Source organism: Bacillus sp. TE9106W (genome assembly GCF_054062215.1).
In genome coordinates this window covers 1-57,671 of sequence record NZ_JBSSFA010000011.1, presented here as the reverse complement: position 1 = coordinate 57,671, position 57,671 = coordinate 1, and the positions used below count along the sequence as shown (strand labels likewise).

Here is a 57,671-nt window from a genome sequence, read left to right as displayed (position 1 = left end):
ATCAACACTCACTAGAAAACACTACTATTACGATACGCGTACTCGCAGAAACAAATTCTTTTACAATAAGTGTACAAGATGAAGGAGAAGGTATTCCTGAAGAAGATATTCCGCATATTTTTGATCGTTTTTATCGTGTTGATAAATCCAGAACGAGAGCTACTGGAGGAAAAGGTATCGGGCTAGCTGTTGCTAAAGAAATTGTAGAATTGCATAACGGTTCCATTCTAGTAACAAGCAAATTAGACGTAGGAACAAACTTTATAATCGAGCTACCTTTTGAATAATATGTGTGTGAAAACACCAGTAGTAGTAAAAACTACTGGTGTTATTTTGTTCATAAAATCAGCTTATATAAGCTAAGCTTTTGAAATTATTCTTATTTCAATATAAAATAAAGTGAAACTTTAATCCATGGAATCGTTCACCCCATGGATTATTAGTTGAACCAATCGGGCATTTACGGGCAGTTATCTCCGATCTAACTTCCGCGCATTCGCTGGATTTTAAAGTTGGAGTCTACTGCCCGTTAATGCGGGGTAAAGATACATTTGTCAAAGATTTGGAGGGTGATATAATTGGATATCCATGTATTAACAAAAGACGAAGCGGAAATTTACTTAGAACTTCGTGTAGAAGGATTAAAGCAAAACCCTGAAGCTTTCAGCTCTTCTTATGAAGATATTATTAATAAAGAGTGTGCGATTGAATATAAAGCACAAAAATTAGCACAAGATGAAAACTATACGCTAGGTGCATTTAAAGATGGAAAATTAATCGGGGTTGCAACGCTGGAAACGAAACCATATGTAAAACAAGAACATAAAGCTAAAATCGGTTCTGTATATGTATCTCCAAAAGCACGCGGACTTGGAGCAGGAAAAGCACTTATTAAAGAATGTCTTGAACTTGCTAAATCTTTAGAGGTGGAACAAGTTATGCTTGATGTTGTTGTTGGCAACGATGGAGCAAAAAAACTTTATGAATCATTAGGATTTAAAACATTCGGTGTACAAGAACGTTCATTAAAATATAATGGTCAATATTGGGACGAAGAGCATATGGTCTTATTCTTAGATGAAAATAAATAATAAAAAACATCCTCATGTTTAGAGGATGTTTTTTTTACTTTCTTGTAAACCATGCCTTATGTAATAATTGAATCGCTTTCGCAATTTCTTCCTCTGATAATATCGCAAATCCAAGTAAAACTACATTTTCAGGTGCAGTACCGTCTTTGTAGTACGTCGAAACAGGATATATTTTAATACTATATTTTGCAGCTGCTTTAATTAGTTCTTCTTCTCGCATTCCATTATGCACTTTTAATAAAATGTGTAATCCCGAATCTTCTCCTATTACCTCAACAAGATTAGAGAAATATTTCTCTATTTCAAAGACGAGTCGATCCCTCTTTTTTCGGTAGACGACACGCATTTTATGAATATGTTTTTCCCAATAACCTTCATGTAAAAACTTTCTAACCACTTCTTGATCCATTCTTGAAACACTTTGTGTATAAAACAAATATTCTTTTTGATACTTTTTAATTAAATTCTTCGGTAATACTATATAGCTCATCCGTAATGAGGGCAGTAAAGCTTTTGATAGCGTCCCCATATAAATTACTTTCCCATCTGTATCTAAACCTTGTAGTGCCGGAATTGGCTTTCCTGAATAACGAAATTCACTATCGTAATCATCTTCAATAATATACCTATCGTCTTCTTTCTGCGCCCATTGTAAAAGCTGCGTCCTTCTCGTAATAGGCATAATCATTCCATACGGGAATTGATGAGAGGGCGTTACAAATACAACATTTGCATCGCTATTTTCTAAATCTGCCATACAAATGCCATCCTTATCTAAAGATAACATTTGAACTCTTTCTTCTCCCTGTTCAAAAACGACCATCTTCCTATGGTACCCTGGATTTTCAACTGCATAATTACTTCCCTTCAACAATTGAAAAAGTAACTTCACTAATATTTGTGTTCCCGCTCCTAATACAATTTGACTAGCTGAACAACGCACACCTCTAGATTCATACAAATAGTTCGCAATTTCCTCTCGTAAGCTCAACTCCCCTTGAGGGTGTCCAAGAAAAAGCAACTCATTATTACGCGGCTGCCATACATCATTTATAAACTTGCGGTACGTAGTGAAAGGAAAAGTATTCGTATCAACCCCTGTTTGGGTGAAATCAAATATATAGTGCTCCTCCCGAAACGGTATTTCTTCTACTTCCGCTTCGCTTCCTTCTACATCCATCATTTGTTCAACTTTACATACAAAATAACCTTTTCTCGATATCGATTCAATATAACCTTCTGCAAGTAATTGCTCGTAAGCCGCTTCTACTGTATTCTTACTCACTTGTAAATAGCTCGCCAACTTTCTTTTTGCAGGTAATTTTGTAAAAGCCGGAATCGTTCCATCTTTAATTTCTTTTTTTATATACTCATACAATTGCACGTACAATGCTATTTTACTTTTCGTATTTAAATTAGGCGTTAATTCTAACATAATATCTGACCCCTTAATAAAACTAAAATCTGATACTTTTTACAGTACCAGAAGTTATATATAATTCCTTTTATCATGTCACACATAAAAAATCAAATACTCGAGAGGAGATGCATGATTATGAACAATAGTAGACGGATTGGACTCATTATGATTATTACAGGAGCTACCTTATGGGGATTATCTGGCCCGATGATTCAGTGGCTATTTCAACATACTACCGTATCATCAGTTGATTTTTTAACAATTCGCCTATTGCTTGCGGGAATATTTATTTTATCTTTCTTACTGATAAAGAAACAAAACATATTTCAAATTTGGAAACACCCTAGGCATTCTATACAACTTATTATTTTCTCTATTCTCGGCATGCTCGGTGCGCAATATGCCTTTATCGAAACAGTTCATATTAGTAATGCGGTCACAGCAACGCTATTTCAATTTCTAGGTCCTGTTCTTATTACCCTGTATGTCGCATTTGAACAACGAAAATTCCCTGCTTCCATGCAACTACTCGCAATTATAACTGCGCTAACGGGTACGTACTTTATTATTACGAACGGTTCAATTGAAAATATTGTTTTATCGAAAGAAGCTATTATTTTTGGCCTATTAACAGCAATTGGATTTGCATTTTATACCCTTCATCCAGCTTCTCTCATTAAAGAATGCGGAACAATTGTAGTAATTGGATGGGGAATGTTAATCGGAGGCATTGCCCTGCTTATTTGTAATCGCTCGTTTGAATGGACTCAGCTTTCGCAAACTTTTACACTAAAAACTTTTTCAATGCTTATTCTAATCATCATAAGTGGCACTCTTTCTTTCCTTCTTTATATCGGTAGTTTGAAATATTTAGCCGCAACTGAAACAAGCATTTTATCTAGCATCGAACCGCTTGTAGCAGCCATCGTTTCAATCGCTTGGCTGAATGAATCCTTTGGAGCATATCAACTATTAGGCGGCGTATGTATCGTTCTTTCTGTTATTTTCTTAACGATGCCGCAAAAAGAAAATGAACCTACCTTTTCAACTGAACAAATATAAAAAATGTCAAAAGAGGTCGTACAAAACTTACGACCTCTTTTTATACTTTAAAGGAATTGTCCCACTTTCTAGCAAATACAATTACACTAACAGTAAAAACTAGGAGTGTGACACCATGAAAAAAATCGGAACTATGTTACTTTTCTCCATTCTCATCGCTGGATGCACACAAGCGCAACCTGATTTAAAAAAACCTAAAAAAGAAGCTATCGCAACGTCATCCACTCAAGTTAATGCACCTTCCTTCTTTCACCTTAGCGTTTTAAAAGATGTAAATTGGGAAGAAACACCCTCCTTCATACAAGAAAAAATACCTTTAAAAGGAATTGAAGAAAAAATCGCAATGGCTGATAGCCCTATTATCGCAAACGAAAAAAATGAAATAATGTGGTACTTTTTAGATCCTGAAATGCCAACTGGAAAACTATCTATTATTGCACTAAAGCAAGGATCAGTAACTCCAACACCCTTACTCTTTCAACAAGAATCTTCCGAACCAACTTGGACTACTTCAAATACAATTGATTCTACTACAGACGAACTCCCGCTTACTATGTCGCTACCTTCCTCTGGATTATGGGTTTTAAATATATATGTGAATGAAAAATATTATGATCAGTTTGTAATTACTGCTGAGTAAAGTGACAAAACCAAAACACACTCTCCTTATTTTAATTCCTTATCTCAAAAAAGCAGTGCCTTTTTAGGCACTGCTTTTAGCTATTAATAACTTGGTATTTTCATAATTTGCGCCACACCTGAATCAATGGCTGCTTTCGCTACAGCTTCCGCAACACTTGGAACAACTCTTTTATCTAATGGATTCGGGATTACATAATTCGCATTACGTTCTTCGTCCGTAATGATGTTAGCGATCCCATATGCTGCCGCTAATTTCATCTCTTCTGTAATATCAGTTGCGCGCACATCTAACGCACCGCGGAATATTCCGGGAAACGCCAATACATTATTTACTTGATTCGCATAATCCGAGCGCCCGGTTCCTACTACAGCTGCCCCAGCCTCTAATGCATCCTCAGGGAAGATTTCTGGAATTGGATTCGCCATTGCAAACACAATTGCTTTCTCATTCATCGTCTGTACAAGTTCTTTCGTTAATACGTTAGGAGCAGATACGCCAATAAAAATATCCGCTTGGTGAATCGCATCTTTTAACGTTCCACGCACATGTTCACGATTTGTCTTTTTTGAAACTTCAATTTGTGCTTCGTTCATCCATGTTTCACCTTCACAAACAATACCTTCTAGGCTAACTAGCGTAATGTGCTTTGCACCAGCCTTTAATAATAATTTTCCAATTGCAATTCCTGCCGAACCCGCACCGTTAATAACGATTTTCACATTCTCCATTTGTTTGCTAACAACTTTTAATGCATTAATAACAGCTGCTAAAACGACAATAGCTGTTCCATGTTGATCATCATGAAATACAGGAATATTCGTTTCTTCTTTTAATCGTTTTTCAATTTCAAAACAACGCGGTGCTGCAATATCTTCTAAATTAATCCCTGCAAATGTAGGCTCTAAATTTTTCACAAGGGTAACGATTTCATCCACATCCGTCGTCCCTAAACATAACGGGAAAGCATCTACATTCGCAAATTTTTTAAATAATATACTTTTTCCTTCCATAACAGGCATAGCCGCTTTCGGTCCAATATTCCCTAACCCGAGTACCGCTGTTCCGTCTGAGACAACTGCCACCATATTCCCACGTGCTGTATAGTCATACACTGTTTCTTCATCTGCTGCAATTGCTTTGCAAGATTCCGCTACACCTGGTGTATATGTCAGACTTAAATCATCCGCTGAATTTACTTCTACTTTACTTGTAATCTCAATTTTTCCTACTAATTCTTTATGCAGTAACAATGATCTTTCATTAATTTGATTTTCTAACATACTTATAATCTCCCCTTAATTTGACAAGCTAGCTATATGAATATAGCTAGCTTGTTTGATCATGAAAACATTTTTAATAAGATTGTCGCTGTTACAACCATTGCTGCCCCGCCTAAACGAGTCGAAATTTGTGCAAACGGCATTAATTCCATTCGATTTGAAGCTGATAAAATAGCAACATCTCCAGTTCCGCCTAAACCGCTATGACATCCAGTTACAATTGCTGATTCAACTGGATACATTTTCATCACTTTCCCTACAAGAAAACCTGATGCTACCATTGTAAGAACAACCGATGCACATACGACAACATATCCTACTGAAAGAACTGCTGCTACGTCTTTTAGCGGAATATATAGCAATCCTAGTCCAACCATTAACGGCCAAGTTAAATTCTTCGAAATAAATTTATATAAATGGAATGCTCCTTGCTCCATTTTTGCGGGCATTAATTTAAAGTATTTCACAAGTGCTGCTGAGAAAATCATAATGATTGCCCCAGGGATACCGATGAACTTAGAAGCAAATCCTCCGAAGATGAAGAACGTACACGCGATTAATAAACCTGCTCCCATTAATGAGAAGTCAATTGGCTTCTCTGTATTTTGTTCTTTTAATAATTCTGCTTGATTGTCTGTTTTCACTAATACACCGTTACCACTAAGCTCCGGTTTCTTCTCACCTAAACGCTTCATATACCCTGCACTCACAATTGCGAACATATTCCCAATAATAGCTGCTGGAATAAGCTGTGATACAAACGTTGCTGATGATTCGTTTAAAATATCACTATAAGCTAGCGATAATGGTAAAATCCCTTCCCCGATACCACCACTCACAATTGGTACGATGATAAAGAAGAATGTCTGCTTCATTTCAAATCCAAATAATGAACCGACCAATAATCCTACTGCTACAGAAGCTAACGTTCCTACCACTAAAGGAATAAACATGCGAACGAAACCTTGTACTAACACTTTACGATTCATTCCTAAAATACTTCCGACTACTAAACAAGAAATATATAAATATAAAAAGTTCGATTTTTTCATTAACATAGTCGCAGCTTCCATTGAAGCTGGATTCATCCAGTTAAAAAATACAAGTAATGATGGAATAAATAACGAAAGTATTGCTGGACCACCGATATTTTTTAAAATTGGAATTCTCATCCCAATGTCACCTAAGAAAATACCCATGATCATAATAACCGCAAATCCACCAATCATATCTGCTGGTAATTTATTATATACAGATGCCCCATAAATAATAGCAGCCAATACTACATATAACGGTAAAGGTATAACACCGATTTTTACATTCATAATTTTAGAAGCGAAAGTTTCTCTTTGCACTTCATTTCCTTCAGAAAATGATACCGCTTCCACATTCTTTTGAATTCCCATATGGCACCCCCTTGTTTTCTTAATAACAATATTAAAACGCTTTCAATAGTAAAAATAGTTTTTGTAAGTTTTGTAATTGATTTTGTAATTAAAAAAAGTATAAGCGACTTATAATAAGTCGCTTATACATAAAACTCTATTTTCTTTTGATCAACACATCTTAGTTTACTTACAGGTCTCCCCACATGTTGGTACATCATTTCGTTTTCTAACACTCCAATGTCAGTTAAAAACATTACATATTTCCGAATAGAAACTCTTGAAATCCCAACTAATTGTGACATTTCATCTGTTGTAAACGCTCGTCCATTCAGCGACTCGATCTTCTGCCAAATTAATTGCAACGTTTGCTTCGTTAATCCTTTCGGAAGCTCTTTAGTAGCAGTAGGCTCTCTTTTTTCTTTTTGCAAAATTAACGAATCTAATTCCGATTGACTAATTTTTTGTTGTTCTTTCATGAAAGTAAGTTTTTCTCGATATATAGTTAATGCTTCTTTGAATCGTTCAAATGTAAATGGTTTAATTAAATAATCTACTACGCCATATTGTAATGCTTTTTTAATACTCCCCATATCATGTACAGCTGAAATCATCATAATATCGATTTCTTTTTCTTGATTCCGAATATACATTAAAAGCTCAAATCCAGTCTCTTCAGGCATAAAAATATCAAGTAAGACTAAATCTATTCGTGATTCCTCTAATACTTCTATCGCCGATTTTACGGAATTAACTGCTTGAACAAGTTCAAACCCTCCTACTTGCTCTAAATAATGCGTATTTAACATTGCTACCATCGGGTCATCTTCTACAATTAAAACTTTAATCATATTTGTCTCTCATCCCTACCTTTAGGTATTTCAATTGTTATCTTTGTTCCCTTTCCTACTAATGAATGCATATGAATTTCCCCATTTATTCGCTGTATACTTTCTTTTACAAGATACAAACCATAACCGCGGTTATCTCCCTTTGTGGAATAACCTTTCGTAAATAATGCCTCTATTTCTTTTTCTTGTATACCTTTTCCCGTATCTTGCACTGTAATAATTAATGTATTCCCATATTGTATCTCAACTTCAACTTGCTTCTTTTCACAATTCGTCACTGCCTCTAATGCATTATCAATTAAATTTCCGACAATCGTAATTAGTTCATGAGTAATACTTTCATCATCTATTTCTGGCATGTAAGAATCTTCACTTATAATTAATTTTATATTTTTCTCTCTAGCATAGCTCAGTTTTCCGAGTAAAAAACCAGCAAACACTGGACTTTTTATTCTTTTCATAACCCCACCAATTTCATATTGGTGCTCTGATACCATACCGCTTATATACTTCTGTAATTCTTCATACTGTTTCATGTGTGTAAGCCCTAATACGACATGCATTTTATTCATAAATTCATGCGATTGTGCTCGTAATGCTTCCGCATATAGCCTAATACCAGTTAATTCTTCTGCTAATTTTCTAATCTCTGTTTTATCACGGAATGTTGCAATCGCGCCAACTATTTCTCCTTTTACATATAACGGAACACGATTCGTCACAATCGTAATTCCATAAATATTTTGTTCTTCGTTTAATTGTACCTCTCCCGTTTGTAATACTTCTTTTATATGTGAATTAGGCATATACAACTCAACATCTTTACCGATAAAATCTTCTTCAAGTCCACTTTTCTTAAACAATCGTTTTGCCTCATTATTTATTAAAGTTACATTAGCCTCTTTATCTACAGCAATAATACCTTCCTTTACAGATTGTAGCATCGTATTTCTTTCTTCAAGAATTTTCGCTATCCTGTGAGGTTCAAGACCAAATAAACTTTTCTTTATATGTCTGGCTAGCAATATTGCTCCTATCATTCCGACTAGTACCCCAACTCCAACTCCAATATAAATGATATGTCTACTTTCCTTAACTCTCTCTTTTACATTATCTGCTGAAATACCAACAGCCACCGCTCCAAGTTGTTCACCTGTTTCAGAAAATACAGGTACAAACACTCGCATTGAAATACCTAAAGTTCCTTCTGCCAGCGATACATGTTCCTTTCCTTTCAATGCAGGTCCTTCATCTCCCCCAATAAAATGATGACCTATTTTTTGAGGATTTGGATGTGACTTTCTTATTCCATTCATGTCCATAACTACAATAAATTGAACACCTGTGTTTTTTAATATTCTATTTGTATACGTTTGAATTGCAGAAGTATCTGCTTTCCCAATTAAACCATCGATTACAATTGAATCATTCGCCACAATGTGTGCAATCGTTTTTGCTTTCTCTGCTTGGCTATCCTCCGTTGTCCGTTCTACATTGTGACTAATTAATATATCTGTCACAAGTAAAGAAAAAATTACAACTGTACAAACTAACAATGTAATCGTTTTCCATAAATTCCATAGTCTTTTTCTTTTTTTCATCCCGTTAATGACTCCCCTAATTGCTGAATAGAAAAATAAGTAAGGTGATATTATTCTCACCTTACTTATCTGCTGTTATTATACTTTAAATTTACTAGTCATCGCTTGTAGTTCTTCGGCCATCTCAGCTAAGTTTTGCGAAGCTGAACTAATTTCTTCCATTGAATTCACTTGTTCTTCTGTTGAAGCAGCAACACTTTGCATACTAGCTGTATTTTCTTCTGCAGCTGCTGCAATTTCATCAATAGCATTTGTCACTTCATTTGCATCTCCAGCAATTCTCTTCGTTGTTTCTACCATTTCATTCACTTGAGAAACAATATGTGTAGTAGAACTTAAAATTTCCGTAAAACTTACTTTCGTTTTTGTTACAACATCAAGACCTTGTTGAACTTCTCCATTCACATTATCCATCGCCTTAACAGTATGTTCAATATCAGCCTTAATTTCTGCAATTAAATTCGCAATCTCTCCAGATGATTCTCCTGATTGCTCCGCTAATTTTCTAACCTCATCTGCTACAATAGCAAACCCTCGGCCCTGTTCACCTGCTCTTGCTGCTTCAATAGCCGCATTTAAAGCTAAAAGGTTCGTTTGAGTAGCGATATTTTGAATTGCTTCAGAAATAGCTCCTACCTGCTTTGATTTCTCATCAAGAAGTTTAATAATAGCATCCGACTCGGATACCGACCTAGAAATAGACTGCATTTGTGTTGCAGTTTGTTCAACCAAGTCTTCCCCCTCTTTAGCTCGCTCTCTCGCATGTAATGAGGAGATAGAAATCGATTCCGCGCTTCCGTTTACATCTTGAATTGCTGTATTTACTTGTTGTAATGTAGCCGCACCTTCTTCAACACCTTGACTTTGTGATTCAGCCCCACCTGATACTTGTTCCATTGCAATTGTAATTTGATCTGTCGCATCATTTGCTTGCTGTACGCTCGCTGTTAACTCTTCAGCCGATGCAGCGACATGCTCTGCTGAAAAACTAATTTGAGTAATCACATCTTGTAAAGAGGCAGACATTTCATTAAAGGAATTCCCTAATTTCCCTATATCATCCTTGGAATGAATTGTAATTTTCTCTGTTAAATCTCCCTTACTAATTTTATATGCCGAGTCAGCTATTTTTCTTAATGGTCTTGTAATAGACTTTGTGATGAAATAAATTAATACACTGCCAAATACAATAGCGATAGCAATGACAATAAAAGTCTTATAAAACACTGGATTCGCAGCTTGGATAATTTCTTCATCAAACATGACTCCAACTACTTTCCAGCCCGTTTTCTCATTTGTTGCAAAGATTAAATTCTTTTTATCATCTTTTTCTGTATAAGCAACATTTCCTTGTTTTTCTTCATAAATTGGTTTAATCCAAGGATCAGTAACTTTTGCACCTGGTTTTCTAGATGGATGACTAACAATTTGCTTATTTTGATCTAAAATAACTGCATAACCTTTTTCCCCAATATTAATCATTTTGGAGATTTTTAAAATGTTATCTAAATTTAAGTTAATTCCTATAACACCTTTACCATCTTTTACTTCTTTAGCAATTGTCACTACCATATTTTTTGTAGATGCTGATTGATATGGCGCAGTAACAATTACTTTCCCTTTATTTTCATGTGCTTCTTTATACCAATCTCTATCTGTTGGATTATACCCATCAGACATTTGGATAAATGGTTCTCTTATAAACTTTCCCGTCTGCGTTCCAATGTAAATACCTTCTACTTCTGGATGAAGTTTTATATATTGCGCTAATTTCGTTCTTACTATTTCTTCTTGTCCGTTTGGATATGTATCCTCTGTTAAGATGTCCGCAAAGTATGCTGCATCAACAAATTTCTCTTCTATATTTTGAGAAATAACAGTATTTAAAATCGAAATATTTTCCTTTGCTTTACCTGTGATTTGTTGTTCAAAATTTGTTTTGGCAGTTTGATATGAAACACCACCGATAATAAGTCCTGGTATAGTTAAAATAAGAAAAAATGAAATGATTAATTTTTTCTTGATACTCATACATTTAACCCAGTTAAATATTTTTTGCATAATAAGCCTCCTTTATGTAATGTGAATACTTGTGTAATTTTATACAAGTTACATATATAAAACAATATATAATGATAACATGTAATATTTTTGTCAATTATGCATTTTTACATATTCACTCCTTCTAAAGATTTAATCATAAAAAATAAGAGAACTTAAGCTTATATAATAAGCTCAAGTTCTCTTATTTCTGTACAAAAAAACGCCTACAAAAAATCCGCTTACAATTCCTTACATCTCTTTCCTTACTAGTTCATTTGGAGCTTTTCACATAACTAATCGCCTGACTCCCCATTTGCACCCATGCCTGTTCAAATTTTTCTCTCGGCACTTTTACATCTAAGCTATCCTTAAGTGGATCCCGAATATATACAGATTCCTGATCATATCCAATAAGTACAACACAATGTTCATTATATGTAATAGAAACATCTCCACTATTTGTTTCCCATGTAGTAAATTCATCTTCATCTAATGGCTCAAATTTTGCATTTGTAATCATAACTACTGGTTGTCCTGCTTTTACACTCTTATAAAGCTCTTCTATACTCTTCCCTGTTAAATCCACAGCTTTATTAGGTAAATATTTTTTCGCTAACTGAAAAAGTGGTCCATGATATACACCATATCCAGATTCAGAAAAGGTATAAATATTTCCTACGAATCCTTCATTCGGATTCCCACGTACACCATCGTTCATAAAATCAACTTTCTTTATTTCATTTGCTAATTTCATCTTATCCACTGTAATGCCTGCATATTGTAACATCATCGCTAAACTAGTCACTTCACAGCCTCTATCTAGCTCTGGTAATTGCTGAATGAAAGGTACATTTGATAAGATAACCTTTTCATCACGATTAAACTCCACTTGTTTTCCACTTTGTATATTGAAGAATGTTAATTTCTCCACATACTTTGTAATTCCATTTGTATAGATCCCCCATACTGCTATACCGAGTAAAGCCATACCTATATACCACTTAAACTTCCGTATCACTTTCACTCCCTTTTTAGTTCGTTAAATAAGAATAAAACGCGTCCGCATCCGTTCGAATCACTGGTACAAAATTTAGTTCTTTTCCTTTTTCAGGCTGATCCTTTTTTATTTTTTCTGCTAATTCTTGAACGTTCATATTCGTTTTATCCATATTAAGCTCATCTGCCATTTGTAACACTTTTTGTTCATTAATTTCGCTTAATACTTGATATATATCTTTCCCATACAAATCGATATGATATTCTTTTGCTTCTTCCTGTACTTTTTGTTCATACACTTCTTGCGCTAACACTTCTATCTCTTTTCCTTTTGGTGAAATACCTAACTTCCCCGCTTCCTCTCTTACTTTCGTTCCATAAATTTCTTCTGCAATGTCCTCTATTTCTTTTCCATTTGTCGAAATGCCTAATTTATCCGCCTCATCATTAATTTTAATCGTATTAATTTGATTAATTAAATTTACAATTGATGTATTCTCTATAGATATGCCTAACTTTAAAGCTTCTTGCTTCACTTTTGTTTCATAGATTTCTTCTGAAAGAGTTCCAACATCTTTTCCTTCAATCGAAATTCCTAGCTGCTTCGCTTCTCTTCCTACTTCCGACTCATGGATTTCTTTTTCTAGCGTAATTTGTTCTTTCCCTGCCGTTTCAATCCCTAAATTCTCCGCTTTTTCTTCTGTATGCACAGCATGTATCTTTCCATTGTTTAATTGTTCTTTGCTGCGCTGCTTGTAATCTGTCTTTCCTTTTGATGTTTCAGAAGGAGAGGCACCCCCTAATATACTTAAACTCATTACTCCAATAGTGAATACCATCATCATTTTCTTTTTCAAAATTAATTCCTCCCTCTTACACTTTCTTTTCCATCATTCCCTATACATAATCGAAATAACATTATGATTGATATAATCTGCTCAAATACCTTTTTATAATCGCTTCTTTAGGGGACAAACTTTCTGTATATAATACATGTTATAAATAGTTTCTTAACTTTCCCTTAAAAAAAGACGACCTTGTAAAAACAAGGTCGTCTTCTCACTTATATTCTTTGATTTTTAGGAAGAATCACTTCAAAGCAAGTGCTCTCTCCCCATTGGCTCTCTACTGATATTTTCCCATAATGCTTTTCTACAATCCAGTTCGCGATTGAAAGGCCTAATCCCGCTCCCTCTGACGCACTTCTCGCTTTATCTCCTTGATAAAAACGATCAAATAGTTTCGGAATGTCCTCATCTTTCACTCCTATCCCATCATCTTTCACTCGTATACGAATCGAACTGTTCGTTTGCGTACAATCGATTTGTATATGTCCTCCCTCATTTGTATACTTCATCGCATTATCTAACAATATGACCATCATTTGATGAATTCTCTCCCTATCACCCATAAATGATATGTCATGCTCTACTTTCAATATCATCTCTTTTTCTTGATAGGAAGCAATTTCCTTATATGGCTCTACTATTTCTTCTAACAATTTATCCATTTCAAACGTCTTCTTATCCATCTCAATTTGATTAGAATCTGAACGTGCTAACAATAATAAATTAGCTACAAGCTTAGATAATCGTCTACACTCCTTTGAAATCGTAGAAATATCCATCGCTTTTTCTTCTATTGTCGCAGATGGTGACTGAAATAATATATCTGTTTTGGATTGAATAACCGCAAGCGGTGTCCTTAATTCATGTGATGCGTCCGACACAAATTGTTGCTGTTTTTCCCATGAATTTTGAATAGGTACGAGTGCCCTGCCAGCTAAGAAAAATCCGATTCCTATTGCACATAGACTTCCTATGCTACAACCTATCACAAGAATTAAAAATAAAGTATGTAACATTTCTTTTTCAGCCGTTATATCCCTTGCAATTTGAACTATTTTTGCATCTTTCTGAAATGCAAATATTCTAAAATATCGTCCTTGTACTTCTATATCTTGCAAAGTTCCTAATTTCTTTGGAGAAAACTTTTCCAAATTGTCTTCAAAAATAAAACGACGTTTGCCGTTTTCAATATCTATCTCCACCGTGTTTCCAAGCCAAGTTAACTCCATTATCCTTGGATCCCCAATTGGAGGATATCCTCTAATTTTTTTAGGTAATTTTTTATCATCTGCATTCTTTCTATGTTGAACGGCTTTTTCTATCGATTCATTTACTCCACTATAAATACGCTTATATGTGTAAGAATAAATGATACTACCTAATACGCCTATCAAAATGATAAATACTAATGAATTCAATATAGTCAATCGAATGCGCGTCTTCTGAAACATGCTTCCCTTTTTCATTGTTCTTTTAATATATATCCAATACCTCGAACGGTTTGAATATCTTTCTGATAACCGAATGGCTCTAATTTTTTACGTAAATGATGTACATACACTTCTACAATTGCCACTGTCGTATCTGAATCAAATCCCCAAACACGATCAAAAATTTGTTCACGCATTAAAATCTTTCCGCTATTTTGAACGAGGTACTCTAGAAGCTCATATTGTTTTAATGTTAACTTCATACTTTGTCCATCTACTTGAACATCTTTATCTTTTCCAAACAGTTCAATCCCTTTATAGCGAATCGTCTGCTTTGTTGTTAAACTACCGCTTCGTCGTAATAGAGCACGAATTCTCGCTTTTAACTCTGGAGCCTGAAATGGCTTAACAATATAGTCATCTCCACCAAAATCCAATCCCTTCACCCGATCTTCTAAAGAATCTCTCGCTGTTAAAAATAGGACTGGTGTTTCAATCTTTTCATCACGTATTTTTTGAATCACTTCAAACCCGTCCATTTCTGGCATCATCACATCAAGCAAAATTGCGTCATATATATTTTGTAATGCTAGAAATAATCCCTCTTCTCCATTCAATGCTGTATCTACTTCAAATTCGTCGTGTAATATTTGGACAATAGATTCTAATAAAGAATCATTATCTTCTACTACGAGTAAGCGCATATTCTCACCTTCCACCATATTGTTCAATTCTATTTATAATTACATTTTAACGTTTTTCTCGACATAAAATTTGGAAGACTTATTGTACAAGCTCTTCCTTAAATTTAGCTTAATAAAAAATTGAAAGAAATAAGATTTCCCTTATCTCTTTCAATTTTTTACTACATATACCTTTTTACTTGGCAATTCCAAACAATTTAGCTGGCCGCCATATACAGCACCGCCATCAATTCCTATAATACGATTGCTCCCAAAATATACGCCACAATTCTCACTACCGTGAAGCGTTTTTGTTTTCGTAAATGGTAAACAAGTTGCAATGGAGTTAAACAAATAATGAAAAGGGAAAGATTCATTCTAGACCCTTTACTCATATAAAAGAGATAAGACTTCTTCATTTTTTTGATCCCTTATCTCCCTATAGAGAAAGCCGTATCCCTTTTAAGGATACGGCTTTCTCTTATTTTTCACTCGTACGAGCTGAAATACTAATTGCTCTATCTGTTGCTTTTGCAGCTTCATCTAGCGCTTCTTTACTATTCTTTCCGTCATACATTGCCTCTAATGCTTTTACAACTGCATCTCGTGATTCTGGGAATACACTAATTAAAGCACCTTGTGTTGCTGGAGATTGTTTCGTCGCTTGCAATTGATCTACTGTTACTTTCAACTGTGGATATTTTTCATACTGCTCTTTCACTAACGGTTCATTATATGCGTCCGGATTAATAGAGAAATAACCTGTTGCAGTATGCCACTTTGCTTGTACGTCTGGCTTCGTTAAATATTTCATAAAGTCCCAAGCACCTTGTTGTGTTTCTTCTGAAACCATATTCGTCATCCATAATGATGCACCTCCGATAACAACACCATTTTGTTTCGAATCTTCTGGGTATGGAATATACGAAACGCCTACATTAAACTTAGATGCGTCAATTAAATCACGAACACCAGCTGAAGAATCTAAATACATAGCAACTTGGCCAGACTGGAACGCAGCACGAATATCATCCCAACTTGCTCCATATTTTCCTAATGCACCAGCTTTATTTAACTCATCTAGCATCCCAAATACTTTCTGTCCTTCTTTACCGTTAAATACTGCTTTCTTTGCAGCATCTTTACGACCATTTTCATTATCTACATATAAAGCGCCTTGTGTCGCTAACAATTCTTCAAAGAACCAACCATAGTTCAACATTGAGAATCCATATTGCTTTACATTTCCGCCATCCTTAATCGTTAACTTTTTCGCTGCTTCTTGTAATTCCGCATACGTTTTCGGAGCTTTCTCTGGATCTAAGCCCGCCTTTGCGAAAGCATCTTTATTATAAATTAATACTGGTGTAGATGAATTAAATGGCATAGAATACATTTTTCCATCAACTGAATAATAATTTGTAATTGCTTTTTCCAATTTTGAAGTATCATACTTATCTTTTTTTATCCAACTATCAATTGGCGTAATCTTTTTGCTATCAATCATATATTTTGTTGTAATTTCACTCGACTGAACAAGAGCTGGTGCTTCTTTCGTAGCAGACATCGTTTTAAATTTCGTTAAAGACTCTTCATATGTCCCTTGGAACTCTGCCTTTATCTCATATTTATTTTGTGACTTATTATAGTCTGCAACAAGCCCATCTAGTACGCCTTGTGTTTTTCCACCCATCGCATGCCAAAAACGAATTACAGTTTTATCACCATTTTTTTCAACTGGTGCTACTTTTGCCTGTGCTTCAGGTTTTCCCTCTGTTTTACTGTTTGAACAAGCAGCACTAGATAATGCCATTGTTGCTACCATTAATAGAGCAGCACCTTTTTTAACTAGACTCATTTTAATCTCACCTTCTCTTAGTTATTTAATTGCACCTTTTGTTAATCCTTGTTGTAATTGCTTTTGCCCTAAAAATAATAGAATCAATGTTGGTATAACGATGACCGTAACGCCAGCCATTACGCTTCCCCAATCAGTTGCAACTTCTTGAGATTGAAGCTGCTTCACACCAATTTGAACTGTTCTTACCGTTTCATCAGTGGTCACTAAAAGTGGCCATAAGTACATATTCCATGTTGTTAAAAAACTATATACTCCAAGCGTAATAAAACTCGTTTTACAATAGGGAATTACAACGCTGAATAAAAAACTTACATTTCCAATCCCTTCAATAAAAGCAGCTTCTTTCAGTTCATTTGGAAGTGTCATAAAATGTTGACGTAACAAGAAAATACCGAAAGCTGTTGCAAAAAACGGCACTGTCATCCCAGCGAAACTATTGATCCAGCCAAAGTTTTGAATCGTTAAAAAGTTAGGTACCATCGTTGCTTCCCACGGAATAAGCATCGTTGAAATAAACAGGAAAAAAATAAGATTTCTTCCCTTAAACTGAAGAAAGACAAAAGCATACGCCGCTAAGCTTGACACGATAAGTTGTCCAATCATAACAACTGTCGATACAACTAAGCTGTTATATAAATATGTAAAAAGTGGTACTTTCTGAAAAATATTAATGAAATTATCAAAAGTAAATTGAGTTGGAAATATCCTTCTCATTTGAATATCGTCTGGTGTCATAAAGCTTATTAAAAACGCATACAGCACAGGAAAAAATACCATTACTGCACTAATTATGAGCAGCATGTATAGCAGGAAATTTTGTTTCCACTGTTTAACGATCATTTATAATGCACCTTTCTCTCAGCAAATTTAAATTGAAGTAATGTAGCAATGAAAATGAAAACAAATAGTACCATCGCTTGTGCACTTGCTGTCCCAAATTGATGATTCACAAATGCCTCTTTATAAATCGAATATACAATTAAATTTGTTGCATCATTCGGTCCACCGTGCGTTAAAATATCAATTTGTCCAAAGCTTTGGAACGCACTAATTAACGTTACTGTCACGATAAAGAATAAAGTTGGTGACAGCATCGGTAATGTAACACGACGAAGCTTATATAGATAACTTGCACCATCTATAGATGCACTCTCATATAAAGACGTATCAATATTTTGTAAACCACCTAATATAACTAAAAATGCAAATCCTGTATTCACCCAAACCGTTGTAACTGATACAGAGAATAGTGCCCAGTCCGGACTCGTTAACCATGCAATTGCAGGAAGATTCATAGAAGCTAATATATTATTGAATAACCCGACACTTGGATGAAATAAAAATAACCAAATCACTGCACTAGCAGCTACTGATATTCCCATTGTCGAAGAAAACAGAACTCGAAATAACCCAATACCTCTTACCTTTCCGTTTGCAATCAATGCAAGAAACAAAGCAAATATAATACTCGTAGGCACTGTATATAAAACAAATAGTAAAGTTGATTTTATACTTTTGTAGAAGGCAGGATCAGAGAATAAATATTGATAATTTTCTAAGCCAACGAAAAGATTAGCTTCTCCATGTATATCGGTTAAATAAAAACTATAGTAAATCGTCCTAAACAATGGATAGAACAGAAAAATTGAAAATAGCAAAATAGATGGCGCTAAAAACAATAATCCTATTCTTAAATCTTTTGTTCTCCCCCATAAATTTTTCTTTTTTGACACTTTTGTTTGAACCGGTAACTTACTCACTTCGATCATTATTTCGCCACCACTTTCAACTCTTCTTCAGCTACCACTTTTAAGCGTTCATTCGTGTTTTGATTAAAGAAGCATAACTTTTCTTCCGAGAATAATAATTTTACTTTGTCACCTTTATTCAGGAGTAACTGTCCAATGACTTTCGCACTCCAAGTTGTTCCGTTTATCACGAAGTTTAATATAGATTCATTCCCTAACACTTCTACAGATTGCAATGTAACTTCTTGTCCTTTCTCGGACAATGCAATATGTTCTGGACGCATGCCTACTCGAACAGTTCCTGCTGTTAATTGCTTTAATTGTCCAATAGATAATGGGATTTGCAATTGCCCTATATGTAATACACCTTTTTCTTTGTCTACTTCTCCATCATTTATATTCATCGAAGGAGACCCTATAAAACTTGCAACAAATTCATTCGCTGGTTTGTTATAGATATCAAGCGGTGTTCCAACTTGCTGTATGCTTCCTTTATTTAAGACCATAATACGATCTCCCATAGTCATCGCTTCTATTTGATCGTGAGTAACGTAAATCATTGTAATTCCTAAACGCTGTTGAATTTCTCTAATTTCAATCCTCATTTGCGCACGTAATTTCGCATCTAAATTCGAAAGTGGTTCATCCATTAAACAAATCGGCGCTTGACTCACAATCGCCCTAGCAAGCGCAACACGCTGTCTTTGTCCACCTGATAATTGGCCTGGTTTCATTTTCACATACTCTTTCAGTCCTACCATTTCCACAGCTTCCATTAATCTCTTTTGTCGCTCTTCTTTTTGTACTTTCCTTACCTTAAGTCCGAATAAAATATTTTCTTCTACAGATAAGTGTGGATATAGTGCATAATTTTGAAATACCATTGATAGATTACGATCTTTCGGCTCTAAATCATTTGCAACGCGTTCATTAATAATTAAATCCCCCGAAGAAATTTCTTCTAAACCAGCAATCATTCTTAATAATGTACTTTTTCCACATCCTGAAGGGCCAACTAAAACAAAAAATTCTCCCTTCTTAATATGAACCGATACACCTTTAACCGCTGTCTCCTCTGCATTTTGATATACCTTTGAAACATTTTTCAATTCAATCACAAGATTGCACTCCTTTTTTCTTCTTGTATCCATACTTCATAGTGACTCGTCGAAATCGCGCTCGCTCCCGAACGAATAGCAATTTCTGCATCTTCTCGCGTTTGAATCAATCCGCCTGCAATGATAGGAAATTCTATCTCCTCTGCTAACTGCTTAATAATTGAAGGCATAATACCAGGCATAATCTCTACTGCATTCGGTTTAGTCGTTTTACAATTTTCAATTGATTTTGTAAGAGATAAAGTATCGACAATAAAAATACGTTGGATCGTTTTTAATCCAATTTTATTGGCATTTCGAATTGTCGATCCTTTTGTTGAAATAATGCCTTGTGCTCCGATAACGTCTTGAATATACGAAAGTGCTTCCTCTGTATTCGTATTTAAACCTTGTATAAAATCACAATGAAGAAAGACATCATGTCCATGTTTCTGTAATTCATATACACGCTCTGGTAATTCCAGCATTGAACCGGTCATAAGAAAAACTGTTTTCGGTAACTTTTTGTATGTGTTGTATCCTTTCCAATCCTTTATCATCGCAATATAAGGTTCCTTAAACATTCATTCCACCTAGCTTTTCTATTTTTATCCAAACTAAAAACACCTACTTACATAGAACACCTTTCTCCTTATTTGAACTCTAGGGAATAGAGCACACCTAAGAAAGTGGCACGTTATATGTAAGCGGGTGTTCTCAAATGTTCTCTACCCTAGTTATTTTGTTACCTTTACTATATTACGCATTTATTAAGTCAGTTTTGATAGATTGTTAATTAGCTGTTAATCGAATGTTAATATTCACCTATTCCTTTTTACACTAATCATTACATAGGAATAGTACAAACAAACTCCCAACTACCTTTCATATTCTATAATTAAGGTTGTTTAATTTTCTTATCACTTTTTGAATTAAAGTTATTTTCAGAAGTATGTTTCTTCTCGTATTAATATTGTCCATAATGCAACAATACCTGCACTATTACCTTAAAACTCCTTATCTATCCCTCTCTTCAAATGATTTTTCCAAAACAAAAATCCCATTCAAATACACATTACTGAATCCATCATACTCAATGATTTCTTCATTCTGTCTATCTACATGGGATTATTTTTCGTTTTTTATTCTACTGGTTGTTGTGGTTGTACTACTTCATTCGCTCCAGCTGCCCTCAACATATTTGCAATATCTTTAAAACCTCTTTTTTCAGCAAATTGAAGTGGCGTAATATTTTCCTTATTGGCCGTATTTACATCTGCCCCGTGGTCAATAAGCATTTGAATTACTTTCTTGTGATTTTCACTACCATTTCCTAATACAATTGCTTCTACTAAAGCTGTTCCACCACGAGCATTTTTATAATTGACATCAATATCTGTATGCTCTAACAATTCCTTTACGACCTCTACATGGCCACGCTCAGCTGCAGAAATAAGTGCTGTTCCGCCTGACTTAGTCGTTTCTTTCGTATTAACTCCTGCATTAATTAATACTTTTATAATATCCGTATATCCTTCTCTACTTGCATAAAGAAATGGATTGCTTTGTTTCTCATCTTTAATTTCAATATTAGCACCTGCACCAATTAATGCTTTAACTGTCTCAACATGATTTTGGTACGTTGCTGCAAGGACCGGTGTTTCTCCGTTGTCACCTTCTACGTTTATATTCGCTCCATCTTGAATCAACTTCATAGCTGTTTCTGTATCTCCAAGAGTGGCAGAAAGTAGCAACTGTTTGTCCATTAAATTTATACTTTTTTCTTCTTTAGATTCTTCCTTTTCTTTATGCTTCTCTTGTTTCTTTTCGTTTTTCACATGAACCGGTTTCGATTCTGGCTCTTCTTGCTTATCGCAAGCCACTACCGTCATTAAAAGTCCTAATAACATACATAATAAAATTTTTTGTTTTCTCACAACTACAGCTCCTATGAAAGATAATGTTTTCTTAACCATTCCTCCATCACATACAATAACTCTTCTTGAGTACATTTATCCATAAGCCCTTTATATTCCTTCTTTAATTGGATTATCTTAAACTTATATGATGTTTCTCAACCTATTGGAATGATACGCCTGATGGCCTCATCATTAACATTATGAAGCAATTAGTTTAGCACGTTTTCACCGCATTTGTATACATTTCTAAAAAGTACATACATGGTTGCTTTAGGTCACTACATTCCATTGTAACCGTTCTTCTAAAAATTTTACACCTTTTCTATATTTGCACCTGAGTAACACTAGAAAAAGACAACCATACAGTTGTCTTTTTCTAGTATTACTGATGCCCGCCGTGTTTTCCCTTTTTCGGGTTCCCCATCATTTCTTTATTCATTTCCCATTTATGCTCTGCTAGCTCTTTATACGAAAGAACTTTCCCCTTATAGTTAGATACAAAGTTCTCTGCATCTTTTTTGTTTTTAAATGAAATGACATTATAAGCCATTGGTGTTGTAATTGTTTTATCATATACGTAAGTAGCGTCTTCTAACGAAACCCAATCTTTCGAATCATAATCTCGAACAAATTTTTCTTTCGTCTTTTCGCCTGGATTAATCTCCATTCATTTATACATACAACCGATATCATCAAACTTTAATGCTTTTCCATTTTCTAAAATAATTTCCGTTGCAAATTGATTATCCATTACTCCAATTTGGCAAATATCACACTTATCATGTTTCTCATCAATTGCCACTGCCTCTGCTTGTTTCTTACCACATCCTACAATTGTAAAGACAAAGAATAAGCATATAGCAAACATCACATACTTTGTTCTCATTGTATTATTTCCTCCCTAACCCTATCTTCTACAAGGAGCATATCAAAAACTTGTGTGCGATTTGTGAAAAAACAATGTGTCTTTTGTAATATATAGAACAAAAAAGATGTGTAGTCATATCTACACATCTCTCATTATTCACAACCTGTAATTAATAAATCATCTTCCAACCTAACTAATAATGTATCTGTATGAATTTGCTGCCCAACAACTACATTTACTAATCTTATATTTCCACTGATGCCGACTGCAACCTTTTCAAGCTCACCGTTATTTTTTCGGATCATCATTAATTTTTCCCACTCATATACGTAAGAAGATTCATTAACAAAAAGCTCTTCTACTTTTCCTTCATAAGAACTATAAATCTCTTCCATTCTCGTTTTCATATAAAATCTACTCCCTATGTCACACTTCAATATTTTCATCTTATTCTACCATTCTTATGGAGAGCAGCTTACTTTTTAAAAAATTCAAATTAACTCCTGTGAACAAAATGAACAAAATAAATATTATGCTTCTAATGATGTTATTTTTCAAATTATTTACCATTCAAATAGATGCTTTTATGATAAACAAAAAACCTTTTTTCTGAATTTTTATTTTATTTTGAAAGCGTAATCATTTTTGAGGGGGAGATTACATGTTAGCACTACTTGGATTTGCAATGGTATTTGTCTTTATGTTTTTAATTATGACGAAACGTATGTCTGCACTAGTCGCATTAATATTAATTCCAATTACTTTCGCATTAATTGGTGGTTTTTATGCAAATATGGGGCCTATGATGTTAGAGGGAATTCAAAAACTAGCACCTACTGGTATTATGCTTATGTTTGCTATTTTATATTTTGGAATTATGATTGATAGCGGTTTATTCGATCCTGTCATTAGTAGGATTTTGAAATTTGTAAAAGGAGATCCTTTAAAAATTGTTGTTGGCACAGCAATTCTTACTATTATCGTTTCATTAGATGGGGATGGAACGACAACGTATATGATTACTGTTTCCGCAATGTACCCACTATATAAACGCCTTGGAATGAATCCACTTATATTAGCCGGTGTTGTTATGTTAGGTGCAGGGGTGACAAATCTTACACCGTGGGGTGGACCGACAGCTCGGGTTATGAGTGCACTTGGACTAGACGCATCAGAGCTCTTTACACCACTTATACCAGGAATGATTGCTGGTGCACTTTGGGTAGTTTTCGTTGCTTATTATCTTGGGAAAAAAGAGAGAAAACGTTTAGGAATTATGGATGTACAATATTTAAAACAAATGCAAACAACAGATGAGCAAGCTGCAACAGTAGAAGCTGCTGTTCATAAACGCCCTAAACTTCTATGGATTAACTTTTTATTAACTGCTACCTTACTTGTGTGTCTCATACTAGAAGTTATGCCGTTACCTGTTTTATTTACAATCGCTTTCGCTATTGCTGTTATGCTTAACTATCCAAACTTAGAACAACAGAAAGAGCGTATTGCTTCTCATGCTGGAAACGTATTAGCGGTTGTTTCTCTCGTATTTGCCGCTGGAGTTTTCACTGGAATTTTATCAGGAACAAAAATGGTAGATGCAATGGCTCAAAGTGTAGTTACGCTTATACCAGATGCACTTGGACCACAACTACCAATTATTACAGCGCTTCTTAGTATGCCATTTACATTTTTCATGTCTAATGATGCATTTTACTTCGGGGTATTACCTATTTTAACGAAAGCTGCTGCTACTTACGGAATTAGTGCAGCTGAAATGGGACGTGCTTCCTTACTTGGGCAACCTGTTCACTTATTAAGCCCTCTTGTCGCATCCACTTATTTATTAGTCGGAATGGCCAAAGTTGATTTTGGTGAACACCAACGCTTTACTTTATTGTGGGCAGTTGGAACGACAATGGTGATGTTGATTACTGGAATTGTAATTGGAATTATTCCAATATAAAATAAAAAACAGTAGCAGACATATATCCGCTACTGTTTTTTATTTTGAAGAAACAAGAAAATACCTTCTTTCTGGTCTCCCCACACTTCCATATATTAGCTCTGCGTGAACTTTTTTCCTAGATATTAAATACTCTAAATAGCGCCTTGCTGTTGACCTGCTTACTCCGACCATTGAGCTTAGCACTTCCGCAGTAATACCTTCTTCCTTTACTGTTAACATATGCTTTTTTATTTTTGCTAAAGTTAAGGGGTCTATCCGATACGATAAACTTAACTAAATCTATACAATTCAATCAAATTTACACAAGTTAGTGCTTCATCGTGTTCTCGCAACCCCGAGGGGACGAGGGGTATAACACTCCACACGAGGCAGTATCGTTACCTCCTATTATCAAGCATTTATTTTACCCATCTTGATAAATTTATCGCAGCATTTACATCCCGATCGTGATGGCTATTGCATGAAGCACAACACCACTCACGTATTTTTAAACTCCACTGTCCTTCTGGTTGAACTGAATGGTCGTATTTAACGCCGCAACATGAACAGATATTGCTTGAGGCGAACCATTTATCAGCTTTTACATACGCAATGCCGTACTTCTCGCACTTGTATGATAAACATTGAAAGAAGAAGTGTAATTTTTGAAATGAAAATGCTTTCGATAGTTTTTTGTTTTTTAACAGGTTTGAGATAGATAAGTCTTCCACAACAATTCTCATTGGTTTGGTTTTCACCAATTTAGCTGTTGCTTGATGGATATGGTTATTTCGGATATTCATAATTTTCCTAGATAACCGCAGGTGCTCCGCTTTCGCTTTTTCATATCCAGCAGATTGAATTTTTACACCTTTTTTAAATCTCCTAGACATATCTCTTTGTGCTGACTTTTTCCTTTTCAAAAGTTTTTTAACCTTGGCATCTTTGTTTATATTTCGTTCTTTCATAATTGGCATAAAATCCTTGAATCAAATCTTTTTTGGATTTATAAGAAGTGTGATACCCATTTTTGTACTTTTTGAACGAATGTTTTCTCGCCATATCAAAATCTTTTGAAGCCTGTTTGGGAACTTGTGCATTAATGTCTTTTAACCACTCATATTTCTTTCGCTTCTTGATCTTTGTAAATCGTTTCTGTAAAGCTAACTGTGAAACAGATTTTCCAAATAGCTTATAGTATCTATCACTCATTCTTTTACAATAGTTATAAGCAAATCTCGCAGCACCGGCATGGTTTCTAAGCAATTTTTCTTGTTCAGGCGTTGGAATCAGTCTGACTTTCTTCGCCAATATCATCAGAATGTAACTCCTTTAATGAAAGATTTGTTCTTCTGAATCGTAGCGTGTTCCACCAGCATTCTCCTGAGACTACTCGGATGCAAACCTGTTAATTCTGATACTTGACTAACTCGTAAAAATTTCATTATTATTCTTACCTCATTGAATCTAACATAGCACATACGTTCTACATTTTCAAGGAAGTTTGATAGATTTAATTAAGTTTATCTCGTTCAACTAAGGGCGCAATTCCTTAGCCAGTTCTCTTATGAACTTCTCATGTTTTCACATGAGCGCAGACTATATGTTTATCTCTTTAGAGATAGAGGATTTTTCCACCACCATAGGCTTGTGGTGTACTCTCGTCAGTTATACGAGATAGTCGTTGAACGTTCATCTTATCACTTTTGACTTAGATGATTCGAGGCGGAAGACCCATTGTTCTAGTGTTTAGGATTTAACCTTGCACGATCTGATTGATTTTTTCTGCTTTCGCAACATTCACGCTCGCCATTTCTAGCCACGTTGTAGTTCAATCAGCTTTAGGGATTGCCCGCAGTTAACCCTCACTACTAGCCAATCACTTGACTAGCAGGGCTTACTGATATATTTAATTAACTTTGGTTATAATTGGTTAAATAAATCGTAACAGTTAGTTACCCTTTCGGGGCATATTCTATTTCATTTCCCTTTACGCCTCTTTGAGACCATAGATGTTCTATTTGTTCTATAGATAATTGGTTATTTTTCTTTAACTGCACAATCTTTTTTTGGTAACTTTCCAAACTTGCCTTAAATCGATCAAACATAAGTGGCTTTACGATATAATCTGTTACTCCGCCCCGCAGGGCGTGCCTCACTACATCTGTTTCCGATGCAGCTGTAATCATAATAATATCTGTATCATGTAAATGATGCCTAATATATGTGACAAGTTCCGTTCCTTGCATATCAGGTAAGTACACGTCTAATAAAACGAGCTGTGGCTTCACAAGATCTAGCCATTCTTTCGCTTGTTCGCCAGTTGTTGCTGTTCCAATTACTTTAAACCCCTCAATCTTTTCAGTAAAACGACGATGAATATCCGCAATTCGAATATCATCTTCTACAATCAATACTTCAATCTCCTCACCCATTACAAATCGCCTCTCTCTTTTGGTAATGCAATAATAAACAATGCACCACCTAAATCCCCTTTTTCGATTGCAATACTCCCATTTAAATCTTCTACTAACTCTTTCACTTTTGCTAATCCATATCCTCGCTTCCCGCCATCTTTCGTCGAGAAACCTTTATAGAATATGCTAGTAATTATTTCATCATGAACCCCTTCCCCTGAATCTTCCACTTCAATTACTATTTCTTCTCCGATATCAGTTACAAACATTCTTACCTTCTTATCATGTTCTTCATTTCTTTCAATTGCTTCAAATGCATTCGTAATTAAATTTCCTAAAATAGAAACGACATAATTACTCTCAATATGCGGGCTTAATTTGTCTAAGCTACTCTCTCTATCTAGCATAAAATCAATCTTCAACTCTCTTGCTCTATTATAGAATCCAATTAAAATCCCACCTAACCATGGATTTTGAATTCGTTTCATAATAAATTGAACAAAATCTTGATATACCGCTGTTTCCTTATGAATAAGCTCCAAAGCATCTTCATATAATTCTAGCTGGATAAGACCTGAAAGCGTATACAACAAATTGTTATATTCATGTGTTTGCGCTCGTAATGCCTCTGTATATTGCTTCGTCTGAGATAACTCTGCTGTTAACTGATCCATTTCAGATTTCAAACGCAAGCTCGATACAACGCCAGTTACTTTATTTTTCACTTTAATGGGTAGACGGTTCGCAATAACAGCCTGCCCTTTTATATTTAATTGACGATCAAACTGTTGTTCACCAGTTTGAAGTACATCTAATATCGTTGAATTAGGAATTATATCTAAAATAAATTCTCCAATAATATTTCGTTGTTCATCGAGCGAAAGAATATCATAGGCTGCTTGATTGACTAAACTAATCATGCCATGTTGATCAATGACAATAATCCCTTCACGTACAGATTGAATCACTGTACTATGCTCTTCATATAAAGATGAAATTTCTTCTGGCTCCATCCCAAACATCATTCTTTTTATACTGCCAGCTAAATATATAGAGCCTATTACGCCAATTAATAGACCTATTATTGTAATCCAAAACACACGCTTTCCATACACTTCTACCGCTCCATGAATATCATCCATTGAAAATCCAACAGACACCACGCCAATGATTTCATTTTCCTGATTACGGATTGGAACTTTTCCGCGTAATGAAGGGCCTAATGATCCAGTTGCTTTCGAAACGTAAGATTTCCCTTCTAATAAAACTCCTTTGTTATCTCCGCCAACCATTGCTTCTCCTATTTTATCTTTCCTAGGATGTGCATAACGAATCCCTTCTTTATTTCCAACTACAATAAAATCAGCATCTGTATCAATTCGAATTTTTTCCGCAATTGGTTGAATAATAGAAGCTGGATTTTCTGTTTGAAAAGCTTCCTTGATTTCTGGTATAGCAGCAACTGTTTTCGCAACATGCAAAGCTCTTTTGCCAATTTGCTCTTCTACCGTTTCAGATAATATGTAATAAAATAAATAACTCGTTAACAGGAGTACAACTAAAATAAGTGCACTAATAGTTAATGTAATTCTCGGTTGTAGTTTTAATTTTTTAAATTTCAAAACCATTCCCCTAACGTGATTAAAGATAGAATTTAAAGAATATACAGTCTCTTCAATTATACTCAATCATAACACGGTTACTCTATATTTCTGTCTTTTTCTCTTCATAAAAAAAGAAACGAAGTAAAATTATTACCGCGTTTCTTAACATGTATTATTACACTTTAAACTTACCAATCATCTCTTGTAATTCCTCTGCCATTTGTGATAAGTGAACTGCTGCTGCATTTATTTCGTCTACTGAAGCTAATTGTTCTTCAGAGGAACCAGCAATATTTTGAACGCTTGCTGCATTTTCTTCAATCGTAGCTGCAATTTCATTAATGGATGCACTTACTTGTCTTGCATCTACCGTCATTTGCTTCGCTACATCTACCATATTATCAATTTGTACAACTGTATCATCCGTAGATTTCAATATTTCAGCAAAGCTTTGCTTCGTTTCATTTGCAACTACAAGCCCTGATTGTACTTCTGTTCCAACTTGCTTCATAGAACTTACCGTTTCTTTTATATCAAATTGGATTTCTTTCACTAGTTTTCCAATTTCCGTAGAAGACTGTCCTGATTGTTCAGCTAGCTTTCGCACTTCATCTGCTACAATTGCAAATCCTCTTCCTTGTTCTCCAGCTCTTGCAGCCTCAATTGCCGCATTTAGCGCTAATAAATTTGTCTGCTCTGCAATATGTTGAATCACCTCAAGGATTGCCCCAATTTGTTTTGATTTATCATCTAACAAAACAATAACCTTATCTGATTGTGAAACAGACTCATGGATTAATTGCATTTGATTTACAGTTTGTTCAACTAACTTCCCACCATCTTCAGCCTTTTTCTTCGTATACATAGATGCTGTGGATACTAATGAAGAACTGTCTGCAACACGCTGAATTCCTTCTGTAACTTCTTCTAATAATGTTGCGCCTTCTTCAACTTCTTTCGTTTGTATTTCAGCCCCACTCGACACTTGCTCTATTGCTTGTGTAATTTGTTCCGTCGCTTCACTTGTCTGCTTCATACTAGCTGTTAATTCTTCTGAAGATGCCGCTACATGACTTGCTGAAGTATTTATATTGGAAATGACATGATGTAATGATGCCGCCATCTCGTTAAAACTTTCTCCTAGCTGTCCAATTTCATCTTTAGAATGAACTGTAATTGTTTCTGTTAAATCACCTTCACTAATCTTTTTTGATGATATAACAAGTTGTTTTAACGGACTAATAATAGAAGCTATTATGAAGTAAATTAAAACCCCGCCAATTATTAATGAAATACCAATAACAGTTAGCGTTTTATAGAAAATAGGATTAGCTGCTTCAATAATTTCTTTTGAAGGCATAATTCCTGCTATTTTCCATCCAATCTGCTTATTTGTTATAAAGGTAATATTGCGATCATCACCATCGAGTTTGAATTTAAAGTCACCTGTTTCCTGTTTGTACAATTCCTTCTCAAGTTTTTCTTCTATTTTGTCACCTGGTTTCATCGTCGGATGTGCTATTACATGTTTAGATTGGTCGAAGATTGCTACATATCCTTTTTTACCGATATTGACCATTTTTGAAGTATTTACAATATCATTAATAATTAAATCAATACCGAGAACACCACTTTTATCCTCATTCTGTTTTGCTATTGTAATAACAATATTCCCTGTTGTACTTGACTTATATGGGGCTGTGATAACCACTTCTCCGCTTTTTTTCGCTGCTTCTTTATACCAATCTCTTTCGGTTGGATTATACCCATCTGGCATTTGAATAGACGGTGATTGAATAAATTGTCCCGTACTAGATCCCGTATAAATTGCTTCTATTTCTGGATGTAATTTATTATATTCTTCTAATTTATTTTGTACATTTTGAAGCTGATCAGTGCCGTAACTTACTCCATTAAATAACTTTGTAAAATATACTGCATCTACCTTTTTACTGTCTATCTCTTTGTTAATAACATTATTTAAAATCTTTACGTTATCTTCCGCTGATTGTAAAATTGTTTCATTAAAATTTGTCTTCGCTTGTTGATAAGACGTCCAACCAATTACAATACTTGGAAGAATTAAAACAATAACAAATGATACAAGTAACTTTGCTTTTAAACTACTTCTTCTTAATTTTCCTTGAAGCATATTTCTACCCCTCCATACCGTTTTAAATGTAATTATTTTACATATAATTCTTTTATATAAATTATACGATTAAGGAGTATCAACTCTTTATCTCTTTTTCTATTAAAGAATTAATACATACCTTTTTCATTCTATATAAATTAAATAATTAAAACAATATATTAAAATGTACATTATTCAAATAATTCACAGAAGAACCTCTAGTATCTCACTTACTAGAGGTTCCACCCACTATACTATTCTTTATCTTTTTCTACTTCTTTTTTCTCTTTTTTCTCATCTTCTACTACAGATACAACAGGTTTATCGTTTGATAATTGTTGTACTGCTCCTTTTCCAGCAAATCCTTCTAATAACTCTTTTAAATCAATACCAGAAGAAGCTTTTAATGTTTCTTGCATCGTTGCCATTAAATCAGTCGCATAACCTGCAACTTTTCCGGCGCCGCTATTTTTACCACCGCCGCCTGTATCGACAACTGTAATTTTATCAATGTTACTAAGTGGACTTGCAACTTCCTTCGCATAACTTGGAAGCATTTTAAGTACCATATCCATAATTGCCGCTTGGCCATATAACTCAAATGCCTCTGCAATTTTTTGTTTCGCTTCTGCTTCTGCTAAACCTTTTAATCTAATAACATCTGCTTCCGCTGTACCTTGTGCTTTTTGTACTTCTGCTTTCGCTTGACCTTGTGCTTTTTCGATTTCCGCCTTCGCTAAACCTTCTACACGTACTTCTTCTGCACGAGCTCTCGCTTCAGCTTCAATCTTATATTGATCCGCATCTGCCTTTTTAATTTGTTTTACTTTTTCTGCTTCCGCTGATTGCTCAACAGCATAGCGATCTGCATCTGCTTTTTTCTTTACTTCTGCATCGTATTGCTTTTCACGACGCGCAATCTCTTTTTCTTCTAATTCAATTTGTTTCTCACGCTCAATGATTTTAACGCGCATTTGCTCTTCTGTAACACCTTGTTGCGCTTTCGCTTGTTGTAATTCGTAAGAAAGATCCGCATCTGCACGAGCTTGTTCTTGCTCTCTCTTATAAGATTGTACTTTTAATTCTTTATGTTTTTCAGCTTCAGCGATTTGGGCATCACGTTGGTATTCAGCTTCTTTCGCTTCTTTCTCAGCACGAGCTTTTTCAATACGTGCTTCTTTTTCACGCTCTGCATTTGCAATTGTTGCATCACGCTTAACCGTCGCAATTTGCGGCTGACCAAGTGCATCTAAGTAACCATTCTTATCCATAATTTCTTTAATTGTAAAGGAAACGATACGAAGACCCATTTTCTTTAAATCTGTAGAAGCTACTTCATGCACCTTTTGAGCAAATTGCTCTCTATTACTATACGCATCTTCTACTGTCATAGAAGATAAAATCGCACGTAAATGACCTTCTAAAACTTCTTTCGCTTCTACTTTTAACTCTTCTGTTTCTTTTCCTAAATATTGCTCAGCTGCTGTAGATACTTCTTCAATTGTAGAACCTACTTTAATAATAGAAACACCATTTACTGTAACTGGAACACCTTGCTTCGTATACGTATCACGTGTACCTACTTCTAACTTGTAGTTTAATAGGCTTAAAGGTTCTGCTCTTTGCATAATCGGAACTACGAATGTACCGCCACCGCGAATAATCTTAATCTTCTTTCCATCATCAGTGGTAACTACATTTTTCCCACCACCAAGCCAGTTCCCTGTCACAATTAACGCTTCATCTGGCCCAACTGTTCGATACTTCGTAATGAATACTAAAATGAGTAGAATTAAAATTGCGAGTAAAACTCCACCAATAATTAATGGAATCGTCATGTAAATTCCCCCTTACAATTTTGGTTTTTTTAAAGAATAAGCGATGTTTTGTACAAGCAAAACACCATCTTGGACTCCCTCGATAATAACTTCAGTTCCTTGTGAAATATCTTTTTTCCCAATTGTTTTAGCTGGAATTGCATTACTTCCAAATTGGGAGGAAATTAATACTTCACCAAATCCTTCTGTAGGAATTGTCGTAATGACTTCTCCCTTGCAACCAATGAATTCATCCATACGTTGCACAGTATTTTGTTCTGCTTCTGCAATCGGCTTTAAAATTAATATTTTCATTATGAATACACCAATAAAGGATATAGCAAATGCAGCCACGAAAATAAGAATACTATTAAAGGAAAATAAATATTCTCCTATATAACTAAGTCCACATAACATGGCGAAAAAACTAAGTAATAAAGTAACAACGGATACAGATCCGCCTCCAAAACTAAATATGGATTCAAATATATCCCCAAAAAAGATATAAATAACAGTGAGTATAGTAGCAATAATAAATCCGTATAAATAAATTGTCTCAAGTGGATAACCAAACAAAACCATTTCTTATCCCCCTCTCTTAAACAATCCCTTTTTTGTTATGTGTATGCCCCACCTCTTTCAAAGATTATTGTTCTTAATTTTCAGTTATTTACCTTTTAAAGAAAAGCCTGTAAGACAGGCCCCCTAAAAAAGAACAGGAGAAGCCTATTGTGACAGGCTCCTCCTAGTAAATAACCGATATATTATATATCTATATAATATACTATTTTCCACAAAAAGTAAAGTTAAACATACATTGGAAAAGCATTTATTTTACTGATAATTCGTAAGTTCCATCGCCATTATCATATTTATATACATACAAATAATATTTACCTGGTTTTGCATTCATTTTTGCCTCTATATGATTTCCATGAGCTTGGCCGTATGCAGCATAATTTTGCATATCTGATTCATGGTGAAGCACCCATGTCATCCCGATTCCATACTCATTTAAAACGGAAATATCGATATCTTTCGCTGATGCTACATTAAATGTATAAACATCAGTGTGATCTCCGCCGATAAGGCTACCTTTTATCGTATTGTTTAGCCCAATACGATTCGCTTCTTCTGGACGATTATTTGGTTCTGATTCTGTTAAACTTCCATCTTTAATCGTAACAGTTGTTTCGCTTCTACTCTCTTCCCCTTTATCATCTTTTACTAGCAACGCAACTTTGTAAGTTCCTTCTCTTTCATATGCATGTACTGGATTAGCCTCTGCACTTGTGCTTCCATCTCCAAAGTCCCATAAATAAGAAACGATTTTTCCATCTTCATCTTTTGAGCCATCACTTTTAAATTGAATACCTTCTTTTATAAGGCCATTATAAGGACCATTTATATGAACCGTTGGAGCTTTATTTTCTCCATCATCTTTTGCGATACCATGGAAAACTACATCATATTCAAATTGATTTGAGCTATTTACACGGTAATTGACGAAGTATGCTGTAACAGTTTTGTAGCCACTCCATTCTTTTTGTGCCAGTTGTTCTAAAGCTTCGTTTACTTTCTTACTCATTGCGTTCCAATCTTCTGACTCACCTTTTGTTACACTACCTGTATACGTGCCTTCTAATGTAAATGTATTAAAGAATTGGGAGCTATGTTTTGTCATTTTTGCATCTTTCATCGGCAACGTTTCAGTAATTTCTTTCTCTACTGCTGTTAATGATTTTGATGCATGTTCAGCTAAATAATCATCTGCTACTTCCGGTACATTATATTTATCTTGATTATCGATTAGCTGCTGCATATACTCTTGATACTCTTCATTTAGTTTAAGGTCTTTACTTAAATTCTCACGATAGGCATCATAATTTTTTACGTCATTTGCACGAATTAAATCTTGAATTTTATCAAACGTTTCAAATTGATGTGTATATAAGTAAGATTGCAATGCGAACGAGTAATTATAGAAATCCCAAGAACCATATTTAGCAAATAATGTGCGCTCTGCTGTATAACGGCTTGCAGGATCAGATGATAATCCACTAATGATGCTCTTTCTCGGTACTACATTATTTGTTCGAGTAGACCCTGCGAAAAACTCTGCATTTCCTTCTTGGAACCAAGTTAACCTTTCATTTTGATACATATCTCCTCTTCCGAATAAACCTGGCACTTCATATCTCCCTTGAAGATAATGGGTAAACTCATGGCGGAATAATTCTTCTAAACTATAAATACTTTGTTCTGGCGTGCGTTCATATGTAAAGAATGTTCCTGTTTCTTCAATATAAATTCCACCGTTGTTCGTTTCATATCCATACAGTTGTCTATTTAATTGGTACTCTTCTGGACTGTTATAAATTACTATCGTTAATATATCATCTGCATTGCCCGGCTCTAACGCTTTGTCATTCCCAATTACACGATGATACTGTGCTTTTACTTCCTTTGCAGCCCAGTATAGTCTCTTAATTTTTTCTTCCGATACTTTATCTCCTGTTTTAAATACGATAGATCCATCATCAAATGTATACGTTTTTGGTAAGTACTGCTCTTTTCCTTCTTTACGTATTTTCTCTAAATCTACTGTATTCCCGCTATAATCTTTTCCATTATAATTTGTTGTAATTTGTTCTACTGCGACAAAGTACGGCTCACTTAAGCGCGGATACATATGCATTGCTTGTGTAACAACTTCTAAACCTTTATTTGGATTACTGTGAAACTTCCCTAAACGACTTGCAAAATAAATTCCATTATTAACGAGCCACTTATTTTCTTGTGTTACTTCATTTAGAAGAGCGATACGATTTATTTCATTAATAAACCCATCTACTTTCCCGTACCACATCGTTTCATTTGCTTCTTTACGAGCTTCAATTAAGTAAGACTGTATATCATAGTCAATCCCTTGCATAATATCGTATATTGCTTGTCCCTTCATTCGATCATTTACATACGTAGTAAAATTATCATTGTATTGCTTTAAAATATTCGATGCGTATTGAACTGTTTCAACATCGCTTGACGCATTACTAATTAATTTACCGTATGCAGATACGACTGTATCTTGTTCAGTTGTACCAAGCTTAAAGTTTGGATTTTTTGCGATTGCTTTTAAAGCAGGTAAACATTTGTCCTGGAAGCTTCTTTCATTTAATTCACTTAACTCGTTATTATAAAATGCCAGATAAAAAGCTGAGCGTAACACTTCCGTAAACGTTTGAATTCCTTTTGAATCATCCTTTGTAAATGTACTACCCCGATGAGCTAATTCATCTATAACGACTTGCATTTTTCCTTTATCTTTATAAAAAGCTTTTGCATCTTCATTAAACTGGAATAAGTCTGTAATTTGGTGCCACTTAATACTGCCTAAAGTTTCAACTAATTCTTGATCATTCATTTTGTTTAAATCAGCCATTGAATAGCTTTCTTTAACTTGCTTTACTGCTACTTTCTTCATAGTAGGTGATGGTCGCTGTGAAAAATCTCCTACTTTTAACCGTTCTTGAAACGATAATGTTTCCTCCGCTTTAGAAACGTGTCCAATCTCATCTACTGGTTTTTCAATTCCAACTGGTTTCGAATGTAATACATTATATGGCACCTTTTCTTCTGCTGATACATGAGTTTGAATTGCCCCCAGTGATAGAGCCATTGTACTAATGCTAAGCATAACTTTATTGATTTTTGATTTCTTGTTCATATCCTTGCCCCCTATTCAAATATTCCATTCACGAATTTAACATAAAATCTGGATACAACAATATAAAATGCAATATTTCATATTATTTCTTCTTACATTTTGTACATATCGTGAACAATTTCCCCACTATCTAGCCGCCAATAGTTATGAATCTATAGCGATTAAACAGTCCTTTTACATGTATTAAAAAACGAATTTTTTGACAATTAACCTTTTAATTGTTATGTTTAATATAATTGTTAATTTTATTAAACAAGGGTGGGATTCTATGATAAAAAAAGAAAACAGTGTATTTTATATCTCCATCTTGCTAACAACATTATTCATCATATGGGGAATTACCCCGGCAAGTTGGATACAAGGCTATGATTTACAAAGCGTTACATCTTCCTTAAACTCATTCATTCTCAATAAATTTGGATGGTTTTACTCTCTACTTATGACCGCAATGATTATTTTAGCCACTTATTTAGCATTTTCTAAGTATGGTTCTATTCGTCTTGGTAAAGATGGAGAAAAACCACAGTATAGTTATCCATCTTGGCTATCCATGTTGTTTGGAGCAGGAATGGGAATTGGACTCCTCTTTTATGGAATTACTGAACCGATTTCACATTTTACAGATCCATTAACAGGAAAAGCAGGTACAGAGGAAAGTGCCAAACTCGCTATGCAATATTCATTTTTCCACTGGGGCCTCTTTCCATGGGCACTATACGCAATGGTTGCTTTAACAATTGCATATTTCACATTCCGCAAACAAAAAGGTAGCACAATTGGTGCTACAGTTACTCCATTATTTAATCGATCGAAAAATTCTCCTATCGGAAAAACAGTCGATATTTTAGCTGTTTTAGCCACAGTATTCGGTATTGTGCCATCTGTTGGGATTGGTGCTCAACAAATCGCAGGAGGATTAAGCTATTTATTCCCTTCTATTCATAACACTTTACTTACACAGCTCGTACTTATCGCCATCTTCGCTGTTTTATATTTAACGAGTGCACAAACTGGCTTAGATCGTGGGATTAAATATTTGAGTAACTTAAATTTCTCTCTTGCAGGTATATTACTCGTCTCCTTTTTACTTTTAGGACCAACTGTATTTATTATGAAATATTTCACATCTACACTCGGTTCTTATATCGGAGCTTTACCTAGTATGGGATTAAATTTAGGAGCATTTAATGAAAAATCTTCTTCTTGGATTGAAAACTGGACTATTTTCTATTGGGGATGGTGGATCTCTTGGTCTCCATTCGTCGGTACATTCATCGCTCGTATTTCTAAAGGGCGCACAATAAAAGAATTTATTATTGGAGTTGTATTAGTCCCAACTCTTATCTGTACATTTTGGTTTGCAGTATTTGGCGGTACCGCTATCCATATGGAAATGTTCCAATCGCTTGGGATAGCTGATGAAATCGCAAAAAACGGGACAGAGATTGGATTATTTGCTGTTATTTCGCACCTACCATTCTCTACATTTTTAACAATTATCGGGTTAATTTTAGTAGCGACATTTTTTGTTACTTCTGCCGACTCAGCAACATTTGTTGTTTCCATGCAAACGAGTAACGGAAGCTTATCACCGAAAAATAGTTTAAAACTTATATGGGGATTAACAATCGCGATAATCGCAGCTATTTTATTACAAGCTGGAGGATTAAATGCACTACAAATTGCAGCTATAATTGCAGCACTACCATTTTCTATCGTAGTCGTTCTTATGGTTACTTCGCTCTTTAAAGAACTACGAAAAGAAGATATTAATTCGCAAACGAAAGAAGTTCCGCAAAAAATAAAAAAAGTTATGTAACGATTGGCGCCTCAAATTACTTCTAAATCCGTGATGAATGAGGAAAAAAGGAAATTAATAAAACCCATTCATATGAAATATCATTTTCATATGAATGGGTTTTTTACTCTATTATATAGTGTTGTAAACATGCTTTCTCCTCAAAACCTACTTTCTTGTACAACTTCATCGCACGATCATTATTCGTATCCAAACATAGTTCTATCTCTCTCATCCCTTGAAACGAGAAAATATACTGAATAGCAGCTTGTAATAACCGCTCTCCGACACCTTTTCTTCTACTATTTTCAGCAGTTGCAATATATTCGATATTCGCTTCTTGAAACTCCGGATTTACTTCAACATATACATAACCTTCTAACTTATCATTCTTCATACTTACAAATAATTTATTCGTATTACTTAAACGTTCGATAATTTCAATTCCTTCATAATATGTATTAGGAAAAACATTATTGTGTAAAGCGATAAACTGCTCAAATACTTTTGGTAAAGCCTCTTCTACATTACATATAACACGTTTTCCCGGAATATTTTTTAAAATGAGAATACTATGTCGATCTTGTTCTTTAGCATGTAAATCCTTCATTAAGCGGGCACAATTATTATTTTCCACATGATAAAAACCATAAAACTTCTCAATATGAAAAGGCATCTTTTCGATAAGTTCCTTCCACATATGTAAAGCCGCTTCTTCCCAATTCGCTGAAAGAATAAATGGCCCCCATATTTCGGCACATTTCTTTACTTCATCCACATCGAATCCTAATACACCTATTAAATTATTATTCTCATAAGTAGCAACAAAAGATTGTTCCCAGCCTATATCTGAAAAATCATGAATAATCGTCTGTAACAACTCCTCTTTCTCATCTCCACAATAGCCAACATGATGAGTAGCATCTTTATTCATATTCGCAATAAATGCTGCCACCTCTTCAATTTTCAAAATAGAACTAACATACATAACATCTCCTCCTTCTCTAATACATTTACACCTTTTCCATTTATATCCTTCTAAAAAAAGACATCATCATAAGCATACTTCAAAATGAAATCGCCATGATAATGTCTTCTCAAAAACTCATATAATTATCTTACGTTATAATAAGATAAAACGCTTTTATTTCTTAAATAATCTCTTTCTAAATACACACATACTCAGTGCTGAAAGAACTAATGCTACACCTGAAAGTAACGTTGATGTATTCGCTTGTCCACCTGTTGCTCCTAGCGATTTCTTACTTTCTTCTTTATTAACAACTGGTTTATTTTCTTTCATACTTTGATTCTCTACTACTTTTTCTTTCACAACTTGATTATTCACGTTTTGTTCTTGAACTGGTGCCGATTGATTGATTTCTTCTTTCGATTCTTCAACTTCTTTTGTTGGCTCTTTTTCTTCTTCTTTCGATTCTGCAATTTCTTTTGTTGGTTCTTTCACTTCTTCTTTTGGTTCTTCAACTTCTTTTGCTGGTTCTTTCACTTCTTCTTTTGATTCTTCAGCTTCTTTTGTTGGTTCTTTTTCTTCTTCTTTTGATTCTTCAGCTTCTTTTGCTGGTTCTTTTTCTTCTTCTTTTGATTCTTCAACTTCTTTTGCTGGTTCTTTTTCTTCTTCTTTTGAACTCTCAATTTCTTTTGCTGGCTCTTTTTCTTCTTCTTTTGTTTCCTCAACTTCTTTCGTTGGTTCTTTCACTTCTTCTTTCGAACTCTCAATTTCTTTCGCTGGCTCTTTTTCTTCTTCTTTTGTTTCCTCAACTTCTTTCGTTGGTTCTTTTTCTTCTTCTTTCGATTCTTCAACTTCTTTTGTTGGCTCTTTTACTTCCTCTTTCGGTTCTAATTTTTCTACTATATTCTGCATGACGATGCCACTATATAATATCCCAGTCTCATAATGATCTGCATCTAGATCAAATTCATATATTTTTTCTCCTAGAGTACTCCAAGTGATTCCCTCATCAGTAAGAGTTCCACCTTCACTCTTTAGTGTAATCTTGTCAATTCGCTCTCCTTCTAAATCATATACAGAAATTTTCACTTCTTTATTTATTTCTGCATCATCTAAAATGACTTTTTGCCTTCTGACATCAATTGTTCCCCATTGACCTAATTGTATTAACGGCCTTACATCACGAATCTCATTTCCAGCTAAATTTAAACTAAGTAAGTCTAACATTGATCCAAGAACCGACACATCTTTAATACGATTATCTGTAAGGTTTAACCATTGTAAATTTTTTAATGAAGATAACGGTGTTATATCCTCAATTTGATTATGAGATACATTTACATCGTTCAACTTTTCTAAGCTCGAGATAAATTCAATATTCTTCAAGCCTACTCCTTCTAAAGTGAGTTTTTCTAAGTTCGTCATGTACTCTAAACCTGCTATATCTTTTATCTCTTTTCCTTTTTCTTTAAGTATCTCTAGTTCTTTAATCTGTAATAAATCTTCTTTTGTTATAGGCGCATTTAAATTCTCTCTACCTAAATTCTCTTTATTAATATGTTTTTGTAAAGTTTTATCAATAATTACATTTGCACGTTCTTTTTGTTTTTCAACTATATTCTGTATAACCGTACCATTAAATCTTATTTTACTTTCAGTAGAATTAGTATCTAGTTTAAATTCATATATTTTTTCTCCAGGACTATTCCATTTTATAAATCCGTTATTCAGAGTACCACCCCCACTTTTCAAATTAATATTTTCAAGTGGATCTCCTTTAAGGCTGTATACTGGAATTTTTATTTCTTCATCTACACTTGCTTCATCTAAAAAGATTTTTTGTCTTTGAATATCAATTGAAGTTCGCTTACCTAACTTCTCAACAGGTCTTACATCAAAAATTTCATTCGCTCCAAGTTTTATCTCATATAAATTTGTTAAAGTACTCAGCGGCGATATATCAGAGATATAATTCTCTTCTAAATTCAGTACTTGTAATTTTCCTAATTTAGATAATGGTGCTATATCTTTTATTTCACTATCAGTAATTTCGAGTTCAGTAAGATTACTCATTTTACTAATAGATTCAACATTACTAATTTTATTATTCCCTATCCATAATAGTTTCACTTTATTTAATTGTTCAATTCCTGTAAGATCACTAATTTCATTATTAGATAAATACAATTCACTTATAGATGATAACGCAAACAATGGTTTAATATCTTTAATTTTATTACCTACTAAATCTAATGTTTTCACCTTCTTCAATTTGTTTATAGGTGTAATATCTACTATTTTATTATTTCTTAAAGAGAGCATATTTAACTTTTCCAATTGAGCAATTGGTTCAATATTTTCAATTTGATTTGAATACAAATCTAGATATTTTAGTTTCTTTAGATTACTTAAAGGTGCTATATCTTTTACATTCGATTTCTGTAACGTTAATTTCTCTAAATTTGTCATATGTTCTAAACCGGCTATTTCATTTATTCCTTCACCTGAGTAAATGGATAATGTTTCAATCTGCAATAAATCTTCCTTAGTTATTGGAGCATCTAGATTATCTCTACCTAAGTTATATTCATTAATATGTTTTTGTAATTGTTTATCTAATATTACATTTCCACTTTCATCTTGTTGATCCACTTTATCCTCTGTATTTTCCTTTTGCTCTTCTTGATCAATATTCCCTAAATTTAATGCATTCACTTCAAACTGCACTTGATATTTATTATCATAGGCCATTGTTGGAATATAAATATGCATTTGCATATTATATCTTTTTCCTAATTCTCCAACTTCAAATTGAATAACCTTCGTTCCATTTTTCTTTTTATCTTCTGATATTACTTTTACATCATGGAACACACCTGGAGTATGTATATCCTCTGTTTTCAAGTATTGAAAGAAATCACTATCACTTAACGTTGCCGTTACAATTTTCTTTCCATTCTCAATCGTTAACTTCGGATCCTTTATATAAACAGCTGCCATAGATTCCTCATTCGTTTTATCTTTATATGCTTTCATAACAGCATCATATGTACCATCTTCTAAAGCATAGCCCTTTTTATTAGCCTCAATTGCTACTGCCGCTAAAGCAGGCGTTGAGTATGCAGCAAATGGTAGTGCTAAAGCTGCTGCCACTAACATTGCATTTATATGTTTTCTTTTATTTTTTTTCAACTTTACATCTCCTCCAAAATATATAATTCGAAATGTAATCATTTCTCGAATAAATGATAATGATTTTCATTATCATTGTCAACTGAAAAAATAAAAAGTTAACAAAAAAATAACCCCTTTTTAAAGGGGTTATGCCATTTTTTCTCCGGTTTCTTCTTTAAAAAAGCTCTTCATCGCATGGAATACATCTGCTTTTTGCTTTAAAATATAATATCTGAAATTCTCATCTTTAATATTTTTATAGGCTGACATAAGTGTACTGTGGCGGTTGTACTGGTTCACTTCCCCATATCCAAACATGTTACACTTCTTCATTAACTCTTCAACAAGTTTTACACATCTAGCATTATCTGATGTTAAATTATCACCGTCTGAAAAATGGAATGGATAAATATTATAGCGGTCTGGTGAGTATTTATTATCAATTAGCTCGAGTGCTTTTTTGTATACAGAAGAACAAATTGTTCCCCCGCTTTCTCCTTTTGAGAAGAACTCTTCCTCTGGAACTACTTTTGCCTCCGTATGATGGGCAATAAATTCAATATCTACTGTTTCATACTTTGTGCGTAGAAATCTCGTCATCCAGAAAAAGAAGCTCCGTGCCATATATTTTTCCCATATTCCCATCGATCCACTCGTATCCATCATCGCTAATACAACAGCTTTTGAATCTGGCTTTAATACTTCATTCCAAGTGCGGAACTTTAAATCTTCTTGATGAATTGGGTGGAAAGATGCTTTACCACGCATCGCATTTCGTTTATATGCGGATATCATCGTTCTTTTCTTATCGATGTTGCCCCATAATCCTGTTTTTCTAATATCATTAAATTCAACATGTTCAATCCTGTTTTCATCCATTTCTTTTCTCTTTAAATTAGGTAATTCTAATTCTTTGAAAAATGCTTGCTCTAATTCTAAAATAGAGACTTCAGCTTCATAATAATCTTCCCCAGCCGCATCTCCTGCTCCTTGCCCTTTTCCTGGTCCTTTTTGCTTTTGACCACCTGATCCATCTCTCGCAACGACATCACCAACTTTGCTGTCACCATTTCCTTGCCCAACGTGTTTGTTTTTATCATAATTGTACCTAATCTTATATTCATCTAAAGAACGAATCGGTATTTTTACAACATCCTTACCATTAGACATAACAATGCTTTCTTCTGTTACAAGATCGGGTAAATTATTCTTAATTGCCTCTTGTACTTTTTCTTGATGGCGTTGTTGGTCGTCATATCCTTTGCGATGGAGGGACCAGTTTTCCTGTGAAATCGTATAATTTGGTTGGTTTTCTTCACCCATTTCTTTCCCTCCTTACTGTAATTGTCTTCCTATATGAACAGCAATCTTGAAACTTTGTTTTATACTGTGCCAGCTAGAATGAAAGGTAACTGCCCATCGAAAATCATCCCATAAACATATATAACGTTTTTCATATAATACTCCGAGCATCCTAAACAAAATTTTGCCACTCACATAATAGAAATGACATTTAACCGTCGATAAGAAAGAAACACAATGCATTGTTGCACACATTTTCACTTTGCAACATATTGTATTGTGTTGGCTTTTTTCGTATGAATGGTTGGTTACTCTATCATATGCATATTGTAAAAATAATTGACAATAAATTCATAAAATTGCATCTTAATTTATTATATTTGGACAAGGTATGACACTTTACACATATAAACGGATAATAAAACGCTGTCCCGCAAAATACAAGAGACAGCGTTTTGTTATCAAACTATCGGTTTAGCAGACTACCTACATAGCGTAGTAATTCATTCGCAGATGAAGAATTGTAGCCGTGCTCATCAATTAAGCGCGCAACAACATCATTAATTTTCTTAAGCTGATTTTCGTCTGGTGTTTTCGTTGATGTTGTAATTTTCACTATATCTTTTAAATCAGCAAATAGCTTCTTCTGAATCGCTTCACGAAGACGTTCGTGCGAATTATAATCGAAGCGTTTCCCTTTACGTGCATAAGCAGAGATGCGAATTAATATTTCTTCCCGGAATGCTTTTTTAGCATTTTCTGAGATTCCAATTTGCTCTTCAATCGAGCGCATTAACTTTTCATCCGGGCTCATTTCTTCACCTGTTAACGGATCACGTAATTTCGACTTATTGCAGTACGCTTCAACATTATCTAAGTAATTATCCATAAGTGTCTTAGCGGATTCCTCGTACGAATAAACAAATGCTTTTTGTACTTCTTTTTTAGCAATTTCATCGTATTCTTTTCTCGCTAATGAGATGAAATTCATATAACGCTCTCGGTCTTCATTACTAATCGATGGATGCTGATCCAACCCATCTTTTAACGATCTAAGCACATCTAGTGCGTTAATAGATGGCACCTCTTTTCGAATAATTGTAGAAGAAATGCGGTTAATAACGTAACGAGGATCAATACCTTTCATACCCTCATCTTGATACTCGCGTTGCAACTCCTCTACATCAATTGCATTATAACCTTCTACCGTTTCTCCATCATACAAACGCATCTTTTTAATTAAATCAATATCTGGACGCTTCGGATCTTTTAATCTAGTTAAAATCGTAAACATTGCTGCAACCCGAAGTGTATGCGGTGCAATGTGCACATCGGACACGTCACTTTCACGAATCATTTTTTCATAAATATGTTCTTCCTCACTAACCCGTAAATTGTATGGGACCGGCATTACGATAATACGCGAATGTAATGCTTCATTTTTCTTATTTGCTATGAAAGAACGATACTCCGTTTCGTTCGTATGCGCTACGATTAATTCATCTGCTGAAATAAGCGCAAATCTTCCTGCTTTGAAATTCCCTTCTTGCGTAAGCGATAATAAATGCCACAAAAATTTCTCGTCACATTTTAACATCTCTTGGAACTCCATCATCCCACGGTTTGCCTTATTTAATTCTCCATCGAATCGATACGCTCGTGGATCTGATTCTGAACCATATTCTGCGATTGTTGAAAAGTCCAGACTACCTGTTAAATCGGCAATATCTTGTGATTTAGGATCAGACGGGCTAAACGTACCAATCCCTGTACGGCGATCTTCCGAGAAGAAAATACGCTCTACAACTACATCCTCAATTCTTGAACCATATTCTTGTTCTAAACGCATCACATTTAGTGGTGATAAATTCCCTTCAATTCTTACTCCATACTCATCAAAGAAATCATCTCGTAAATGATGCGGAATTAAATGAAGTGGATCTTCATGCATTGGGCACCCTTTAATTGCAAAAATTGCTCCTCGATCTGTTCTTGAATATGTTTCTAATCCTCGTTTCAACATCGTAACTAATGTTGATTTCCCTCCACTAACAGGACCCATTAATAATAAAATACGTTTTCTAACATCTAATCGTTTTGCAGACGGATGAAAATATTCCTCTACAAGACGTTCTAAAGCATCCTCTAAACCAAATAGCTGATTACTAAAGAAGTTATACTTTCTTCTACCATCTACTTCTTCAATTCCAGCATCTTTTATCATATTGTAAATGCGAGAGTGTGCTGTTTGAGCCACCCATGGTCTTTCCTTCACAAGCTCCAAATACTCCGCAAACGTACCTTCCCATTGTAAGCGTTCTTCTGCTTCTCGATGCTGTTCAATTTTTTTTAGAATATCCATTATAGCTCCTCCCCCATCTCCTTGTTCAATCGGATTATTATAAAAGGTATGCTAGGATGTCCTCAAACATTCTTTAAATCAAAATGAAATATACAGTATTGCTATAAAATTCTCTCCAAAATTCAAAGAAAATTCTGTATAATATAGGTATTAAAGTTTTTACACCGCTATTCATTTTAAATAAATTCTTTTCTTCTAAGAACCTTACATACATTTCGATTCATATTTCAGATTCGTAAACTGAAAAAACAGGAGGGATATTAGTATGAAATTATTATTAATTTTAGGTGTATCACTCACATTTCTTACAGCTATTTTTACATCTGGTTACAATGATAAACCCGGTACACATAAAAAGTGATGTGCTTCTTAGCACATCACTTTTTATCAATTATTTATAATACACATTTTCCACATCATATTTTGATAAAGGGTGGCTATAATAATAACCTTGTACAAACTTCACATTCTTTTCCTTCAAAAATTGTATTTGTTCCGCCTTTTCTACCCCTTCTGCAATTACATCTAATTCTAACGTATGAGCTAAATGAATAATTGCAGCCGTAATATTCGTATCTCGTTCATCTACATGTATACCTTCCATAAAAGAACGATCAATCTTCAAAGTATCAATTGGATACGTTTTTAAATAACTTAAAGATGAATACCCTGTCCCAAAATCATCTAAATGAATCTTTAAATTTTGTTCTTTTAATTGTAGCAATACTCTTTTCGATATATCTTTATGTATAAGGGCTCCTTCTGTAACCTCTATCGCTAATAAATGAGCTGGTACATTGTACTTATGTAAAGCTCGTGTAATCATCTCTATTAATGTAATAGAGCGAAAATGCCTGGCTGAAATATTAACTGCAATCGGGACAACTTCATATCCTTTATTTAACCATTCACGTATTTGCCGACACACTTCATTTATTACCCATTCATCAAGCTTAATAATAAATCCTGTTCTTTCTGCTAGCGGAATAAATTGATTGGGAGAGACAAATCCTAATTCTTTATTCTCCCACCTTATTAAAGCCTCCATACTAGCTATTTTTTTCGTTTCAATATTCATTTGCGGCTGATAATATAAGAAGAATTCATTTTTTTCTATAGCACGATGTAATTGGTTTTCTATAATAAATCTTTGTTCACGCTCACAATCTAATCCACTGCAATAAAAATGATAATGCCCTTTTCCTTTATCTTTTGCTTTTTCCAAAGCAGCATCAACTCTTTGGAATAATATTTTTTCATCTTCTCCATCTGTTGGAGCCATTACAATTCCAATTGACGCACTTAAATACACGTCCTCTTCTTCGATTACAGAATGTTCACTAATCTTTTTTTGTATGCTTTTTGCAACTACCTCTACACGTTCTTTCGTTATATTTTCTATTAACATAACAAATTGATCATCGTGTTCTCTAAATAAGTGTATACCGGGTATTTGAAAACTGCTTAAACATTCTGTAACTTTTTGTAACACTTTATCTCCTTCTTTATGACCAAACGTATCATTAATAAGGTGAAATTCATCTAAATCTATAAAGATAAACGCAAAATCTACTTTCTCATTTAAAAAATCATTTAACTTATTTGTACATGAAATTCTATTCATTAATCCTGTTAACTGGTCATAGTAAGCTAAATATTCCGTTCTCATTTCATTTAATACTTGCCTTGTAACATCCCTCGTAACAATATATACCCCAACAATTTCACCATTCACAATAATCGGAATAGTTCTCAAGGAAATATAGAGCTCGTACCCTTCTTTATGAACATATTTCTTTGAAACAATTTGCTTCGCTCTTCCTTGCATGGATCCCTTGAATATAATTTGAAAATCTTTTTCATATTCTTTATTAATAAATTCAAAAATAAATTTATTGTTTAATTCTTCAAATCGGTATCCAAATATTTCATACGTTGCTGGATTTGCATATGTAATTCTTCCTATAGAATCTATAGATATGATGGAGTCATTATTATATTCTAGTAATGACTTAAACAGCATTTGTTTTTCCTCTATCTCAATCTTCTCCTCTATTTGAGCTGTGATATCCCTTGTAATACAAATAATAAACTGACATACTCCTTCTTCGTCAAATACAGGATTCAGTGAAGACTCATAATGTATCTCACCCTTTGGTAAACTAACTACATCACAAAAGGTATGTGCTTTCGCTTCGCTCGCTACTTTTGCATATTGCCTTTGCAATATCCCCGCTATATCTTTTGGTAATACTTCTGCAAAAGTTTTTCCATAGCATTCTTCACTTAGCTTCGCATAATCCATTCCTATTTTATTTACATACATATATTGAAACGTTTCATTATCAATAACTTTTAATATAAATACTAAATCTTGAATAGCATGTAATAATCCTTGTCTAATTAAATCCATATCTATCATACTTAAAAAGGTATTTTGATTACTATATTGTTCCTTCATATTTATCTCAACCCGTCTAATCTATTTTTATTCATATATCCCATTTTATATGAATATGTACCCTTTTTTAAATGTATGATTACATATTATTTTTATTTTTAGAAAAAAAGTCGCCATATGGCGACTTTTAATAAACAATTTCTAAATCTAATCCTGGATAATTTTGTTGACGGAATGCTTCATAAATTAAAATAGCTGCTGTATTAGATAAATTTAATGAACGCACTTTATCAGTCATTGGAATGCGTAAACAATGATCGAAGTTTTCTTCGATTACATTAGCTGGTAAGCCGTTTGTTTCTCTTCCAAATACAAAATAGTAATCCTTCTCACGTTTGCTATAATCAAACGCTGTATGAGCTTTCTCACCATACTTTGTTAAATAGAAGAATTCACCGTCTTTATTTTTCTCGTAAAACTCTTCAATTGAATCATAATACGTAATTTTCACGTGCTGCCAATAATCTAATCCTGCACGCTTTAACATTTTATCATCCGTTGAAAATCCAAGCGGTCTAATCAAATGTAATTCTGTTCCAGTTGCTGCACAAGTACGAGCAATATTCCCTGTATTTGCTGGAATTTCTGGTTGATATAAAACAACATGTACTCCCACGCGATATTCACCTCTGTTTTTTGTCTACTACGTATTATACCACTTGAGCGAAAAATCTCTACCCATTAATAATATGAAAGAATTTATATTTCATTTGTGGTGTATATTTACTAGAATCTTCATAGTTCCAATAACGCCGACGACTATTCGCTGAATGTGCATTTACAAGTGGCATACCATCTGCGTCTTTCGCTACTACAATCGTCGTATGATTCCACCTACCATCATCCTCAAAATCATAAGCGATAACATCACCAAGAATAAGGTCCTCTGGTCTTTCTACTGCTTCTGCTCGAAGCCCTGTTGTAGCACCTGACAAATACCAATAAAAAGAGTGCGCAACAGCCCAGCTCCAACTCCATTGATTCTCCCTTTGCCACCATCCTTTACGAATATTAGGATATCCATTCATTGGTACTTCTCCAGTATGAAGACATTGAGAAATAAAATTCGTACAATTATCAGGGAAATTACGATATACAGGATTTCGATCATCCCACCAACGCTCTGCATATTTAACTGCCTCTAAACGGTTATACTGATAGGAACCGTATTTCTCTTTTGTAACTTCCCTCTCCAATATCTCACTCATTCCAACTGCTTCTGGCGCTTCAATAGCATAATCACCTATTACCTGGCTATTATTTAAACAAACTCTTCGTTTTAATTGTTCCTCTTCAATATAAAATAATTCTTTATGCTTAATTAAATATTTAAAATGTATTTGATAATCAATTTCTTGATGATTGCTATTATTTAATTGCCTCATAAAAGAAACATCCGCAGTTGCTTTCACTATATCTGCATTACGCTTTTGAAACAATAGTCTCTTTCTCTTTGCTATTTGTAATAAATCTTCAGCAATACCATCTACATTTGTTCGTTTCTCTGTTACATATGCTAAAAATTGTTGTACTTGCTTTTCAATATTTATTTTTACAACCATTTCGTCTCCCTCCCATATTACAATATGAAAAAGGGAGATATTATCTACTCTTTTTTCTGCGCTAACAATTCAAGTCCGCGATTCATTTCATGAAGAACCTCTTCGTCTTTCTCACGTTGCATCGCTTTTTCAATGGCTTCGCCCACGCCATCTCCACCAATTTTCCCAAGCGCCCATGCTGCTGTTCCGCGAAGTACTGGCCTTGGATCATCTTTCATAACACCAATTAAATCAGGAATTGCTGATGCCTCTTTAAAATGCGCAAGTGCCAAAATTGCATTTCGTTGCAGCGGTTTTTTACCTCTCCATGAACCAGACATAATTCCATATTTCTCTTTAAAATCACGATTACTAATTGTTAAGAGCGGTGTTAATAACGGCTTAACTAACTCAGGATCTGGTTCCATCTCAGGATGATTATGAAAATCCATTCCTTTATTTTTCGGACAAACTGTCTGACACGTATCACATCCATAAATACGATTTCCTATTTTGTCGCGATATTCTTCCGGTAGGAAGCCTTTTGTTTGTGTTAAAAATGCAATACATTTCTTCGAATCTAACTGTCCTCCTTGTATTAAAGCACCTGTAGGACAAATATCAATACATTTTGTACAGCTTCCGCATTGATCTTCTATCGGCTGGTCTGGTGGGAATGGAACGTTTGTAATCATTTCTCCTAAATATACATACGAACCAAATTCTGGTGTAATAATAGAGCAATTCTTACCGCTCCATCCAATACCGGCGCGCTCCGAAACAGCTCGATCACTTAATTCACCTGTATCAACCATGGACTTAACTTCTATATCTGGAAGTTTTTCAATTAAATATGCTTCTAATTTTTGCAAACGATCTCTTAAAACAAGATGATAATCTTGTCCCCAAGAAGCACGACAAAAAATCCCGCGACGTTCTCCGCGCTTACTTAATGGTGCATTTTTTAATTTTGAAGGATACGCTAATGCAATCGCAATAATTGATTTCGCACCAGGTAATAGCACCTGTGGGTTCGTTCTCTTTTCTATATCAGGCTCTTCAAATCCAGATTGATAATTTAATTGTTGCTGCTGGATTAAACGCTGCTTTAATTCCTCAAATGGTGACGCACTAGCAAAGCCTATTTTATCTATACCAATTGTTTTACTATACGCAATGACATCTTGCTTTAATTGTTCAAAATCCATTCCTAATCGCCTCCTCAGATGAATCCATCCCTTATGTAACGATCTATTGGTTATCAATTCACTTTTGGAATACTCTTCTTTACTTCTATTCTCGCATACAATCACGCTTTTCAAACATTAAAAAACGCAATGCCTCGTTTATCTCGGAAACGAAACACTGCGTTGATCACAATTTATAGAAAAACATTTAATAAAATTTGGAGCGGGTGAAGAGAATCGAACTCTCGACCAGAGCTTGGAAGGCTCTTGTTTTACCACTAAACTACACCCGCAAATATGAAATACATATAAGATATTAGAATAACTTATGTAAAGTAGTATAGCATGTAAAAAAAGCGGAAGCAAGAATTTTATCGAAAAAAGTCGAAAAAGTGATGAGAGGACTCATCACTTTTTCAATTCTTTATCAATTGCTTTCTTCAAGCTATCAAAATCAGGATTTGCAAGATTTCCATTCACATATACTGAAGGAGCACCTTGAACTTTTAATTTTTGAGCACGATCTGAATCTTTACGTACTTTTTCTTTTATTTCTTTACTGTGTAAATCCTTCTTAAATTGTTCTACATCAATTTTCGGAAGTTTTTCTTTCACAATGTTAAGAAGCAATTCTTCTGTAATCCATTCTTCCGTGTCTTTCTTTTGACTCTGATAAATCTCATCATAGAAAATCCAGAATGAATCTTGATCTTGTTTATAAATTGCTTCACCAGCTGCTGCACCTAAATCAGAGTCTTTTCCGATAAATGGGAAGTTAATAAAATATAACTGCACTTTACCTTTATCGATATACTCTTCTTTTAATCGTGGTAATACTGTTACATCCCAAGTACGACAAGCAGGACATTTGAAGTCTCCAAATTCAACTACCTTAACTGGTGCATCATCTTTCCCTAAAGATTGTTGTGTGGAATAAGCAAACATCTCATTCCCTTTATCTTTTTTGTCATTTATGATGCTATACACAATCGTCCCAATTACAATCAATACTGCAATGGAAAAAACTATACCAAGAGCCATGAGTTTGTTCGATGATTTCATATACATTCCTCTTTAAATTCATATTCTGTATACAGCATTGTACACAATACACATAATATCAATACTTACATACGTCACGCAATGAACACGCTCACATAAATTACAAAAATACAACAATTGTGACGATATTGTGTCACAATTTGTCACAATTTATTCAAAAAAAAGAAGCTCCTATGTAGGAACTTCCCTTAGCTCACTGCTTTTTCGCGCGCATGATTTAACATCGACCGCTCTGTTTTTATATCATGACGAATGACTAATTTCTCACTAACTGCTTGCATATACTCATCATGATTGATATAGCCTTCTTTCTCCATTAATCTCAAAACGACGTTTCGTCTCTCAACTGCTTTATCGTAATTTTGTGCAGGTGAGTAATAAGCGGGTGCCTTTACTACAGCAGCCATCATTGCACTTTCAGCCAACGTTAATTGGCTCACCTTTTTACCGAAGTAAAGGTTTGCTGCTTTTTCAATTCCCCATGCCCCTTCTCCGTAATAAATATTACTTACATATAATTTTAAAATTTCATCCTTTGTAAATGTACGTTCAATTTTTTTCGTATAAAAAATTTCTTTCCACTTACGAGAAAATGTACGTTCATTCGTTAAAAAAGCATTTTTTGATAACTGTTGTGTAATTGTACTACCGCCTTGCACAACACCACCAGCTTTTATATTCTCAACAGATGCCCTAATAATCGCTATATAATCTAAACCGTTATGATGATAAAACCTTTTATCTTCTGTCGCAATAAATGCATGTGTTAATGATTCTGGCACCTCTAACTTAGCCGGTACATGTAATTTACTAATATCACTTTGCTCGATCATTACATTTCCAATAAATAATAACGTAAAACTTAACAATAATAATAAAATAATGGCTTTATAAAAAAACTTAGTCATTGGATTTAATGCAACTTTTTGATGATAGTTCACCCTAGATAATACTCGTTCTTTCATCTTAAACACCTCTTTTCCACACAGCGTATAACTCTTACTTTAAGAATACCTTGTTGTAAAAAAATATCCCATCGATTTCTCTTACACGTACCTTACATCATTGTAAGGTATAAATTGAAACTTTAATCAGACCACAACAATCTGGCTAGCCGACAAATAGTGGGATAAAAAAGTATTGTATCACAGTCCTTTTTTATCTACTATTCATCTGAAATATTGAATATAGATTATATTAAACCCATAACAGGTTACACCTTAAGGCTATTATACTTTCTCTATTAAAGTGCTCTATTTTCATTATATCATCTACAAATATATATACTTTTAAGCATCTAGTAATCTAAATGTATATAATATATCATACATTATATAGAACAAACGTTCTCCAAATCAATACTAACACTACTATTATTTTGACCTTTTTCTTAAACAGTATACAAAAAAGAGTAGTGATTTGACTGTATCTCAAATCGGCTACTCTTTTCTTTACAATCTTCCTATTAAGTTATACGGCTGTACTTCCCACGTTTCATAAGGAATAAAATGTGATGACCTCATCGCATCAAGCGTTCTGGATTTCATATGAGGACGCGTTATATACTCATCTATGTTCTCTTCATTTAAAGCAACAAATTTAGCCTCTTGTATTTCTTCGTGTTGAATTTTTATTTCACCGCTTACATATGCTACTTTAAAAACGACAGCTAAAATGTTCATGGAAGCATTATAATAAACTCCTGTAATACCGATAGGCTTCACCGTTAATCCTGTTTCCTCTTTTATTTCCCTACAAACAGCTTGATCGAGTGCTTCCCCTTCTTCTACCTGTCCTCCTGACAACTCCCACGTATCAGCTCGCCAGTGTACCTTTGCTAATAACACTTCATCTTTTTCATTTGTTAAATAGCCTGCTACAGCAACAATATGCTTTGGTGTTTTATGTTCCACATGTAAGCCTCCTAGCAATAATGAATATTTCATATATCCCTATAAGCATATTCCCTGTTTACAACAAAATACCTTTATTAAATTCATTGCCTTAATTACCTTCATTAAAAAAGCCCCTATTCGTTAAACGAACAGGGGCTTCTATCAGTATTATTCTCCTAAGTCTACGTTGTGGTAAACTTGTTGCACATCTTCTAAATCTTCTAATGCATCAACCATTTTTTCAAATTGTGCTTGTGCATCTTCAGGAAGTGTTACATCATTTTGTGCAAGCATTGTTAATTCAGCAACTGTAAATTCTTCAACACCCGCATCTTTAAGAGCAGATTGTACTGCATGGAATTGATCTGGTTCAGCATACACGATAACAGCATCTTCTTCTTCAAGAATGTCACGTGCATCAACATCTGCTTCCATTAAAATCTCAAGAACTTCATCTGATGTTTTCCCTTCAAGGCCGATAACAGCTGTCGCATCAAACATGTAAGCTACAGAACCGTTTACACCCATGTTACCACTGTTTTTGCTAAATGCAGCTCGTACATCAGCTGCAGTACGGTTTACGTTGTTTGTAAGTGTATCTACAATTACCATAGCTCCATTTGGTCCGAATCCTTCATAACGAAGCTCGTCATAATTTTCTTCTGAACCACCTTTTGCTTTTTCAACTGCACGATCGATAATTGTTCTTGGAACATTGTATGTTTTCGCACGTTCTAATACAACTCTAAGCGCTTGGTTTGATTCCGGATCTGGCTCGCCTTGTTTTGCCGCTACATAAATTTCACGTCCAAATTTCGCGTATATACGGCTAGTATTTGCATCTTTTGATGCTTTTTTATCTTTAATATTATTCCATTTACGACCCATACTTTCCACTCTCTTTCCGGTTTTAAATCTACATAAAAATATTAATATGAAATATCATGTGTATTCAACACATTTTTAAAATAAATATAAAAAGTTCATTTTTGATTCATATTACAGACATAATATAAATCACTATCATTTTGTTCTTTCGACAAGTTATATTATACATGAATTGCTACATTTATTACGAATTTTAAAATCACATAACATAATTTAGCAAAAAAATTCTACCATTTCTGTTAGAGTTTTTTACTTCGCCGATACCGATTTCCATAATATTCCCTTACTTCCTTTCTATTGTTGTATAATTAAAATAGGAAAAAATTTGAAGGGAATATAGAGGGGGAGAATTATGACACATTCAAATGAGAAAAAAACACAGGGGCTTAAAGGGATAGGAGAAAAGCTAAATCCAACTATCTATCAAGTGCGATTCATGAAATTAGATGCACCAATTCAATTTGAGTCGTTTCCTGAATTAAAGGAATTGGGGGACTGGTTGAGTACTTCAACGCACATGTGGGCCTGTCACTCAACTATGTACAAGTACAACAAAGAAGAGTTTAAAAAGAGGTTTTTAGAAATTACAAACTTAACCGTTGATAATATACTAATATCTACTGGTGGTGTCGGATTTAACTTCATGTCACCAGGTTGGAGAGATTCTCTATAAAATAATGAAATTATATAAAGGGATAAAAATTTATCTCTTTATTGCTTTGTAGTTTGCCCCAACTGTATCGCATGTACTAAATGAATAAGTGTACCTTAATCATTCATAACCATTTCACCAACACACCATTTTGCTTATTTTATAGTGTGATGAAAACATAAAAAGACTCTACACATTTGGTGTAGAGTCTTTTATTACGCCGTTCGTGATACCGATGGTCGGGGTCGAACCGACACTCCCGAAGGAACACGATTTTGAGTCGTGCGCGTCTGCCAATTCCGCCACATCGGCACAAAAGAAAAGGCGGCAACCGGATTTGAACCGGTGATAAAGGTTTTGCAGACCTCTGCCTTACCACTTGGCTATGCCGCCATATAAAATTTTACTGGAGCGGAAGACGGGATTCGAACCCGCGACCCCAACCTTGGCAAGGTTGTATTCTACCACTGAACTACTTCCGCAAAATGGCTGGGCTAGCTGGATTCGAACCAGCGCATGACGGAGTCAAAGTCCGTTGCCTTACCGCTTGGCTATAGCCCATCGAATTCTTACTTAATTATATGTAAGTATCCATTAGATTATTTATAATTTTTAAAATAAAAATGGGGCGACTGATGGGAATCGAACCCACGAATGCCGGAGCCACAATCCGGTGCGTTAACCACTTCGCCACAACCGCCATGTTGTGTAAATTATTTGGCAGGGGCAGTAGGAATCGAACCCACACTGGAGGTTTTGGAGACCTCAGTTCTACCTTTAAACTATGCCCCTATGTAAATGGTGGAGGGGGGCAGATTCGAACTGCCGAACCCGAAGGAGCGGATTTACAGTCCGCCGCGTTTAGCCACTTCGCTACCCCTCCGAAACTTACATGGTGCCGGCTAGAGGACTTGAACCCCCAACCTACTGATTACAAGTCAGTTGCTCTACCAATTGAGCTAAGCCGGCGTATACTATTAAGATAAATGGTGGCTCGGGACGGAATCGAACCGCCGACACGAGGATTTTCAGTCCTCTGCTCTACCGACTGAGCTACCGAGCCTTATTAAAATGGCGGTCCCGACCGGGGTCGAACCGGCGATCTCCTGCGTGACAGGCAGGCATGTTAACCACTACACCACGGGACCATTTGGTTGCGGGGACAGGATTTGAACCTGCGACCTTCGGGTTATGAGCCCGACGAGCTACCGTGCTGCTCCACCCCGCGATAATATTATTCATATAGTTTATATGGTGGAGGATGACGGGATCGAACCGCCGACCCCCTGCTTGTAAGGCAGGTGCTCTCCCAGCTGAGCTAATCCTCCAAAAGTGGTGACCCGTACGGGATTCGAACCCGTGTTACCGCCGTGAAAGGGCGGTGTCTTAACCACTTGACCAACGGGCCAAATATTATAAATCCTATGGCGGAGAGCAAGGGATTCGAACCCTTGATACGCTTGTGACGTATACACGATTTCCAATCGTGCTCCTTCGGCCAACTCGGACAGCTCTCCAATGGCTCCGCAGGTAGGAATCGAACCTACGACCGATCGGTTAACAGCCGATAGCTCTACCGCTGAGCTACTGCGGAATAATATTGCCTGGCAACGTCCTACTCTCACAGGGACAAGGTCCCAACTACCATCGGCGCTAAAGAGCTTAACTTCCGTGTTCGGTATGGGAACGGGTGTGACCTCTCTGCCATCATTACCAGACATTATTCTTTTGAGACAATCATTATTATAACTTATTTTCTTTAAAAGTCAACAAGTTTTTTTATGTTCTCTCAAAACTAGATAACATTGCTACATATTATATGGTTAAGTCCTCGATCTATTAGTATTCGTCAGCTCCACATGTCACCATGCTTCCACCTCGAACCTATCAACCTGATCATCTTTCA

General features: G+C 34.8%; 41 protein-coding genes, 16 tRNA genes, 2 rRNA genes and 7 pseudogenes (1 of these 66 running past the window's edge). 7 read left to right on the top strand and 59 right to left on the bottom strand.

Annotation, left to right across the window (positions count from 1 at the left end):
- On the top strand, positions 1-287 hold the 3' end of the coding sequence (locus tag ACVWY7_RS19205) for a sensor histidine kinase (protein ID WP_000041004.1). 1,177 nt of this gene lie to the left of the window's left edge; only the last 287 of its 1,464 coding nucleotides appear in the window; the start codon falls outside the window, past its left edge; the stop codon is at positions 285-287.
- 291 nt (positions 288-578) lie between these two features.
- Positions 579-1,091 carry a GNAT family N-acetyltransferase gene (locus ACVWY7_RS19200; protein ID WP_000351212.1) on the top strand — a complete coding sequence of 171 codons (513 nt, stop codon included), beginning with the start codon at positions 579-581 and terminating at the stop codon, positions 1,089-1,091.
- 34 nt (positions 1,092-1,125) lie between these two features.
- Here the strand turns inward: ACVWY7_RS19200 and pdxR are convergent, their stop codons facing one another.
- Positions 1,126-2,526 carry a MocR-like pyridoxine biosynthesis transcription factor PdxR gene (gene pdxR / locus ACVWY7_RS19195; protein WP_073525776.1) on the bottom strand — a complete coding sequence of 467 codons (1,401 nt, stop codon included), beginning with the start codon at positions 2,524-2,526 and terminating at the stop codon, positions 1,126-1,128.
- 120 nt (positions 2,527-2,646) lie between these two features.
- Here pdxR and ACVWY7_RS19190 point away from each other — a divergent pair, with 120 nt between their 5' ends.
- Together ACVWY7_RS19190 and ACVWY7_RS19185 are read left to right on the top strand one after the other, a co-directional pair.
- Positions 2,647-3,573 (top strand): DMT family transporter, encoded by a 927-nt coding sequence (locus ACVWY7_RS19190; protein WP_073525821.1) that lies wholly within the window; start codon positions 2,647-2,649, stop codon positions 3,571-3,573.
- A 115-nt stretch (positions 3,574-3,688) separates the two neighbouring features.
- Positions 3,689-4,213, top strand: a complete 525-nt coding sequence (locus ACVWY7_RS19185; RefSeq protein WP_000719675.1) for a DUF4871 domain-containing protein — start codon at positions 3,689-3,691, stop codon at positions 4,211-4,213.
- 83 nt (positions 4,214-4,296) lie between these two features.
- Here the strand turns inward: ACVWY7_RS19185 and ACVWY7_RS19180 are convergent, their stop codons facing one another.
- The 19 genes and pseudogenes from ACVWY7_RS19180 to ACVWY7_RS19090 all read right to left on the bottom strand — a co-directional run bounded on the left by ACVWY7_RS19180 (position 4,297) and on the right by ACVWY7_RS19090 (position 23,233).
- A complete protein-coding gene (locus ACVWY7_RS19180; protein ID WP_456523929.1) occupies positions 4,297-5,496 on the bottom strand; it encodes an NAD(P)-dependent malic enzyme in 1,200 nt (399 codons plus the stop codon).
- Positions 5,497-5,555: 59 nt separating this feature from the next.
- Positions 5,556-6,902, bottom strand: a complete 1,347-nt coding sequence (locus tag ACVWY7_RS19175) for a 2-hydroxycarboxylate transporter family protein (protein WP_000512728.1) — start codon at positions 6,900-6,902, stop codon at positions 5,556-5,558.
- Positions 6,903-7,024: 122 nt separating this feature from the next.
- Positions 7,025-7,732: a response regulator gene (locus ACVWY7_RS19170; RefSeq protein WP_000598670.1), complete on the bottom strand. Its 708-nt coding sequence runs from the start codon at positions 7,730-7,732 to the stop codon at positions 7,025-7,027.
- On the bottom strand, positions 7,729-9,333 hold the full coding sequence (locus tag ACVWY7_RS19165; protein ID WP_073525854.1) for a sensor histidine kinase: 1,605 nt from the start codon (positions 9,331-9,333) through the stop codon (positions 7,729-7,731). Before ACVWY7_RS19165 ends, ACVWY7_RS19170 begins: the two co-directional genes overlap by 4 nt.
- 78 nt (positions 9,334-9,411) lie before the next feature.
- A complete protein-coding gene (locus ACVWY7_RS19160) occupies positions 9,412-10,230 on the bottom strand; it encodes a methyl-accepting chemotaxis protein (RefSeq protein WP_434684233.1) in 819 nt (272 codons plus the stop codon).
- 120 nt (positions 10,231-10,350) lie between these two features.
- Positions 10,351-11,364, bottom strand: a pseudogene (locus tag ACVWY7_RS19155) (cache domain-containing protein); the annotation flags it as partial.
- A 283-nt stretch (positions 11,365-11,647) separates the two neighbouring features.
- Complete coding sequence (locus ACVWY7_RS19150; RefSeq protein WP_001196186.1) at positions 11,648-12,364, bottom strand: C39 family peptidase; 717 nt, start codon at positions 12,362-12,364, stop codon at positions 11,648-11,650.
- 43 nt (positions 12,365-12,407) lie between these two features.
- Positions 12,408-13,229, bottom strand: coding sequence for a transporter (locus tag ACVWY7_RS19145; RefSeq protein WP_073525879.1), 822 nt, complete (start codon positions 13,227-13,229; stop codon positions 12,408-12,410).
- Positions 13,230-13,435: 206 nt separating this feature from the next.
- Entirely contained in the window at positions 13,436-14,686 is a 1,251-nt protein-coding gene (locus ACVWY7_RS19140) for a sensor histidine kinase (RefSeq protein ID WP_033681930.1), read from the bottom strand.
- Entirely contained in the window at positions 14,683-15,354 is a 672-nt protein-coding gene (locus tag ACVWY7_RS19135; RefSeq protein ID WP_456523928.1) for a response regulator transcription factor, read from the bottom strand. The genes ACVWY7_RS19140 and ACVWY7_RS19135 overlap by 4 nt, the downstream gene beginning before the upstream one ends.
- 150 nt (positions 15,355-15,504) lie before the next feature.
- Positions 15,505-15,654: pseudogene (locus ACVWY7_RS19130) on the bottom strand (serine/threonine protein phosphatase); the annotation flags it as partial.
- 160 nt (positions 15,655-15,814) lie between these two features.
- Positions 15,815-17,191, bottom strand: coding sequence for an ABC transporter substrate-binding protein (locus ACVWY7_RS19125; RefSeq protein WP_000060590.1), 1,377 nt, complete (start codon positions 17,189-17,191; stop codon positions 15,815-15,817).
- A 21-nt stretch (positions 17,192-17,212) separates the two neighbouring features.
- A complete protein-coding gene (locus ACVWY7_RS19120; RefSeq protein ID WP_000635935.1) occupies positions 17,213-18,034 on the bottom strand; it encodes a carbohydrate ABC transporter permease in 822 nt (273 codons plus the stop codon).
- Positions 18,031-18,963 (bottom strand): carbohydrate ABC transporter permease, encoded by a 933-nt coding sequence (locus tag ACVWY7_RS19115; RefSeq protein ID WP_000573810.1) that lies wholly within the window; start codon positions 18,961-18,963, stop codon positions 18,031-18,033. The genes ACVWY7_RS19120 and ACVWY7_RS19115 overlap by 4 nt, the downstream gene beginning before the upstream one ends.
- Positions 18,963-20,060, bottom strand: a complete 1,098-nt coding sequence (locus ACVWY7_RS19110) for an ABC transporter ATP-binding protein (RefSeq protein WP_142395593.1) — start codon at positions 20,058-20,060, stop codon at positions 18,963-18,965. Before ACVWY7_RS19110 ends, ACVWY7_RS19115 begins: the two co-directional genes overlap by 1 nt.
- Positions 20,057-20,623 carry a glycerol-3-phosphate responsive antiterminator gene (locus ACVWY7_RS19105; protein WP_000472011.1) on the bottom strand — a complete coding sequence of 189 codons (567 nt, stop codon included), beginning with the start codon at positions 20,621-20,623 and terminating at the stop codon, positions 20,057-20,059. The genes ACVWY7_RS19110 and ACVWY7_RS19105 overlap by 4 nt, the downstream gene beginning before the upstream one ends.
- A 558-nt stretch (positions 20,624-21,181) precedes the next feature.
- Positions 21,182-22,051, bottom strand: a complete 870-nt coding sequence (locus tag ACVWY7_RS19100) for an ankyrin repeat domain-containing protein (protein ID WP_139242355.1) — start codon at positions 22,049-22,051, stop codon at positions 21,182-21,184.
- A gap of 289 nt (positions 22,052-22,340) precedes the next feature.
- Positions 22,341-22,844: pseudogene (locus tag ACVWY7_RS19095) on the bottom strand (nitrous oxide reductase accessory protein NosL).
- A 134-nt stretch (positions 22,845-22,978) separates the two neighbouring features.
- Positions 22,979-23,233: a hypothetical protein gene (locus tag ACVWY7_RS19090; RefSeq protein ID WP_000857651.1), complete on the bottom strand. Its 255-nt coding sequence runs from the start codon at positions 23,231-23,233 to the stop codon at positions 22,979-22,981.
- Positions 23,234-23,487: 254 nt separating this feature from the next.
- Between ACVWY7_RS19090 and ACVWY7_RS19085 the strand changes: the two genes are divergently transcribed.
- Positions 23,488-24,792, top strand: a complete 1,305-nt coding sequence (locus ACVWY7_RS19085) for a CitMHS family transporter (RefSeq protein WP_000880459.1) — start codon at positions 23,488-23,490, stop codon at positions 24,790-24,792.
- Positions 24,793-24,831: 39 nt separating this feature from the next.
- Here the strand turns inward: ACVWY7_RS19085 and ACVWY7_RS19080 are convergent.
- The 9 genes and pseudogenes from ACVWY7_RS19080 to colA form a co-directional block, all read right to left on the bottom strand.
- Positions 24,832-25,050 (bottom strand): annotated as a pseudogene (locus ACVWY7_RS19080) (two-component system response regulator); the annotation flags it as partial.
- A 143-nt stretch (positions 25,051-25,193) separates the two neighbouring features.
- Positions 25,194-26,091, bottom strand: a pseudogene (locus tag ACVWY7_RS19075) (RNA-guided endonuclease InsQ/TnpB family protein).
- Positions 26,092-26,732: 641 nt separating this feature from the next.
- Positions 26,733-27,209, bottom strand: a pseudogene (locus tag ACVWY7_RS19070) (response regulator); the annotation flags it as partial.
- Complete coding sequence (locus tag ACVWY7_RS19065; protein WP_073525888.1) at positions 27,209-28,819, bottom strand: ATP-binding protein; 1,611 nt, start codon at positions 28,817-28,819, stop codon at positions 27,209-27,211. The pseudogene ACVWY7_RS19070 and the gene ACVWY7_RS19065, both read right to left, overlap by 1 nt.
- 151 nt (positions 28,820-28,970) lie before the next feature.
- On the bottom strand, positions 28,971-29,831 hold the full coding sequence (locus tag ACVWY7_RS19060; protein WP_369805076.1) for a methyl-accepting chemotaxis protein: 861 nt from the start codon (positions 29,829-29,831) through the stop codon (positions 28,971-28,973).
- Between the two features lie 81 nt (positions 29,832-29,912).
- Positions 29,913-30,947: pseudogene (locus tag ACVWY7_RS19055) on the bottom strand (HAMP domain-containing protein); the annotation flags it as partial.
- 236 nt (positions 30,948-31,183) lie between these two features.
- A complete protein-coding gene (locus tag ACVWY7_RS19050) occupies positions 31,184-32,767 on the bottom strand; it encodes a flotillin family protein (RefSeq protein ID WP_000155013.1) in 1,584 nt (527 codons plus the stop codon).
- Positions 32,768-32,779: 12 nt separating this feature from the next.
- The gene (locus ACVWY7_RS19045) at positions 32,780-33,328 is read right to left on the bottom strand and encodes an NfeD family protein (RefSeq protein ID WP_000242441.1); all 549 of its coding nucleotides are present in this window, start codon (positions 33,326-33,328) and stop codon (positions 32,780-32,782) included.
- 247 nt (positions 33,329-33,575) lie between these two features.
- Positions 33,576-36,473 (bottom strand): collagenase ColA, encoded by a 2,898-nt coding sequence (gene colA, locus ACVWY7_RS19040; protein ID WP_001036379.1) that lies wholly within the window; start codon positions 36,471-36,473, stop codon positions 33,576-33,578.
- A 268-nt stretch (positions 36,474-36,741) separates the two neighbouring features.
- Here colA and opuD point away from each other — a divergent pair, with 268 nt between their 5' ends.
- Entirely contained in the window at positions 36,742-38,292 is a 1,551-nt protein-coding gene (opuD, locus tag ACVWY7_RS19035) for a glycine betaine transporter OpuD (RefSeq protein ID WP_073525892.1), read from the top strand.
- A 103-nt stretch (positions 38,293-38,395) separates the two neighbouring features.
- Here the strand turns inward: opuD and ACVWY7_RS19030 are convergent, their stop codons facing one another.
- The 13 genes from ACVWY7_RS19030 to ACVWY7_RS18970 form a co-directional block, all read right to left on the bottom strand.
- Complete coding sequence (locus tag ACVWY7_RS19030) at positions 38,396-39,259, bottom strand: GNAT family N-acetyltransferase (RefSeq protein WP_000289535.1); 864 nt, start codon at positions 39,257-39,259, stop codon at positions 38,396-38,398.
- Positions 39,260-39,415: 156 nt separating this feature from the next.
- Positions 39,416-42,433, bottom strand: a complete 3,018-nt coding sequence (locus ACVWY7_RS19025; RefSeq protein ID WP_212114852.1) for a leucine-rich repeat protein — start codon at positions 42,431-42,433, stop codon at positions 39,416-39,418.
- A 129-nt stretch (positions 42,434-42,562) separates the two neighbouring features.
- Positions 42,563-43,738 carry a sporulation protein YhbH gene (gene yhbH, locus ACVWY7_RS19020; protein ID WP_000503511.1) on the bottom strand — a complete coding sequence of 392 codons (1,176 nt, stop codon included), beginning with the start codon at positions 43,736-43,738 and terminating at the stop codon, positions 42,563-42,565.
- 445 nt (positions 43,739-44,183) lie between these two features.
- Positions 44,184-46,079 (bottom strand): PrkA family serine protein kinase, encoded by a 1,896-nt coding sequence (locus ACVWY7_RS19015; RefSeq protein WP_000353280.1) that lies wholly within the window; start codon positions 46,077-46,079, stop codon positions 44,184-44,186.
- A 391-nt stretch (positions 46,080-46,470) separates the two neighbouring features.
- Complete coding sequence (locus ACVWY7_RS19010) at positions 46,471-48,540, bottom strand: sensor domain-containing protein (RefSeq protein WP_000664297.1); 2,070 nt, start codon at positions 48,538-48,540, stop codon at positions 46,471-46,473.
- A gap of 127 nt (positions 48,541-48,667) precedes the next feature.
- On the bottom strand, positions 48,668-49,156 hold the full coding sequence (trmL, locus tag ACVWY7_RS19005) for a tRNA (uridine(34)/cytosine(34)/5-carboxymethylaminomethyluridine(34)-2'-O)-methyltransferase TrmL (protein ID WP_000538147.1): 489 nt from the start codon (positions 49,154-49,156) through the stop codon (positions 48,668-48,670).
- Between the two features lie 58 nt (positions 49,157-49,214).
- Positions 49,215-50,102, bottom strand: coding sequence for an amidase domain-containing protein (locus tag ACVWY7_RS19000; RefSeq protein WP_000260548.1), 888 nt, complete (start codon positions 50,100-50,102; stop codon positions 49,215-49,217).
- A 44-nt stretch (positions 50,103-50,146) separates the two neighbouring features.
- Positions 50,147-51,289, bottom strand: a complete 1,143-nt coding sequence (queG, locus tag ACVWY7_RS18995) for a tRNA epoxyqueuosine(34) reductase QueG (RefSeq protein WP_000345224.1) — start codon at positions 51,287-51,289, stop codon at positions 50,147-50,149.
- Between the two features lie 198 nt (positions 51,290-51,487).
- Positions 51,488-51,561 (bottom strand) — tRNA-Gly (locus ACVWY7_RS18990).
- 115 nt (positions 51,562-51,676) lie between these two features.
- Complete coding sequence (locus tag ACVWY7_RS18985; RefSeq protein ID WP_000842726.1) at positions 51,677-52,330, bottom strand: DsbA family protein; 654 nt, start codon at positions 52,328-52,330, stop codon at positions 51,677-51,679.
- Between the two features lie 188 nt (positions 52,331-52,518).
- Positions 52,519-53,295, bottom strand: a complete 777-nt coding sequence (locus ACVWY7_RS18980; RefSeq protein ID WP_000664707.1) for a transglycosylase domain-containing protein — start codon at positions 53,293-53,295, stop codon at positions 52,519-52,521.
- Between the two features lie 486 nt (positions 53,296-53,781).
- Positions 53,782-54,243 carry an NUDIX hydrolase gene (locus ACVWY7_RS18975; protein ID WP_000400447.1) on the bottom strand — a complete coding sequence of 154 codons (462 nt, stop codon included), beginning with the start codon at positions 54,241-54,243 and terminating at the stop codon, positions 53,782-53,784.
- Positions 54,244-54,393: 150 nt separating this feature from the next.
- On the bottom strand, positions 54,394-55,113 hold the full coding sequence (locus tag ACVWY7_RS18970) for a YebC/PmpR family DNA-binding transcriptional regulator (RefSeq protein ID WP_000532948.1): 720 nt from the start codon (positions 55,111-55,113) through the stop codon (positions 54,394-54,396).
- Between the two features lie 352 nt (positions 55,114-55,465).
- Here ACVWY7_RS18970 and ACVWY7_RS18965 point away from each other — a divergent pair, with 352 nt between their 5' ends.
- On the top strand, positions 55,466-55,786 hold the full coding sequence (locus tag ACVWY7_RS18965; RefSeq protein WP_000149826.1) for a DUF3884 family protein: 321 nt from the start codon (positions 55,466-55,468) through the stop codon (positions 55,784-55,786).
- A gap of 209 nt (positions 55,787-55,995) precedes the next feature.
- Here the strand turns inward: ACVWY7_RS18965 and ACVWY7_RS18960 are convergent.
- The 17 genes from ACVWY7_RS18960 to ACVWY7_RS18880 form a co-directional block, all read right to left on the bottom strand.
- Positions 55,996-56,077 (bottom strand) — tRNA-Leu (locus ACVWY7_RS18960).
- 10 nt (positions 56,078-56,087) lie between these two features.
- Positions 56,088-56,158 (bottom strand) — tRNA-Cys (locus ACVWY7_RS18955).
- A gap of 14 nt (positions 56,159-56,172) precedes the next feature.
- Positions 56,173-56,247, bottom strand: a tRNA-Gly gene (locus ACVWY7_RS18950).
- A gap of 4 nt (positions 56,248-56,251) precedes the next feature.
- Positions 56,252-56,326: transfer RNA gene (locus ACVWY7_RS18945), tRNA-Gln, on the bottom strand.
- A 63-nt stretch (positions 56,327-56,389) separates the two neighbouring features.
- Positions 56,390-56,465 (bottom strand) — tRNA-His (locus tag ACVWY7_RS18940).
- 18 nt (positions 56,466-56,483) lie between these two features.
- A tRNA-Trp gene (locus ACVWY7_RS18935) sits at positions 56,484-56,557 on the bottom strand.
- A gap of 7 nt (positions 56,558-56,564) precedes the next feature.
- Positions 56,565-56,648: transfer RNA gene (locus tag ACVWY7_RS18930), tRNA-Tyr, on the bottom strand.
- Between the two features lie 10 nt (positions 56,649-56,658).
- A tRNA-Thr gene (locus ACVWY7_RS18925) sits at positions 56,659-56,734 on the bottom strand.
- Between the two features lie 18 nt (positions 56,735-56,752).
- Positions 56,753-56,828, bottom strand: a tRNA-Phe gene (locus tag ACVWY7_RS18920).
- Between the two features lie 9 nt (positions 56,829-56,837).
- Positions 56,838-56,913 (bottom strand) — tRNA-Asp (locus ACVWY7_RS18915).
- Between the two features lie 3 nt (positions 56,914-56,916).
- A tRNA-Met gene (locus ACVWY7_RS18910) sits at positions 56,917-56,993 on the bottom strand.
- 24 nt (positions 56,994-57,017) lie between these two features.
- Positions 57,018-57,093, bottom strand: a tRNA-Val gene (locus ACVWY7_RS18905).
- 5 nt (positions 57,094-57,098) lie between these two features.
- Positions 57,099-57,173: transfer RNA gene (locus ACVWY7_RS18900), tRNA-Glu, on the bottom strand.
- 17 nt (positions 57,174-57,190) lie between these two features.
- Positions 57,191-57,282 (bottom strand) — tRNA-Ser (locus ACVWY7_RS18895).
- Positions 57,283-57,284: 2 nt separating this feature from the next.
- Positions 57,285-57,359: transfer RNA gene (locus ACVWY7_RS18890), tRNA-Asn, on the bottom strand.
- Positions 57,360-57,367: 8 nt separating this feature from the next.
- Positions 57,368-57,483 (bottom strand): 5S ribosomal RNA (gene rrf, locus ACVWY7_RS18885).
- A gap of 101 nt (positions 57,484-57,584) precedes the next feature.
- A 23S ribosomal RNA gene (locus tag ACVWY7_RS18880) occupies positions 57,585-57,671 on the bottom strand; the annotation flags it as partial.

Excerpts from the sequence above, each read along its gene's own strand:
- ACVWY7_RS19060 (WP_369805076.1), bottom strand. The coding sequence starts at position 29,831 with ATGAAGCAGACAAGTGAAGCGACGGAACAAATTACACAAGCAATAGAG.
- ACVWY7_RS19050 (WP_000155013.1), bottom strand. The coding sequence starts at position 32,767 with ATGACGATTCCATTAATTATTGGTGGAGTTTTACTCGCAATTTTAATT.
- ACVWY7_RS18970 (WP_000532948.1), bottom strand. The coding sequence starts at position 55,113 with ATGGGTCGTAAATGGAATAATATTAAAGATAAAAAAGCATCAAAAGAT.
- ACVWY7_RS19190 (WP_073525821.1), top strand. The coding sequence starts at position 2,647 with ATGAACAATAGTAGACGGATTGGACTCATTATGATTATTACAGGAGCT.
- ACVWY7_RS18980 (WP_000664707.1), bottom strand. The coding sequence starts at position 53,295 with ATGAAAGAACGAGTATTATCTAGGGTGAACTATCATCAAAAAGTTGCA.
- ACVWY7_RS18965 (WP_000149826.1), top strand. The coding sequence starts at position 55,466 with ATGACACATTCAAATGAGAAAAAAACACAGGGGCTTAAAGGGATAGGA.
- ACVWY7_RS19115 (WP_000573810.1), bottom strand. The coding sequence starts at position 18,963 with ATGATCGAAGTGAGTAAGTTACCGGTTCAAACAAAAGTGTCAAAAAAG.
- ACVWY7_RS19160 (WP_434684233.1), bottom strand. The coding sequence starts at position 10,230 with ATGGAACAAGTATCAGGTGGGGCTGAATCACAAAGTCAAGGTGTTGAA.
- ACVWY7_RS18985 (WP_000842726.1), bottom strand. The coding sequence starts at position 52,330 with ATGAAATCATCGAACAAACTCATGGCTCTTGGTATAGTTTTTTCCATT.
- ACVWY7_RS19085 (WP_000880459.1), top strand. The coding sequence starts at position 23,488 with ATGTTAGCACTACTTGGATTTGCAATGGTATTTGTCTTTATGTTTTTA.
- ACVWY7_RS19030 (WP_000289535.1), bottom strand. The coding sequence starts at position 39,259 with ATGTATGTTAGTTCTATTTTGAAAATTGAAGAGGTGGCAGCATTTATT.
- ACVWY7_RS19090 (WP_000857651.1), bottom strand. The coding sequence starts at position 23,233 with ATGAAAACGAGAATGGAAGAGATTTATAGTTCTTATGAAGGAAAAGTA.
- colA (WP_001036379.1), bottom strand. The coding sequence starts at position 36,473 with ATGAACAAGAAATCAAAAATCAATAAAGTTATGCTTAGCATTAGTACA.
- ACVWY7_RS19125 (WP_000060590.1), bottom strand. The coding sequence starts at position 17,191 with ATGAGTCTAGTTAAAAAAGGTGCTGCTCTATTAATGGTAGCAACAATG.
- ACVWY7_RS19135 (WP_456523928.1), bottom strand. The coding sequence starts at position 15,354 with ATGCGCTTACTCGTAGTAGAAGATAATGATTCTTTATTAGAATCTATT.
- ACVWY7_RS19100 (WP_139242355.1), bottom strand. The coding sequence starts at position 22,051 with ATGTACTCAAGAAGAGTTATTGTATGTGATGGAGGAATGGTTAAGAAA.
- ACVWY7_RS19015 (WP_000353280.1), bottom strand. The coding sequence starts at position 46,079 with ATGGATATTCTAAAAAAAATTGAACAGCATCGAGAAGCAGAAGAACGC.
- ACVWY7_RS19185 (WP_000719675.1), top strand. The coding sequence starts at position 3,689 with ATGAAAAAAATCGGAACTATGTTACTTTTCTCCATTCTCATCGCTGGA.
- ACVWY7_RS19000 (WP_000260548.1), bottom strand. The coding sequence starts at position 50,102 with ATGGTTGTAAAAATAAATATTGAAAAGCAAGTACAACAATTTTTAGCA.
- opuD (WP_073525892.1), top strand. The coding sequence starts at position 36,742 with ATGATAAAAAAAGAAAACAGTGTATTTTATATCTCCATCTTGCTAACA.
- ACVWY7_RS19140 (WP_033681930.1), bottom strand. The coding sequence starts at position 14,686 with ATGAAAAAGGGAAGCATGTTTCAGAAGACGCGCATTCGATTGACTATA.
- ACVWY7_RS19180 (WP_456523929.1), bottom strand. The coding sequence starts at position 5,496 with ATGTTAGAAAATCAAATTAATGAAAGATCATTGTTACTGCATAAAGAA.
- ACVWY7_RS19175 (WP_000512728.1), bottom strand. The coding sequence starts at position 6,902 with ATGGGAATTCAAAAGAATGTGGAAGCGGTATCATTTTCTGAAGGAAAT.
- ACVWY7_RS19150 (WP_001196186.1), bottom strand. The coding sequence starts at position 12,364 with ATGGCTTTACTCGGTATAGCAGTATGGGGGATCTATACAAATGGAATT.
- queG (WP_000345224.1), bottom strand. The coding sequence starts at position 51,289 with ATGGATTTTGAACAATTAAAGCAAGATGTCATTGCGTATAGTAAAACA.
- ACVWY7_RS19165 (WP_073525854.1), bottom strand. The coding sequence starts at position 9,333 with ATGAAAAAAAGAAAAAGACTATGGAATTTATGGAAAACGATTACATTG.
- pdxR (WP_073525776.1), bottom strand. The coding sequence starts at position 2,526 with ATGTTAGAATTAACGCCTAATTTAAATACGAAAAGTAAAATAGCATTG.
- ACVWY7_RS19045 (WP_000242441.1), bottom strand. The coding sequence starts at position 33,328 with ATGGTTTTGTTTGGTTATCCACTTGAGACAATTTATTTATACGGATTT.
- yhbH (WP_000503511.1), bottom strand. The coding sequence starts at position 43,738 with ATGGGTGAAGAAAACCAACCAAATTATACGATTTCACAGGAAAACTGG.
- ACVWY7_RS19105 (WP_000472011.1), bottom strand. The coding sequence starts at position 20,623 with ATGTTTAAGGAACCTTATATTGCGATGATAAAGGATTGGAAAGGATAC.
- ACVWY7_RS19170 (WP_000598670.1), bottom strand. The coding sequence starts at position 7,732 with ATGATTAAAGTTTTAATTGTAGAAGATGACCCGATGGTAGCAATGTTA.
- ACVWY7_RS19065 (WP_073525888.1), bottom strand. The coding sequence starts at position 28,819 with ATGGTTTTGAAATTTAAAAAATTAAAACTACAACCGAGAATTACATTA.
- ACVWY7_RS19010 (WP_000664297.1), bottom strand. The coding sequence starts at position 48,540 with ATGAAGGAACAATATAGTAATCAAAATACCTTTTTAAGTATGATAGAT.
- ACVWY7_RS19120 (WP_000635935.1), bottom strand. The coding sequence starts at position 18,034 with ATGATCGTTAAACAGTGGAAACAAAATTTCCTGCTATACATGCTGCTC.